This is a genomic window from Streptomyces sp. NPDC096152 (genome assembly GCF_044763235.1).
In the GTDB taxonomy this organism is placed as follows: domain Bacteria; phylum Actinomycetota; class Actinomycetes; order Streptomycetales; family Streptomycetaceae; genus Streptomyces.
Genome location: NZ_JBIWFW010000003.1, coordinates 838,968 through 894,572 on the forward strand (window position 1 = coordinate 838,968; position 55,605 = coordinate 894,572).

A 55,605-nucleotide genomic window follows, 5' to 3' on the forward strand; every position below is an offset into this window, starting at 1 on the left:
CAGCACCTGCGTGGAGATCGGGACGGGCTTCTCGTACGTCCGCTTGCGGCCCTCGAAGCGGGACTCGGCGTTGCCGTGCGACATGGCCTGGTTCTGCAGCGGGCACTCGCCGCCCTTGTCGCAGACCGGGCAGTCCAGCGGATGGTTGATGAGGAGCAGCTCCATCACACCGTGCTGCGCCTTCTCGGCGGCCGGCGAGGTGAGCTGAGTCTTCACCACCATCCCGTCCGTACACGTGATCGTGCAGGACGCCATGGGCTTGCGCTGGCCCTCGACCTCGACGATGCACTGGCGGCAGGCGCCGGCCGGGTCGAGGAGGGGATGGTCGCAGAAGCGGGGGATCTCGATACCGAGCTGCTCGGCGGCGCGGATGACCAGGGTGCCCTTGGGCACGCTGATCTCGATACCGTCGATCGTCAGCGTGACGAGGTCCTCCGGCGGGACCGCCGCCTCTCCCCCTCCCGTTGAGCGCCGGCCCGCGGCGGAGCCGCTGTCAGCCTGCTGTACGGTCATGCGTTCACCTCCGGGCGGTCGGCCCAGGCCGTCGACTTTGCCGGGTCGAAGGGGCAGCCCCGGCCCGTGATGTGCTGCTCGTACTCCTCGCGGAAGTACTTGAGCGAGGAGAAGATCGGCGAGGCGGCGCCGTCGCCGAGGGCGCAGAAGGCCTTGCCGTTGATGTTGTCCGCGATGTCGGCGAGCTTGTCGAGGTCGGACATGGCGCCCTTGCCCGCCTCGATGTCGCGCAGCAACTGGACGAGCCAGTACGTGCCTTCGCGGCAGGGTGTGCACTTGCCGCAGGACTCGTGGGCGTAGAACTCGGTCCAGCGGGTCACGGCGCGCACGACGCAGGTGGTCTCGTCGAAGCACTGCAGGGCCTTGGTGCCGAGCATGGAACCCGCGGCGCCCACTCCTTCGTAGTCGAGGGGGACGTCGAGGTGCTCGTCGGTGAACATCGGCGTCGAGGAGCCGCCCGGCGTCCAGAACTTCAGGCGGTGCCCGGGGCGCATGCCCCCGCTCATGTCGAGCAGCTGGCGCAGCGTGATGCCGAGCGGGGCCTCGTACTGGCCGGGGCTGACGACGTGGCCGCTGAGCGAGTAGAGCGTGAAGCCCGGGGACTTCTCGCTGCCCATCGACCTGAACCAGTCCTTGCCGTTTTTCAGGATCGCGGGAACTGACGCGATCGACTCGACGTTATTCACCACAGTCGGGCAGGCATAGAGGCCCGCGACGGCAGGGAAGGGGGGACGAAGCCGCGGTTGACCACGGCGGCCTTCGAGCGAGTCCAGCAGCGCGGTCTCCTCACCGCAGATGTACGCGCCCGCGCCCGCGTGCACGGTGAGTTCGAGGTCGAGTCCGCTGCCCAGGATGTTCTCGCCGAGGTAGCCCGCCGCGTGGGCCTCGCGCACGGCCGCGTGCAACCGCCGCAGTACGGGGACGACTTCACCCCGCAGATAGATGAAGGCATGCGACGACCTGATGGCGTAACACGCGATGACGATGCCCTCGATGAGGCTGTGCGGGTTCGCGAAGAGGAGCGGGATGTCCTTGCAGGTCCCGGGCTCCGACTCGTCGGCGTTGACAACTAGATAGTGCGGTTTTCCATCACCCTGCGGAATGAACTGCCACTTCATTCCGGTCGGGAAGCCGGCCCCGCCGCGTCCACGCAGACCGGATTCCTTGACGTACGCGATGACGTCGTCCGGTGACATGGCGAGTGCCTTGCGGAGTCCCTCGTACCCCTCGTGCCTTCGGTACACGTCCAGCGACCAGGACCTGTCCTCGTCCCAGAAGGCCGACAGCACGGGTGCGAGCAGCTTCTCGGGGCTGGACTCCCCCCCGCCCTCAAACTTGCTCGGGCGGGAGCTGCCCCCACCTTCGGTGGCCACGGTCATCACTCCCCCTCCTCTGCGGTAGGCCCTGCGGGGTGGGACGGGTCGGAGGCCGAGGTGTCCTGCGGCGCGTCGTGGGAGCTGAGGTGCTCCTTCGGCGACGGCTCGTGCACGGCCCGGTCCTGGGGCTCGTCGTGCGGTCCGCCGTCGCGCGGGTGGACCACGCGCGCGGGTGCGGTCTCTCCCTTGGCCAGGCGGAGGCCCACCAGCGAGGCGGGTCCGGCGCTGCCGCCGGCCTCGGTCGCCCCCTCCCGCTCGTCGGGGAAGCCCGCCAGGATCCGGGCGGTCTCCTTGAAGGTGCACAGGGGCGCCCCGCGCGTCGGCGTCACCGGCCGTCCCGCGCGGAGGTCGTCGACGAGACGCCGGGCGGTCGCCGGGGTCTGGTTGTCGAAGAACTCCCAGTTGACCATCACGACCGGCGCGAAGTCGCAGGCCGCGTTGCACTCGATGTGCTCCAGGGTGACCTTGCCGTCCTCGGTCGTCCCGCCGTTGCCGACCTCGAGGTGCTCCTGGAGCGACTCGAAGATCGCGTCACCGCCCATCACCGCGCAGAGGGTGTTGGTGCAGACGCCCACCTGGTAGTCGCCGCTCGGCCCGCGCCGGTACATGGTGTAGAAGGTCGCGACCGCGGTGACCTCGGCCGTGGTCAGGCCCAGCACGTCCGCGCAGAACTGCATCCCGGTGCGCGTGACGTGCCCCTCCTCCGACTGCACCAGGTGCAGCAGCGGAAGGAGCGCGGACCGGGAGTCCGGGTAGCGGGCGATGATCTCGCGCGCGTCGGCCTCGAGCCGTGCTCGAACGTCGTCCGGGTAGCCGGGCGCGGGCAGTTCGGGCATGCCCAGGCTGACGCCCCGCTCGGAAGAAGAGGTGGTCACCGGTCGACGCCTCCCATCACGGGGTCGATGGACGCCACGGCGACGATGACGTCGGCGACCTGGCCGCCTTCGCACATCGCGGCCATGGCCTGCAGGTTGGTGAAGGACGGGTCGCGGAAGTGGACCCGGTAGGGGCGGGTGCCGCCGTCGGACACGACGTGCACACCGAGCTCGCCCTTGGGCGACTCGACCGCCGCGTACGCCTGTCCCGCCGGTACGCGGAATCCCTCGGTGACCAGCTTGAAGTGGTGGATCAGGGCCTCCATGGAGGTGCCCATGATCTTCTTGATGTGGTCGAGGGAGTTGCCCAGTCCGTCCGGTCCCAGCGCGAGCTGGGCCGGCCAGGCGATCTTCTTGTCGGCGACCATGACCGGGCCGGGCTGGAGCCGGTCCAGGCACTGTTCGACGATTCCGAGCGACTGGCGCATCTCCTCCAGGCGGACGAGGAAGCGGCCGTAGGCGTCGCAGGTGTCGGCGGTCGGGATCTCGAAGTCGTACGTCTCGTAGTCGCAGTACGGCTGGGCCTTGCGCAGGTCGTGCGGCAGGCCGGTGGAGCGCAGGATCGGGCCGGTGGCGCCGAGGGCCATGCAGCCGGCCAGGTCGAGGTAGCCGATGTCCTGCATACGGGCCTTGAAGATGGTGTTCCCGGTGGCGAGCTTGTCGTACTCCGGAAGGTTCTTCTTCATCTTCTTCACGAACTCGCGGATCTGGTCCACCGCGCCGGGCGGCAGGTCCTGGGCGAGTCCGCCGGGGCGGATGTACGCGTGGTTCATCCGCAGGCCCGTGATGAGCTCGTAGATGTCGAGAATCATTTCACGATCACGGAAGCCGTAGATCATGATCGTGGTGGCGCCGAGCTCCATGCCGCCGGTGGCGATGCACACCAGGTGGGAGGACAGCCGGTTCAGCTCCATCAGGAGCACCCGGATGATCTTGGCCCGCTCGGTGATCTGGTCCTCGATGCCGAGGAGCTTCTCGACGCCGAGGCAGTAGGCGGTCTCGTTGAAGAAGGACGTCAGGTAGTCCATGCGCGTGACGAAGGTGGTGCCCTGCGTCCACGTGCGGTACTCGAGGTTCTTCTCGATGCCGGTGTGCAGGTAGCCGATGCCGCAGCGGGCCTCGGTGACCGTCTCGCCCTCGATCTCGAGGATCAGGCGCAGCACCCCGTGGGTGGACGGGTGCTGGGGACCCATGTTGACGACGATGCGCTCGTCGTCGGCGCGGGCCGCGGACTGGACGACCTCGTCCCAGTCGCCACCGGTGACCGTGTACACGGTGCCTTCGGTGGTCTCACGTGCCGATGCTGACTGCGTGCTCACGAGTAGGACCTCCGCTGGTCCGGAGCCGGGATCTGGGCGCCCTTGTACTCGACGGGGATGCCGCCGAGCGGGTAGTCCTTGCGCTGCGGATGGCCCTGCCAGTCGTCCGGCATCATGATCCGGGTCAGGGCCGGGTGACCGTCGAAGACGATCCCGAAGAAGTCGTAGGTCTCGCGCTCGTGCCAGTCGTTCGTCGGATAGACCGGGACCAGCGACGGGATGCGCGGGTCGCCGCCGGGGGCGCTGACCTCCAGGCGGATCAGCCGGTTGTGGGTGATCGAGCGCAGGTGGTAGACGGCGTGCAGCTCGCGGCCCTTGTCGTGCGGGTAATGGACCCCGCTGACGCCGGTGCACAGCTCGAAGCGCAGGGCCGGGTCGTCGCGCAGCGTGCGGGCCACGCGGACCAGGTGCTCGCGCTCGATGTGGAAGGTGAGCTCGTCCCGGTCGACGACCGTCTTCTCGATCGCGTTGCCGGGCAGGAGTCCCTGCTCCTCCAGCGCGCCCTCGAGTTCGTCGGCGACCTCGTCGAACCAGCCGCCGTAGGGCCGGGTCGCCGGCCCCGGCAGCCGGACCGAGCGGACGAGGCCGCCGTAGCCGGAGGTGTCGCCGCCGTTGTTGGCGCCGAACATGCCGCGCTGGACGCGGATCTCCTCGCCGCCCTGGCCACGCTGGCCGGGGAGGTTGTCGGCGGCCAGGTCCTTCTCGGGGTTGACCCCGTTCGACCCGTTCACGCCGTTGCCGTGTGCGTCGCTCACCTCAGCAGCCCCTTCATCTCGATCGTGGGCAGGGCCTTGAGCGCCGCCTCCTCCGCCTCGCGGGCGGCCTCCTCGGCGTTCACGCCGAGCTTGGAGGTCTGGATCTTCTGGTGGAGCTTGAGGATCGCGTCCATCAGCATCTCCGGCCGGGGCGGACAGCCCGGCAGATAGATGTCGACGGGCACGATGTGGTCGACGCCCTGCACGATCGCGTAGTTGTTGAACATGCCGCCCGAGGAGGCGCAGACACCCATGGAGATGACCCACTTGGGGTTGGGCATCTGGTCGTAGACCTGCCGCAGCACCGGCGCCATCTTCTGGCTGACCCGGCCGGCCACGATCATCAGGTCCGCCTGGCGGGGCGAACCGCGGAAGACCTCCATGCCGAAGCGCGCCAGGTCGTAGCGGCCGGCGCCGGTGGTCATCATCTCGATCGCGCAGCAGGCGAGGCCGAAGGTGGCCGGGAAGACCGACGCCTTGCGCACCCAGCCCGCGGCCTGCTCGACGGTGGTCAGCAGGAAGCCGCTCGGCAGCTTTTCTTCGAGTCCCATGTCTTTAAAGGCCCCTCAGTCCCATTCCAGGCCGCCGCGCCGCCATACGTACGCGTACGCGACGAAGACGGTGAGCACGAAGAGCAGCATCTCCACGAGCCCGAAAACACCCAGGGCGTCGAAGGTGACGGCCCACGGGTAGAGGAAGACGATCTCGATGTCGAAGACGATGAAGAGCATCGCCGTCAGGTAGTACTTGATGGGGAAGCGCCCGCCGCCGGCCGGCGTGGGGGTCGGCTCGATACCGCACTCGTAGGCCTCGAGCTTGGCCCGGTTGTACCGCTTCGGACCGATCAGCGTGGCCATGACCACGGAGAAGATCGCAAAGCCTGCCCCGAGGGCTCCCAGTACGAGGATGGGCGCATACGCGTTCACCGCTCCTCGCTCCTCTCAGTCGGCACTGACTGCTGGCGGTTGCGCTGGACTCACACCGGCCTCACCCGTCCCCCGAACCCCGCCCGTCCCGGCAAAGATCGGGAACATGTGAAGCAGGTCACAAGCCCAACTGCCTCGCATCCTATGCCCGGCGGTCTGTGATCTGCGACACGGGGTATTACACAAGCTTTGTGATCTCCACCACCTGACGAACGATCATGAAGTCGGATGAGCGGTGATCTTCACACGCGAAGCTCATCTGTGATCACCAGCAGTGACATTTCTGTTCGTTTCCGCTGGTGAGAGGGGTCCCGCACTATCAGATGCCCGGCGTCCGGCGCAAAGTGGCGCGGGGCGTCAAGCCCTTGGTATGAGGCCGCCTTTCACACATCAGGGGGACAAGCGACCCGTGATGTGGACACGTTCGTGCCTTCACGAACAAGCGCCCGCCTCGGGGCGGCGCCGAGACGGCGGCGACATGACGGCGAAGACATGACGGCGACGCGGCCCCGACCCGGCGTCGGCACGTGGCGTGCCAACCCATCGCCCCCGATCACGCCGCGACGACCGGGGCACGCACGTGCCGCGTTCGCGCCGCTACGGCGAGTCAACCCCCTGCGGTGGTGCCGCACCCAGCGGCAGCGGCTCGGCATGTAGAGCCACACAAGACGAATCGGCGCCAGACGCCATGAAAGCGGACGGAATGTCATGCCATTCCGGTGCGGCGTGGACCACCGGGCCGTCGAAGGTCGTTCCGGGGCGGCCCGACGGCTGGATGAAGCCCCTCGCGGGACGCCCCCGCCGCGGTGACCGTTCCGTGACCTCGGCCACACTCATGAGAGGAGCATGAGAACCGGGCTTGGCCAACGGTCCCAACCAATGGTAGGCGCGGGGCAATTCGGGCGTAAAAGCGAAACACCATGATCAAAGCCATGATCGCTCGCGTCCGTATTGTCCGTTACGGCGTCAATAAGGACGTAGGCGGAGGGGATTTGGGCGGCCCGTTGAGTAAATGTGGCGCACCACACGTTTCTTGAAGATATGAAGGAGCCCCTGGTACCGGTTATTCCCATGTCCCACACCGCTCACATACGCAGCCACCGGAAGCCCCGCCGTAGCGCGTCGAAAATCGCGATGCGGGCGGGAGTTGCCGGCGGTGTCCTCGGCACGCTGGCAGTGGCCGGCGCGTCGGCCTCGTCGGCGAACGCCGCCGAGCCCGTGACGCAGACCGTCGAACTGCCCACCCTCACCGCCGACCTGGCCGCCCAGGTCGCCCAGTCCGCGGACGCCACCCAGCAGGCCGCCGCGAACTACCAGCTGCGGGCCGAGCGTGACGCGGCCGCCGCGAAGGCCGCAAAGCAGGCCAAGGCGGACCTCGCCGAGGCGAAGCAGGTGGCGGAGGCCAAGAAGAAGGCGGCCGAGGCGGCCGCCCGCAAGGCCGCCGCCGAGCGCGCGACGCGCAGCGCCCCGCGGACGACGCTCGCCGCCTCGGCGAGCACCTCCAGCTCCTCCACGGCGACCGGTTCGGCCGCCGCGGTCATCGCCTTCGCCAAGGCGCAGCTCGGCGACGCCTACGTCATGGGCGCCACCGGCCCCAACTCCTGGGACTGCTCCAGCCTGATGCAGGCCGCCTTCAAGCAGGCCGGCATCAGCCTGCCGCGTGTCTCGCAGGACCAGTCCACCGCGGGTACCCAGGTCTCCCTGTCCAACCTGCAGCCGGGCGACATCCTCTACTGGGGCAGCTCCGGCAGCGCCTACCACGTGGCGCTGTACGTCGGCGACGGCATGTTCGTCGGCGCGCAGAACCCGTCCTCCGGCGTCGTCGAGAAGCCGCTGTCGTACGACCCGCCGACCGGCGCGGTCCGGGTGCTCTGAGAGCAGCCGCACAGCCGTAGGAAGTGAAGGGCCGCAGCCGCTCGAGGGCTGCGGCCCTTCCGGCATGAGCCGCGGCCGGGCGCGGGGCCCCGCGGCGACGCGGGCGCGCACAGCGGAGAGGCACGACGAAGGGGCGCACGCTCGTCGGCGTGCGCCCCTTCCGGGCCGCGGGAGGGTCCGGGAGTGTTCCCGGAGGTTCCCGCCCCGGACCATCCTCCAGACGTCGCTCAGGCCCTCTCCGAGGCCCCCGCTGGGGCCTTCCCCGGGGCCGTCGCTCAGGCCGTCGCTCAGGCCGTCGCTCAGGCCTTCGGTGCCACCTTGCTCAGTCCGTTGATGATGCGGTCCATGGCGTCGCCGCCCGTCGGGTCGGTGAGGTTGGCGAGCAGCTTGAGGGTGAACTTCATCAGCACCGGGTGGGTCAGGCCGCGCTGGGTGGCGATCTGCATGACCTTCGCGTTGCCGATGAGCTTCACGAACGCCCGGCCCAGCGTGTAGTAGCCGCCGTAGGTGTCCTTCAGGACGCGCGGGTAGCGCTGGAGGGCGAGTTCGCGCTGGGCCGGGGTGGCCCGGAAGTGCGCCTGGACGATGACGTCGGCGGCGAGCTGCCCGGACTCCATGGCGTAGGCGATGCCTTCGCCGTTGAAGGGGTTCACCAGGCCGCCGGCGTCGCCGACGAGCAGCAGGCCCTTGGTGTAGTGCGGCTGGCGGTTGAAGGCCATGGGGAGCGCGGCGCCGCGGATCGGGCCGGTCATGTTCTCCGGGGTGTAGCCCCAGTCCTCCGGCATCGACGCGCACCAGGCCTTCAGGACCTCGCGCCAGTCCAGCTCCTTGAAGGAGTCGGAGGTGTTGAGGACGCCCAGGCCGACGTTCGAGGTGCCGTCGCCCATGCCGAAGATCCAGCCGTAGCCGGGCAGCAGGCGGTCCTGGGGACCGCGGCGGTCCCACAGTTCCAGCCAGGACTCCAGGTAGTCGTCGTCGTGCCGCGGCGAGGTGAAGTACGTACGGACCGCGACGCCCATGGGGCGGTCCTCGCGGCGGTGCAGGCCCATCGCCAGGGACAGGCGGGTGGAGTTGCCGTCGGCGGCGACGACGAGCGGGGCGTGGAAGGTGGCCTCGCGCTTCTCCTCGCCCAGCTTGGCGGTGACACCGGTGATGCGGCCGGTGCGGTCGTCGACGATCGGGCCCGAGACGTTGCAGCGCTCGTACAGGCGCGCGCCCGCCTTCTGGGCCTGACGGGCGAGCTGCTCGTCGAAGTCGTCGCGCTTGCGGACGAGTCCGTAGTCCGGGAAGGAGGCGAGATCCGGCCAGTCCAGCTGGAGGCGGCTGCCGCCGCCGATGATGCGCAGACCCTTGTTGCGCAGCCAGCCGGCCTCCTCGGAGATGTCGATGCCCATGGCCACGAGCTGCTTGACGGCGCGCGGGGTGAGTCCGTCGCCGCAGACCTTCTCCCGGGGGAACTCGGTCTTCTCCAGCAGGAGTACGTCGAGTCCGGACCGGGCCAGGTGGTACGCGGTGGTGGAGCCGGCTGGCCCCGCGCCCACGACGATCACATCGGCGGTGTTGTCGGAGAGGGGCTCGGTCACGGCGGGATCTCCCCAAGGTTCGAAATCTGCGTGCCGACCGGCACTGGACATGGGCAGTCTATGCAGGACAATTGATCACCCGGCTGAAGGGCTGCCCCCGTGAACCGACCTCTCCCCGTCGTACGGCTCCGCGTCCCCACCGACGAGGACGCCGTCGCCTGGCACCGGATCTTCGACGACCCGGACGTCATGGAGTTCCACGGCGGCAAGTCCGCGGCACTGTCGGTCTACGAGGAACTCACCGCACGGCAGCGGCGGCACGACGCCGAGCGCGGCTTCTGCCTGTGGACCATGCTCGACGAGTCGGGCCAGGTGATCGGATTCACGGGAGCCCAGCCGTGGCCGCACGAGTGGGGGCCGAAGGGCGAGATAGAGATCGGCTGGCGGCTGGGACGGGAGCACTGGGGCAAGGGGTACGTCACGACGGCCGCGCACATGACGCTGGAGCGGCTGAGAACGGCGGGCGTGCCGGACGTGGTCGCGATGGTCGACGCCCGCAACGCACGTTCGATCGCGGTGACGCAGCGGCTGGGCATGAGCCTCGGCGAGACGTTCCTGACGCCCGTGTCGCGGCGGAAGGGGCACTGTTACCGCCTCGACCTGTGACGGAGTGACTCTCCGTAGTCGATTGTCACGGAAAGGTACCGAGCGCTTCCGGCCGGTGCACTGCGGGAGTTACCCTTCCAGTACCGCTGGGGGTGACGTCTGTGTACATAACGCCCAATACACCCGAAGTGCGCGTACCGCGCCTGGTCGGACTCATGGCCGTGGACGCGCGCGAGACGGCCCACGCGCGGGGCGTCCTGCTCACCGCGCCGGACCGGCCCGACTTCCACCGCACCGTGGTCGACTACGTCGTACGGCAGTACCCGCAGCCGGGCGTCGAGGTGCCGCGCGGTGCGGTGGTGACCGTCTGGTTCGACCTCGCCGAGGGCGAGGGCGGCGGGGGCGCGGGCGTGCGCGAGCCGCGCGTACCGCGTCCGCCGAGCGGAGGGATCCGGCGCGAGGCCGGGGAACCCGACGATCCGTTCGCGGTCGTCGGGCTCTGACACGCCCTGATCGGCGGTCGGTTCACACCCCGTCGGGGTCGGTTCCGGCGCCCGAGGGCCGTGGGACCCGGGCTCGTGAGCCGCGTGAGCCCCGTGGGACTGGAAGAGCTCAGCTCTCCTTGAAGCCCCGGTGCAGGGCCACGATGCCGCCGCTGAGGTTGCGCCAGGCGACCTTCGACCAGCCCGCCGCGCGCAGCCGTTCGGCGAGCGCCGGCTGGTTCGGCCAGGCGCGGATGGACTCGGCGAGGTAGACGTACGCGTCGGGGTTCGACGACACCGCACGCGCCACCGGGGGCAGGGCGCGCATCAGGTACTCGGTGTAGACGGTGCGGAACGGCGCCCAGGTCGGGTGCGAGAACTCGCAGATCACCACGCGGCCGCCCGGCTTGGTCACCCGGTACATCTCCCGCAGGGCCGTGTCCGTCTCCTGCACGTTGCGCAGCCCGAAGGAGATGGTGACGGCGTCGAAGGTGTCGTCCTTGAACGGCAGCCTCGTCGCGTCGCCCGCCGTGAACGGGAGCCAGGCGTTGCGCCGCTTGCCGACCTGGAGCATCCCGAGGGAGAAGTCGCAGGGGACGACGTAGGCGCCGGCGCGGGTGAAGGGCAGCGAGGAGGTGGCCGTGCCTGCGGCGAGGTCGAGGATCTTCTGCGCCGGGCGGGCGTCGACCGCTGTGGCGACCTCCTTGCGCCAGCGCCGGTCCTGTCCCAGGGACAGCACGTCGTTGGTCAGGTCGTACCGTTCCGCCACGTCGTCGAACATCGAGGCGACTTCGTGCGGCTGCTTCTCCAGGGATGCGCGGGTCACGGGCCCATTGTGGCAGCAGCCCCCACGGCGCCGAGGGCCGGGCACACCGGGCACCCTCCCACCGGGAGCAGGCCGCCCTCCCGCCCGGGGCGGACCGCCCTCCAGCCGGGGGGCCCTCGACCGGCCTCCGGCGGTATGGCCGGGGCACCCCCCACCGGCCTCCCGGCGGTACGGACGAACACGGTCCCTCGGCCAACCCTCCGGAAAGCCGCTCCCGCCGCCGGCCGCCTGTGAGAGATTCCCAGTCCGGAATCCCGCTCCGTCTCACTCCCGGGACGGACCTCACGAGGGGCTGGTGCACGTGCGATGAGGAGTCTCCTGAAGCCGGCGGCCGGGTTCACCTGCCTGTGCGCCCTGGCCGTCACGGGGTGCTCCTCGGGTTCCGGCGCTACGGCCGACGCGGCGCCGGCGGCCTCCGCGGCACCCCGGCAGGGCAGCGCCTCACCGTCCCCGGCGGCGGCGTCGACCTCCCATACGTCCTACGCCCCCTACGTCAGCGCCACCACGGCGTCCGGCAACGACTCCGCGGGCTCCCCGACGACGTACAACCTCGCCTTCGTCGTCTCCGACGGCGGCGCCTGCGCACCGAAGTGGGACGGCGCCCACGCGCTCGGCGACACCGCGGTGAAGTCCCGGATCGCGCGCCTGAAGGAGTCGGGCGCCACGGTGCGCGTCTCCTTCGGCGGGGCCTCCGGGAAGGAGTTGGCGGCCGCCTGCGGCAGCGTGTCCGAACTGGCCGCGGCGTACGGCGAGGCGCTGGACGCGGCCGGCTCGTCCCAGGCCGACTTCGACATCGAGGGCGACGAACTCACCGACTCCGCCTCCGTCGCCCTGCGCTCGCGGGCGATCGCCCGGCTCCAGCGGGAGCGTCCCGGCCTCAGGGTCTCCTTCACACTCCCCGTGATGCCGTCCGGTCTGGACGCCGACGGCCTGGCCCTGCTGGAGTCCGCGAACACCTACGACGTCCAGGTCTCCACCGTCGACATCATGACGATGAACTACGGCGAGTCGTACGACGGTGACATGGGCGACTACGCCGTCACCGCGGCGAAGGCCGCCCACACCCAGCTGAAGAAGGTCTTCGGCCTGTCCGACGCGGACGCCTGGAGGGGCATGGCCCTCACCTCGATGATCGGCGTCAACGACGTCGCGGGCGAGACCTTCACGCTCTCCGACGCCGCCCAGGTGCGTTCCTTCGCGCGGGAGAAGGAGGTCGCCTGGGTCTCGATGTGGTCGGCCTTCCGGGACCGGCAGTGCGAGAAGGGGAACGGGTCGCGGGACGACGCGGCGACCGACTGCAGCGGGGTGAGGCAGGCTCCGGGGGCGTTCGCGGAGGCGTTCGCCGGGTGAGTCCCCCGGGCTCAGCGGCGCCGGTACACCAGGCGCCCGGCCACGACGGTCGCCACGCACGTACCGGCTCCGCGTGCGGCCAGTTCCGCCTCGTCCCGCACGTCGAACACCGCGAACCGGGCGGCGGATCCAGGCGCGCGCTCGGGCTGGAACTCCACCGGGAGCCCGGAGGCGTACGGGTCGAGGGACGGGGTCCCGGCGGGGCGCCCGAGGCGGCCCACGACCCCCAGTCCGGTGCGCCGCACGGCGTCCCGCACCGCACGGTTGGCCAGGGGCGCGCACGCCGCCGCCACCGTGCCGTGCGCCAGCATCCGCTGCACCCCGCGCCGGGCGCTCGCGCCCCAGCGCGCGTCGTCCAGGGCGAGCGCGGCCGGCGCGTCCCCGGTCAGCGGCTCGGTGCCCAGTTCGTCGGCCTCGCGCGGATCCGGGTGGTAGGCCTCCTCCAGCAGCTCCGTGCCGTGGGGGTTCAGGAGGCCGGGCGTGAGGATGCCGGGCCACCGGCGCACTCGCGCGTGCGCGTGGGTGACGGCGAGTTCCTCCAGGGAGGCCGCGGCGACGATCCACTCGCCCTCGACCGCGAGCGCACGGCCCCTGGAGTCCGCGTGAATCGTCAGCACGGCGCGCCTAGTTGGACGTGAGCAGCTTCAGCTCGGGATGTGCCGTCCCGCCCGCGATCGCCGTGGAGGAGATGTGGGACATCACGCGGTCGTCGACCGGGTCGTTCGCCGGGTCGTCGTGGACGACGAGGTGCTCGTACGTCGTCGAGCGCTGCGCCGGGACGCGGCCCGCCCTGCGGATCAGCTCGATGATCTCCAGGCGGTTGGAGCGGTGCTTGGCGCCGGCGGAGGAGACGACGTTCTCCTCCAGCATGATCGAGCCGAGGTCGTCGGCGCCGTAGTGCAGGGTCAGCTGGCCGACGTCCTTGCCGGTGGTGAGCCAGGAGCCCTGGATGTGCCGCACGTTGTCGAGGAACAGGCGGGCGATCGCGATCATCCGCAGGTACTCGAAGAGGGTCGCCTGGGTGCGGCCCTTCAGGTGGTTGTTCTCGGGCTGGTAGGTGTACGGGATGAAGGCGCGGAAGCCGCCCGTGCGGTCCTGCACGTCCCGGATCATCCGCAGGTGCTCGATGCGCTCGGCGTTGGTCTCGCCGGTGCCCATCAGCATGGTGGAGGTGGACTCCACGCCCAGCCTGTGCGCCGCCTCCATGATCTCCAGCCAGCGCTCGCCGGACTCCTTCAGCGGGGCGATGGCCTTGCGCGGCCGCTCCGGCAGCAGCTCGGCGCCGGCGCCGGCGAAGGAGTCGAGACCCGCCTCGTGGATCCGGGTGATCGCCTCCTCGACACTCACGCCGGAGATGCGCGCCATGTGCTCGACCTCGGACGCGCCCAGCGAGTGGATCACCAGCTGCGGGAAGGCCTCCTTGATGGCGCGGAAGTGCCGCTCGTAGTACTCCACGCCGTAGTCGGGGTGGTGGCCGCCCTGGAACATGATCTGGGTGCCGCCGAGCTCCACGGTCTCCGCGCAGCGGCGCAGGATGTCGTCGAGGTCGCGCGTCCAGCCCTTCTCGGTGTCCTTGGGGGCCGCGTAGAAGGCGCAGAACCTGCACGCCGTGACGCACACGTTCGTGTAGTTGATGTTGCGCTCGATGATGTACGTCGCGATGTGCTCGGTGCCCGCGTACAGACGGCGGCGCACGGCGTCGGCAGCGGCGCCGAGCGCGTGCAGCGGAGCGTGGCGGTAGAGGTCGAGCGCCTCCTCTGGAGTGATCCGTCCGCCCGCGGCGGCACGGTCGAGGACGGCTGTGACATCAACAGACGTGAGGTCGGCCTTCTCGGTCACCGGAGCGTCCCTTTCGTAAGGGGTCGGACGGACCGAACCAGCCTACGACAGCCGTTTCCCGCCCCGGGCCCCAGGCTGCTCCCGCGCCACCGACCGGGCTGGGCCCGCACCGATGACCGGGCCGCGCAGGCACCACCGACCAGGCTGCGCAGGCGCTGCCGGGAAGGCCGGGAGTGCGCGGTGCGTCTGCCGCGTACGGGCTGCCTGTCAGACCCTGCCCCGGCTACCGGCCAGGCCCCGCACCGGCTACCGGTCAATCCGCCTACGGGCTACCGGTCAGGCCGCGTACGCGCCGATCAGCAGCCCGACGAACGCGCCCGCGATCAGGAACGGCCCGAACGCGATGGCCGACTTGCGCCCCGCCCGACGGGTGACGACGAGCGCACCGCCGTACAGCGCCCCGAGCAGGAACCCGGCGAAGGTGCCCAGCATCACCGTGGGCCAGCCGTACCAGCCGAGCACGGCGCCCGCGCCGAGCGCCAGCTTCACGTCGCCGAACCCCATGCCCGACGGGTTGACGAGGAACAGCACGAAGTAGCCGCCGCCGAGCGCGAGGGTGCCGTACAGGGCGGTCGGCCAGTGCCCCGCGTGCTCGGGCACCAGGGCGACGAGGCCCAGCAGCGCGAGTGCGGCGCCCGCGAGCGGCAGCGTCAGCACGTCGGGCAGCCGCCGCACCCGGAGATCGACGAGCGCGAGCAGCACCCCGACGGGCGCGAGCAGCAGCCATACTGCGATCTCGGGCCGGGCGCCGGTGGCGGCGGCGAGCACGGCACACACGACCGCGGTGACGACGGCCGTCGGGAACGTGCGGGGTGCTCGGGGGCCGGGGGCGGGACGCACGTCCGGGATCGGGCCCGGAACCGTGGCCGTGTCCCTGTCCCTGGCCCTGTCCCTAGCCATGTCCCTGGCCATGTCCGCGTCCCTGGCCGGGGTCGGAGCCGGGTCCGGAGCCTGGGTCAGGTCCGCCTGTACGGCTCTGTCGGCGTCCTCGGGGGTGGCCGGACCAGTGGTGGGCTCGGCCCTCTCCACGTCCCCGCGCCCGGGCGCATCGGCGTCGCGCGGCGCGGGCGCATCGATGTCACCGGGCTCGGGCGCATCGGCGTCATGACGCTCGGGCGCGTCGGGGTCACGGTGCTCGGGCGCATCGGCGTCGCGGCGCACGGACGGTTCCACGTCCGCGCGTATCGCCGTACCGGCGTCCCGGGAGCCGGAGGCAGCGGTGTCCGCCGCCCCCGCCGTACCCGCAGGCCGCTCCACGGGCCCGGAGTCGGGGTCGGTGGCGCAGCCGGCGCATCGGGCCGGGCCCAGCCAGCCGCGGAGCGGGTGCCCGGCGGGGCAGTGCGCGCGCCAGGGCTCCCCCGCCGGCACGGAGAAGCGGTACGCGGCCCGGGGCAGCAGCGCGCCCGCCGCCGCACCCCACAGCGCGGCGGCGCCGGCCAGCGGCAGCAGGTCGTTCATCCCACTGCGGCGGCGTCGTCGCGCCAGGTCGGCAGGAGTTCGTCCAGCAGCGCCTCGGTGCGTGGTGGCAGGCCGCGGGCGCCGCTGCGGCCGGCGAGGTCGGCGGCGACGGCCCGGAGGCGGTCGGTGTCGCCGGTGGCGTGGGTGGCGCGCAGCAGCTCGTGCCACAGGCGCTCGTCGGCGGGGGCGGTGCGCAGCGCGGCGTTCAGCGCCTCGATGGCCTTCTCCGCGCGCTCCTTCTCCAGGTGGAAGTCGGACAGGGCGAGCCCGATGTCCGCGACGAGCAGCGGGAGTTGGGCGTCGACGATCTCGTGGGTGAGCCAGCGGTAGCGGCCCTCGGGCCGGTCGGCGAGCAGTGGACCGCGGACCAGTACCAGCGCGTCGGTCAGGAGCCGCCCGCGGACGACCCGGCTGTCGACGCCCTTGCCCTGCGTGGCCTCGTGGTACAGCGACCGCAGCACGTCCAGGTCGGAGACGATGGACTTGTCGAGCGTGAGCCGCCCGGCGCCGTCGGTCCGCAGCCGGGGACCGCCGTCGGGGTCGTTGCCGAGCCAGGCGCGCAGCCGCTCCAGGAGCGCCTCCCGTACGTCGTCGGTGACGCCGCGCGGCCACAGCGCCGAGGACAGCACCCGCGGGTGCACACCCTCCCGGTGCAGGAGCAGCAGGGCCAGCGCCTCGTGCAGCAGCGCGCTGCGCTCACCGTCCGGGCTGTCGAGGCCGATGATCTCGTACGGGCCCACCAGCCGCGCGTACACCGCGGGCCGCCCCTGCTCGCTGATGTCGACGAGGAACGGCGGGGTGGTCGTCGGCCCGTCGGGGCCGCTCTCCGGGTCGGCCTCGACGAACAGTTCGACGACCGCCTGCTGCTGGGCCAACGGCAGGCGCTGGGCGTCGAGTTCGAGACCCAGGAGTGGGGCGAGCAGCCTGCCCTCGCTGGTGATCTCCATCTCCCAGGCAGCGCCGGGAAGTTCACCGGATTCGGCGCCGACGAGATACCCGATGCCCAACCGGCTCGCGTCGGCGGCGAGTTCGGCGAGCCTGCGGGCGTCCTCGGCGGAGGGCTGGGCGGCGAGCAGCACCAAATGTGGGGCCCAACGGGTGTGCTGGGCCGGGCCGGTGCGCCCGGTGAGCACCGAGTCGTGCCCGGCGGTGCCGAGCGCCCCGCGCCGCTGTCGCGTCTCGGCCTCCATGGTCTCCAGGAGCGCCTCGATGCCGTCGAGGTGGCGGAGCCGGTTGGGGGCGAGCGGGGTGAGGTCCTGACCGAACCCGACGAGCGTGATGGTCATGCGGTCGGACCAGCCGTTGGTGGCGAGTTCGGCGGCGACGGAGGCGAAGACGGCGGCGCGGTCGGCCTCGCGGCCGCTCAGCGAGACGATGCCGGGCACCGCCTCCAGGTTGAGCAGCAGCCGCGAGTCGTCCATGGTGCCGAGGCTGACGAGGCCGGGGTACGGGGCGGCGGTGTCGACGTCCTCGTACCGCTCGGCGTCGGTGCGCGCCAGCATCCAGAACGTCTCGTCCTGCCCGGTCTGCCACGGCGCGGGCGGCTTCCCGGACGGCTGGGCCAGTTGCAGGTGCAGGTCGCCGCCGGTGAGCCAGGCGGCGTAGACGACGGGGAGCGGCCGGGACTCGGCGGCGAGGGCCGCGGCGAGGGCGCGCAGCGAGCGGTCGAGGAGGCGTACGCCCTCGGGGTCGGCGCCCACCAGCAGGGCGTCCTGCACGTCCAGCGCGTCCCCGGTCGGCATCGGCGGTTCCATGCCGCGCCGCCCGCCGACGGCGCCGAACGCCGACTGCCACAGTGCCTGCCGGCGCCGGCGGCCGAGGGCGCCGAGGAGGCCGGCGGCGAGGAGCGGGGCGCCGAGGAGGGATTCGGGCAGGCCGAAGGAGTGGCCGCCGGACTCCGAGCCGGTGGCGTGCTGGGCGTGCACGGCGTCGGAGGCGGGGCGCTGGGCGGGCACGGAGGCCCGGTCGGCACCGCCGCCCTGCGCGTGGGCGCCTTCCTGCGCGTGGCCGCCGCCCTGGGCCTGCGCACCGCCGCCCCGGGCGTGGTCGCCGGTCCTGGCGTAGTCGTGGATCTGCCGCTGCTCCTGCTCGGAGACCTGGCCCGACGGGGCGGGCAGCTCGACGAGTTCGCCGCCGTGCGCGTCCGCGGGCATCTCCATGATCCAGCCGGGCCGGATGAGGCTGGCCTCGGAGAGCCGGGAACCGTCCGGCTGGACACGGTCCTTGTTGAGCTCGTAGATCTCCTTGTACCGGCGTCCGTCGCCGAGGTGGCGCTGGGCGATCTCCCAGAGGGAGTCGTGGTGCCGGCCCTCGGGAGGCTGGATCCGGTAGTACTTGGTGTCCCCCTGCTTGGCGGCGCCGGTGTCCGCGTGGGCGGCGGCATGGGAGGCCTGCTCGGCCACGGCGGCGGCCGTGCTCGCGGCCTGCTCCTGCTGCTGCGCGAACAGCCCGCCCGGCAGTTGCTGGGCCGCGGCGACCGTGCCCTTCTGGTTCCCCTCCATGCTGTGCCCCAGCTGCGACAGGCCCGGGGTGAGGCTCGCGGCCGTGGCGCCGACGAGCAGCAGCGCGGCGACCAGCTGCCGCGCGAGCAGCTGACTCGGCCCGGCGCCCGGCACCCGACCCGGCACGCCGACGCCGGACAGTGCGGCCTTCACCTCGACCAGCACGCACGCCGTGAACTGCGCCCAGGCGAGCCAGACCACGACGGTGAGGATGTGCAGGAAGGTCGTGACGGTGATCTCCTGCTGCAGCCAGTCCAGGCTGGGCGCCCCGTGCGGCAGCGGCCACCCGACGAGTACGGCGAGCGCACCCGGCACTCCGACGACCAGCACGAGCAGGGCCACGAAGGCGAGGAAAGCCTTCACGACATCCCCGAACGTGCGCCGCCGCACCCGCACCGGCTGCGGCGTCCGGTTCCTCGGGCCCGTCGGGCTTCCGGTCGGACTTGAAGTACTGCGTCGCGCCATGGCGGGAGTCCTGGGTCGTGTGGAGAGGGCGTGGGACACGGGGGTGTGCTGAGCCTACAGAGATCTTATGAGCGGCGACGGGGGCCTGAAGGGGACGGCAACCGCCCCGGCCTCCCCTTCCTCACCGTCCGCCCCCTACGCGCGAGTTGTCCTCACCGAGCCACACCACCCGGCGACCGTGCCCGAAGCGCGCCGTTCGCGACCGCCACGTCACACTCCTCACATTCCCCACACAATCTGTGGTGACCGCTCAAGTACCGCCCACAGAGCCCTGATAGCTTCGTTCTCTCCTGCAACACCTGCCGAACAGCCGAACCCGGGGGAGACCAACCGTGGCCCGCCGCGCCCTGCCCACCACCGCCGCCGTCGCACTCACCGCGACAGCCACCCTCCTGCTCACCGCCTGCGGCGGAAGCGGCAACGCAAAGCCGGACGACATCAAGGGGGCGGACACGGGGGCGGGGAGCCCGTCGGCTTCCGGCTCTCCCTCGCAGACGTCGGGGGTCAAGCGACCTGAGATCAAGCTGCCGAGCGAGTTCCAACTGACTTTCGAGGACTGGACGAGCGGTGACGCCGTCGAGCAAGCCGTCCTCAACGACGCCAAGGAACAACTGCGGGCCGGATACGCAGCAATAATCGGCAACGAGGCAGACGGTGGAGGCGCGCTCGCCTTCTACGACACCCCGTCCGGCCTCTCGCAGGACCGCCAATGGATCAGGACCTACACGAGCAAGAACCTCACCGTCTTCGGCAAACTGCCGGCCTACGACCCCAAGCCCACCCTCCTCGGTGACAAGAAGTCGCGGGCCGTGGTGACGTACTGCACCGACGAGAGCAAGGCGTACACCCGGAACCGCGCGACGAAGGAGGTCCAGGGGAATCCGGCAGGGACGGATCCGAAGGTGTTCTACACCGTCACCCTGGCCAAAAACTCCGACGGCGTCTGGCAGAACGTGTCCACCCGCGGCAAGAGGGGCGGCTGTTGACCATGAGGTCACGGCACGCGCTACCAGTAACGATCACGTCTCTGGCCCTCGCTCTCCTCCTCGCTGCCCCGGCCGGAGCGGTCGGCGGAGGAGGGACCAACACCGGGACACAAAGCGGCAGCCACGGCAAGGACATCTACGCCTCCGCCACCTACTCCCGTATCAAGGTCCGCCAGGTCAGCGGCCCCACCGGGGGCAAGCGCGGCAACCTCTCCTCCGTGGACGTCAACTGGAAACCCCCGGCCTGCTGGTACGAGCCCGTCTTCACCGGTGAAGAGCTGAAGGGCTTCGTCGACCGCACGGACGGCAACGGCGACGTGGGCATCCACGAGTCCTGGTTCGGCAAGGGGCTGTGGACGGACCACTACCGGGACGGCAAGCCGGAGAACAACTTCGACGACGCGTCCAGCACCGCCGTGGGCTACAAGCACTACAACATCGGCAAGGACGGCTACTTCTGGCGCAGCGTCGCGCCGGACGCCGGTGACCCACAGTCCTGGGACTGCGGCAGGATCATGTTCTGGCAGGACGCCGGCGAGGTACCCAGGATCCCTCACGCCCCCACACCCAGGATGCTCGCCGAGTACGCGTACAACCAGGTGAAGGTCCCCGACACCGAGATCGAACTGAAGCCGGAGACCAGGTCCACGGTGAATCTCCCGACCTGGGTCTGGCTGGACAAGGGCACCTTCCGCGACATCAAGGTCCGCGCCGAACTGCCGCACACGAACCTCTGGGCCGAGACGACGGCCAAGCCCGTCGCCCTCCACCTCGAACCGGGCACGGACGACGCCACCACCTACCCCGCCTCGGGCGACTGCACGATCAACAAGGACGGCTCGATCGGCACGCCGTACAAGCAGGGCGACGCGGAGAAGACACCGCCGTGCGGCGTCACGTACCTCCGCGCGACGGACGGCCGGCCGTACCAACTGAAGGCGTCCATCACCTGGCAGATCACCTGGCAGGGCAGCGACGGCAGTGACGGCGACCTCCCCGACGGCACGTTCGAGACGACCCAGGACATGAACGTCCAGGAAATCCAGTCGATCAACCGCTGAGGCGGCCGACGGCGGCGAACACCCGTGGGCGCCCGATCGCGGCGGTGAAGACCGCACGGCGGCGCGGACGGCCGTGAAGGAAGGGCGCGCCCCCTGATGATGCACGAGATCGCGGACATCGAGCAGGAGTTGCTCCGCCTGTCCCACCGCCCTCCGTCCGAGGGGGCACCGCCTGTTCTGTCCGCCTTCGACGTACGGACCACCCGTCCCGTCGCGGAGTTCGACGCGCGGTTGCGCTCGGTCCTGGCGCCTGCGCTGCGGCTGGCGCTCTCGCAGTCGTACGAGGGAGGAGACCTTCCCGTCGACGGACTCCCGGCGTGGTTCGTCGCGTCCCGCCGGGGCGACTCGACGACGGCGCCCGAACCCCTGGGAGAAGGCGCGGATCGCGGTGCCGTAGCGTCCGGACGTGCGTCGTGGGACCTGCAGGAGTGGCTCTACCAGTTCGATCCGGAGTCGGAGTTCCGTGGTTGGGCCTGGTGGGACCTGACGCGCTCGGGCGAGCGTGAAGCGCGTATCTGGGTGGACTCCTGGGGTGAGTCCTTCTTCGCCTGCGACGAACTGCGCTGGCTCTCCTACGTCGCCGGTGGCCCCGACATCGACGGACCTTCCCTCGTCAACGCGGCCGACTGGACCGCCGCGGTCAGCAAAGTCGACGGGACGTGACTGCGGCCCAGGCCCCGCCCGCGTCAGCCGACCTCGTTCTTGGCCACCGCCTGGCCGTGGACGACGACGTCGCCGCCGTAGAACATGCCGGTGAAGACCGGGGAGTACGTCAGCTGGATCTCGACCTGGACCTGCTGTGCGTCGGCCGCCACGCAGTGGCTCGCGGCGATGTCGACGGCCGTCATTCCCATCTCGCGGGCGAAGGCCTTCACGCGGGTGTCGCAGTCCTGGTAGTTGATCGGCGCGGGGCCGCCCTCGTTGTCGTAGAGGGCCTCGCGGTCGATGTCCTGGGCGGCGTAGCGGGCGGCCTGTTCGGCGATGTCGGCGGCGCGTTCGCGTTTGGAGATGGACAGGCCGCCGTCGATGACGAAGGCCGACAGGGACAGGAAGACCAGAGCGAAGAGGATCACCGCGCCGGCGCCCGAGCCCCGGTCGTCCAGCGCCGTGCGGCGGGTGTTGCACCAGGTGCGCACGGCGTTCCCCGTTCGTCCGGCGCCCCTCAACCCTCCGACGCCCCTCATCCGTCCGGCGTCCCACGTACGTCCGGCGTCCCTCATCCGTCCGGCGTCCCTCATGCGTCCGAAGCCGTTCATACGTCCGAGGCCGCTCATGCCGTCCTCCGGAACGGGTCCAGCGGGGAGCTGAAGCTGGCCGACAGCGTCGTCGGGACGTCCAGGCCGAGCATGGCCAGGCCGCGCACCTGGCAGCTCACCTCGACCGTGAAGATGGTGTCGGGCTCGAAGCCCTGGCTCGTCTGGACGACGGAGACCGGGCCGGAGCAGACGTCCGACAGGTCCGCCTCGGCCGCCCTCCTCGCCTCGGCCATCGCCGTCACGTGGTCCTTCTGGATCGAGCCCGCGCGGGCCGCGTCCCGGGCCGCGCCGTCGAGCGCGCCACGGCCGTCGACCAGTTGACCGAAGGCCACCAGGACGAGGATGAAGAGGATCATCACCGGGGCGAGGATCACCACCTCGACGGTGGACAGGCCCCGGTCGTCGTGGCGCGCGAGGCGAAGAGCACTCCGGCGTGGGCAGTTCATCTAGTTCTGCCCCTCCTTCACGAACCTCTCCACCGGCCCCGCCGACTGCGCGTGCACCGTCAGGTCGAGGCCGGGGAACACCGTCGGCACCCGGGCCGAGATCTCCACGCCCACCGTGCCCTGGTCGGGCTGGACCGTCCGGACATCGGGTGACAGGACCAACTGCGGGCCCAGTTGCCGGATGTAGGCGTCCACGACGTCCCGGGCCTCGCCGCGCCAGCCGCCGGGCTGTTCGTCGGCCGTGGCGCGGGCCTTGCGGGCGCCCGCCTGGGCCGCCGCCTGGGCGACGTGGTCGGCGAAGAAGTACAGCGCGAACTGCACGGTGGCGAAGATCATGAAGAAGAGTACGGGGGTGAGAAGCACGAACTCGATCGCGGTCATGCCCGCGTCGCCACCGGTGTCAGCCGCCTCACGCGCGACCCGCACCCTGCGGCGCAACCTTCTTCTCACGTCCGCCAGCATCCCCGTGTACCCGTGTCCCCGTAACCCCGTTGTCCTGTCGCCCCGTTGACCGACAGCGCCGTCGCCCGGCGGCCTCGTACGGCGGTCAGCAGGTCTTGCCCGCGTCCGCGCCCTTGATGCAGTCGCCGACCTTGTTGGCGCCCTCGCTCAGCGCGGAGTTGATGATCGCGGCCACCACGCCGACGATCGCCACGACGACGGCGGAGATGATGACCCACTCCACCGCGGAGGCACCGCGGTCCAGTTCGCCCGAGCGGGCCCGCTCCACACGGCCCCGCAGGAAGGTGACCAGGAAGTCCACGGCCGGGATCCCGGTGTGGAAGTCTCGTCCGTTCATGACAGTTTCCTCTCGACTCAGCTGAAGATCAGGAGATCAGGGGTAGTTGGCGTCCGACGGCCGTCGGCTCACATTGCGTACGACTCACACCTGGAACACCCGCATCGCCGCCGGGAAGATCAGGAAGACCAGGAAGCCGGCGCACAGCAGCAACTGGGCCACGAGCATCGACTGCGACTTCTCACCCGCACTGCCCTCGATCTCGGCCAGTTCGCGGTGGCGCATGGTCTCCGCGCGGGAGGCGAGCGACTCACGCACCTTCGCGCCGTCGTCGGCGACCAGGGCCAGGGAGGCCGACAGGTCCTTCAGCTCCTCCACGCCCAGCTCCTCGCCGAGCTGGCCCAGCGCCTGCCACTGGCTGATGCCGGTGATACGGGCGTCGGCGAGTGCGTTGCGGATGCGCTGGTTCGCCCAGCCGTCGGACACCTCGGCCGCCGCCATCAACGCCTCCGGCAGACCGCGGCCGCCGGCCAGGCTCATCGACACCAGGTCCAGGTAGGCGCCGATGACGCGCCGGAGGTCCCGCCGCTTCTCGGCCGCGTCCCGCCGTACCTCCAGGTCCGGCAGGAAGAAGAAGAGTCCCGCGCACACCAGCGCCAGCCAGACCGGGATGACCGGGCTGCTGCCGAAGCCGAGCGTCCAGACGACGGCGAACAGGAACGGCCCGAAGAACAGCCCCGCGACCGCCAGCAGCGCCTTCGTCGCCAGGAACTTCTCCCAGCTGCGCTCCAGTACGGCCAGGTCCGCGCGCAGCGAGCGCTGCTCCCAGCCCTGCTGGAGATAGAACTCGGCCACACGCGAGCCCATTTCGGACCGCAGCGAGCCGAAGCGCCCGGTCTCCCGGGCCCGGCGCGACGTCTCGTACGCGGATCCCCGCGCCCGCATCGCGTCGATCCGCGCGACCTGGGCGACCGCGCTGCGCTTGGACGGCACGAGGGCGCGTACGAGGGCGTAGACGCCGAGGCCGAGGATCGCGCCGACCACGATCGGCATCGTCAGGTTCACCGTCGTAGCCCCTCTCCCTGCTGGAACGACTGAGGCGGCTGCGACGACTGAGATGCCTGGGACGACTGGGACGGCAGCGACTGCCCAGGCTGACCGGAGTGGCCCGGCTGACCGGCCTGACCTGCCTGGCCGGACTGAGCCGGCGTCCGCGGGCGGACGAACTGCACCGCCGTCTCGTCGCGCACCAGGAAGCGCTCGGGCGTCTCGATGGTGGACAGCTTGCGCAGCCACCAGAAGCCGAGCGCGAACAGTCCGCACACGACCGCGAGGACGAGCTGGCCGACCGCGCTCCCGTACGGCGCCACGAACTCGCGGTTGAAGATGGACAGGCCGAGCACGAAGGCGATCGACACCGCCACCACGATCTGCACCGAGCGGCGGGTGGAGGCCCGTTGGGCCATCACGCGCTGGCGCATGTCGACCTCCTCGCGCGCCGACTTGGCCAGCGCGCCCAGTACTTGGCGCAGACCCGGGCCGCGCAGGCGGGCGTTGAGGATGAGCGCGGCGACGATGATGTCGGCGGACGCGTCGTCGATCTCGTCCGCGAGCATCTGCAGCGCGTCGGGCAGCGGCGTACGGGCGCGCAGCCGGTCGACGAGCGAGTCGAGGTGGGGCCGCAGCACGGGGGCGGCGGCCCGCGCGGACGCCGGGATGGCCTGCTCCAGGCCGACCGCGCCCGCGATCGTGTCGCGCAGCGACTCCGTCCAGGAGGCCAGCGCCTCCACCCGGCGCATGGCGGCCCGTTCCTCGGCCGCGCCGCCGAAGAGCCGGTCCCAGAAGAACACCAGGACACCGGCGGCGATTCCGGCGACCGCCCAGCGGGTGAGCAGCAGGACGACGAGTCCGACGATGGCGGCCAGGGAGCCGCGCTGACCGGCGAACCGGATCAGCTCGTTCGCGCGCCGGCTCGCCTTCCGCTTCTCGTGCTCGGGCTTCGCGGGCAGCCCGCGTACGGCGATCATCAGCAGCGCGAGTCCGCCGCCCACGGCGACGCCGCAGCCGATGGAGTACAGGACGGTGGTGGAGAACAGACCGCCCATGGAGCCGAGCGATCCGCCCGAGCCGAGGGCGAGGGGGCCGGAACCCGATGCCGTGCCCGTCACACCCGTGCGCCCCGGTACCCCCGTCATGCCTGTCATACCCGCCATGGTTGTCATGGCTGCCATGCCGGTCACCCCCAGGATCCGTGGGGCTGGTAGCCGTACGCCATCAGGTCCTCCAGGCAGGCTATGGGTGCGTGCGGCACGACACGGCCGTCGGACGCCTCGGCGAACACCTCGCTGGACAGCACGCGTCCGTCGACGCCGTTGACCTCGCGGACGGAGGTGACCATGCGCTGGAGGCGGCCGCCGGTCTGGTAGTTGTTGCGCCGCTGGATGAAGGCGACGAAGTTCACCGCTCCCGCGATCAGCATCTGGCTGGCCTCGATGGGAAGCCGCTCGGACGCCTGCAGCGCGTAGGTGGAGATGCGGTTGAAGACCTCGCTGGAGCTGTTGGCGTGGATCGTGGACAGCGAGCCGTCGTTGCCCTGCGACATCGCGTTGAGCATGGTCACGATCTCGTCGCCGAGCACCTCACCGACGATGACCCGGGAGGGGTTCATACGCAGCGAGCGGCGGACCAGCTCGGCCATGGAAATGGTGCCCTGGCCCTCGGAGTTGGGCAGACGCTCCTCGAACGCGACCACGTTGGGGTGCAGTTCGGGGAAGGTGTCGAGGCCGAGTTCCAGCGCCCGTTCCACGGTGATGAGGCGCTCGTGCGGCGGGATCTCGTTGGCCAGGGCGCGCAGCAGGGTCGTCTTACCGGCGTTCGTGGCGCCCGCGATCATGATGTTCTTGCGGGCGCGGACCGCGCAGGCGAGGAAGTGGGCGACCTCGGGGGTCACGGTGCCGTTGCCGACGAGGTCGGAGATGAAGACCTTGCCCATGCGGGCGCGGCGGATGGAGAGGGCGGGGCGCCGGGTCACGTCCATGACGGCCGACAGACGCGAACCGTCCGGCAGCCGCAGATCGAGCTGCGGGTTGGCCGAGTCGAAGGGCCGGGAGGAGAGCCCCGAGTACGCGCCGAGCACCTGGATCAGCTCGATGAGCTCCTCGTCGGTCTCCGCGACCGGATCGCCCTTGACCTCGCGCCCGTCGGCGTAGCCGACGAACACCTGGTCGCAGCCGTTGATGTCGATGTTCTCGACCTCGGGGTTGTCGAGCAGCGGCTGCAGCCGGCCCACGCCGAAGAGCGCCGCGTGCACGGCGGCCGCGTACTGCTCCTCGGTCTCGGCGTCGAGAGGGGTGCGACCGGCGTTGATCTCGGTACGGGCGTACTCCTCCAGGATCTGGGCTATGACCGCGCGCGCGTACTGCCGTTCGTCCTCGCCGGACATCGGCGTGACGCCGTTGACCTGGTCGAGGCGGCGCTGCTCGGCGATACGGTCGCCGGCGTCCTGCCGGAACCGCTTGACCAGTTGGTGGTCGACAGCGGTCATCGGCCGGCCTCCGCGTGACCGGTCGGCTGTCCCTGGGTGGGGTGCGTCTGCTGCGGGTACTGGGGCTGGTGGGCCTGCTGGACCTGGGACTGAGCCTGGGCCTGGGCCTGGGGCTGAGTCTGGGCCTGGCGGCTCTGCTGGGACGTCTGAGCCTGCTGAGCCTGGTGCTGCGCCTGATGCACCTGCTGAGCCTGCGTCGCGGCGGCCCACGCGGCGCCGTACTGCTGGTAGACGTCCGCGGTGACCTTGCGGGCCGAGCGGATCAGCAGCGACTTGTCGAGCCGCCCGCGCCTGCGGCCGGCCAACTGGTCGGCGCCGGCCGGGTCGTCGGCGATGGTGCCGACCACGCGGGCGCCCGTCTGGGCGTGCACCAGCATGTCGTTGACCTGGCCGGAGACCTTGCCGGCGCTGTTCGGGTCGGCGACGAGGACGACGCCGACGGCCGGCGTGGCGAGGCTCGCGGCACCGCGCGGGCCGCCGTGCAGCTTGGCGGAGAGCGCGGCGGCGCGGTCCCGGACGCGGGCGAGCGACTCCGGCTCGGTGCGCGCGATCAGCAGGACGAGGGCGGCGTGCGGGAACAGTTCGACGGCGGGCGTGTCCCCGCTGATGCGGCCGCAGTCGGCGATGACGTCGGCGGGCGCGTTCGGGGAGTCGGCGAGGGAGGCGAAGGCGTGGCCGAGGGTGGGCCACAGCCCGGCCAGTCCGGCGGCCTGCTCGGCGACACCGAGCCCGACCAGGACCTCCAGGCCGCCGCTCAACGGCTGTACATGGTCCCAGAGTTGGTCGGGCACGAGGCCGCGGCGCGCGGTCGCGGCGATGGACAGCATGCCGACGTTGGGGTTGAGCGGCCCACCGTGCGCCGCGGCGCTGCGGTAGACGAGGTCGCCGCCGGCCGGGTCGGTCTCGGCGAGCAGGACGCGCCGCGGCCAGACCGCGGCCAGGGCGACAGCGGCGGTGGTGACGCCGGGGGAACCCTTGTCGGCGGCGAGGGCGATGAGGGCCATGGGTGCGCTGCCGCCCTCAGTTGCCGGGAATGGTGACGACGGCGACCTCGCCCGCGGACGCGGCCTGGGTGAGGGCGGCGGCCTCGGAGGCGTCGACGGTGAGGACCACCGGCAGGCTGGTGCTGCTGATGACGTCGCCGCCGGCCCGCTTCACGTCGCTGACCACGGCACGCTCCACCAGCAGGGAGTTGCCGGCGGCGGACGACGAGGAGGACGAGGAGGAGCCCGACGAGCCGCGACTGCTGCCGGCGCTGTCGTTGCCCACGCGGTAGACGGCCACGTTGTCACCGGGCTTGAGGTTGATGGGGTACTGGCCCTCCTTGAGCGAGACCCCGACGGTCGCCTTGCCGGCGCCCATGGAGGTCTTCGCCGCGAACATCTGGCCGACGACCACGGTGCCCGCGTAGAGGGTGGACTTGGCCTGCAGCTTCTCCAGGCTCTGCCGCTGCGACCAGGGCACGAAGTCGGCGCCCGAGTCCTCGGACACCATCACCGAGGTGATCTTGCCTTCGCTGATGGACTCGCCCGCCTGGATGTCGCCCGTCAGCCTGATGACCTCGACCCGGTCCCCGGCGCGCAGGACGAGCATCGTCGCGCCGAGCGCGCCCACCAGGATCAGCAGCACCGCGAGAGCGGCCAGGGCCGGTTTGCGCTCGCGAGGCGGTGCGGGAAGCCGGTCACCGACCGACGGCTGAGCCGGAGCCGCGGAACGTCCCGCGCCCGCCCCCGTACGCTCTTGGATCTTCACGCAACCGCTCCCCGTACACCCAAGAAGATGTGTCAGACTCTCAGCATTCAGGACACTTCGCCCCGTCCCGCACATGCGGGATGCACTGGGCGTACCGCCCGACCTGGGCGATTAGCCACTGCTCGGGTGAGTGTCAAGCGATCGCACCGTATCAGCAGCGCATATCCCCCTCAAGGCGCGCCCGACCTCAGGGGCCTCCTGATGCACGGTGTTGCATGTTTGCAACTGGGCTTTTTTGCAGTGCAGTTGGACGCTACCCCAGCCTGCCCTGAACACTGTGCGGAAGCGAATCCACCACCGAACCGGCAGCGAACGCCCTCCCACTCGGAACAGCACCGACTGAGGCGTTCGTCACGAGGTGACCATCAGGCCCGCACGATTCACTCACGCGAGCGTGCGTCTCCGCCGCCGACGCGGGTCACCCTGGCCAAGTACACCCCTGCCAGGCGGAACTGGACGTGGCTCCCTGCCCAGTCCGGGCCAGCTGTCCACGACTGCCCTCGCACCTTTGACGACGCGCCGCATCACACCAAGGCCGCGTGACCTTGGCCACCCTGACACAAGAGTCGCCTGACGATCCCGCCAACGCCCCGATACCGTTGCGGCCCTTGACTGAAGTCTTGTCTCACGGGGAGTCAACTGTGAAGCGCCGCTCTTTGCCCTTTGCTGTCGCGCTTGCCGCGGCCACGACCTTGCTGCTGAGCGGATGCGGCAATGGCGACACCGACTCGAAGGGCGATGAGAAGGTCGCGGGCGCCGACACAGGGGACCCGCAGCCGTCCTCGTCCGCAAGTTCCGCCAGCCCGGGGAACGTCGACCGCCCGGACATCACTCTGCCCAGTGACGTCAAGGACGACTTCGAGAGCTGGAAGACAGGGGACGCGACCAAGAACGCCATCCTCGCCGACGCCGGTCGAGCGCAGACCGCCACGAACTACGCCATCGTCAAGGGGAATCCGGACGAGCCGGCCCTCGCCTTCTACCGGCAGGGAGACGCCCTCGTCAGTGGCGCCAGGTGGGTCAAGTCGTTCGTGGACGCGGGGATCACCTACACGGGCACCGTGCGGTACTTCAACCCCAGCGTGGTGGTCTACGGAAAGACGTCGGCGGGCGTCACGTTCTGCACCGACGAGACCAAGGCCTTCAACAAGAACAGGAAGACGAAGAAGGTCGACAGGACGCCCGCGGACGACGATTCCTACGTCTACTACAACACGCACTTGAAGAAGAACAAGGACGGCGTCTGGCAGACCACGGAGCTGGCGTCCGAGAGGGGGAGCAAGAAGTGCACCCCGTGAAGCCACGTCGAGGCGGGCCGGTCATCGGCGTCCTCACCATCGCGTGCGTGCTGGTCGCCAGTCCTGCGTTCGCAGCACGTGGTCCGGGTGGCTCCGACGGCGGCGTGAAGACGTCCGGGAAGAAGTCCGGTAACGCCATCGAGTCGCGCATCACCTATTCCGGGACCGGCGGCGGCACCGGCGCGGCCGCCGGGAACGTGACTCCGGTTGGCGACTGGACTCCGCCGGCCTGCTGGTACGAGCCCGTATCGGCGAAGGAGTTCCAGAAGCAGGTCGAAGGCCAGTACAACGAAGTCGTCAATGACCCCCAGCAGCCGAACTACGCCAAGTCGGCGACCGGCCAATTCCGGGACATCTACAAGGACGGCAAATACAAGAACTACAACCTCGACAAGGCGGGCGAAGGCAACTGGTGGGTGGCGGTCCAGGATCCAGCCCGGATGGACGACCCGGACGCCTTCACCTGCAGTGAACTGCCCTTCTGGGTCAAGAACGGCGACACCCCGACCGTGAAGAGCGCCGTCACGCCGCAGATCCTGGCGGAGCTCGCCTACAACAGGATCATCCTCCCGAACACGAAGATCACCCTGGCGCCGAAGGACACCACCAAGGTCAATCTGCCCACCTGGGCCTGGCTGGACAAAGCGACGTTCCAGGAGGTCTCCGTCACAGCGGCCCTCAACGCCGCCGGCCTCGACATCCAGGCGACGACCACGGCGAAACCGGTCGCTCTGAAACTGGAACCCGGCACCGACGACGCGCAGACATACCCCGCCTCCGGCGAGTGCACGATCAATGCCGACGGCTCGATCGGCGAGCCCTACGCCAAGGGCAAGGCCGACCGGACCCCACCGTGCGGCATCAAGTACCTCCGTTCCTCCGCCGACGGAGCCTTCAAGCTCAGGGCAACCGTCACATGGCAGATCAACTGGACCGGCACCGGGGGCACGGGTGGTGATCTCCCCGACGGCACCTTCGGGACCGCCCAGGACGTCACGGTTCAGGAGATCCAGTCCGTGAACCGCTGAGTGATGTGTTGGTCGAGGACATGAGCAGGAGGAACCCCACGAAACGCAGAGGCGAGCAGCTTGGGGTGGCGGCCGAGTGCGCCTCCTGGTGCCGAATCGAAAGGATTCCCACGCCGCCCAAGGAAATACGCCACATCATCGGCAACGCGCCCCTGCGGCCTGCCCGCATGACCCCGCTGGGACCCTCGGTACTCTGGTGGCCGCGCTCTTCGCGCCCCTGGTGATGCTCCTGGCACTCCTCTCAGTGGTGGAGGAAGCAGCACAGCGGCTGCTGAATTCGCATCAGGTTCGCCGACGGGTCCTGGCTGACGGTCGTCACCGACGAGCCGCGCAGCGACATCCATATGCACCTAATGAGGAAGTTGGACCTCGGGTAACGCGCAAAGACTGGCCCTTCACGTCTGACGGCTTCACACCGATCGCAAGGAAGGGGCCCACATAGGCTGGTTTCCTCTGCGGCCGATGAACTCCCGTTTGCGCAGCTCAACCGTGTCGCTCATGTGCGTCAGCCTGCGATCCCGATCCGGCAGCACCAATGGGTGGCTCCCGGTCGGCGGGGCGGTCGAGCTTGAAACGGCTGGTGAACTGGTGACCGAGGGCCGGCCCGAGCTCGGCGATCACGGTCAGGGCGGCGAGAGCCCCTACCACTTGAGCCGTAAGCTGATGCGAGAAGAGGCCCAGCAGGAAAAGCAAGCTGAGCACGGGCACGACAATCGCTTCTCCTTCTCCGATGACCGAGGAGTACCGGCTCGTTGCCCGCCGAGCCTCATTCCCTTCGATCGGCGAGAACTTCACGGCGTCGGCAGCCAGAGTGTGGCCATCCCACCAGGCAGCCTCCGCTCGCACACGCCGCGCGGCCAGGTCCGAGACGGGTACATCGAGAGCGGCGACCAGACGGCTCCGGCTCTCCTGGCCGCATGTACCTGAGAACTAGCACAGCCAGGGAAGCAGCACTCGCGGATGATCCGCGCCGTCACGGAACTCCACACCGAGCACGTCGCCCGTGCACGGGTCCAGCAGCCGCACGAGGCGAGTCACGCCCGTGAGCCCGGCCTCCGGCAGCCACTCGGCCAGGGGAACCTGAAGAATCGACTGGCCGTCGGCCTTCTGGAAGTCGACCACACCCCACCGGTCGGATGAATCCCTCTTCGCACCACCGCCCTCGTGGACGGCCGGCGGAACAAAACTGGCTCGCGCGATGCCGTTCTCCCCGAGGGGATAGGACCGCTCGCGCGCGTGCCCGTCCCTGACGACGATCTCGCCGTCAGCCGTGTAGATCCGTGCACGACGCGCCACGTCCACGGCATGAGCAGAGGCGAGGCGGGGTCGCAGAGCTGGCTCCGGGAGCCTGGTCTCGGAAACCGATCGCCCAGTCAATGCTTGCTGTCCAGGCATCCTGTGCCGGTCTTCGGTTCTGGTCGGCGAGCGCCCTTCACGGAAGCGAGCGGCAAGCGCCGCGGCACGGCTGGGGAGCGACGCCGTCATCCCCAGTGCAGCGTTCCCGCGACGGTGTCGAACAGTTCCACCATGCGGTCCGCCAGCGGATCGACGGGGGTGGAGAAGTTCAGCAGCAGCCAACGGGTGGTCGCGGGGATCGGGACGTAGTACGTGAGGTTGGTGGTCGGCAGGGTGTTGCCCATCTGCGTGTCGGGGTCGGCGGCCTCGCGGCAGCGGTGCCGTACCGCCTTGCCCGCCGCCTCCAGTGCCACGACACCGAGTTCCCCGTTCTCGCCGAGATCCTGCCCGGCCAGGTGCTCGGCCAGCTCGTCCGCATCCGAGGTCTGCGGCCATTCGTCGGGGGCCGGAACACTGATGAGCAGTGAGGACGCCAGCGGCACCGGGCCGACCGTCATCGTGGAGAGGTACAGCTCGGTGCCACCCACTCGATAGGCGTCTTTCGCCCTGCGCTGGAGGTCACGCATGAACTGCTGCTTGAGATGGGGAGCGTTGTCCACACCGCGGAACGTCACGTCGGCGAGGGCGACAATGCCCCGGTCGCGGTCGTCCGGGTCCAGCGAGAGCTGGAACCAGCCGTCCGGAACCACGACTTTGTAGTCCCGGGGCGGCGAGGTGAAGTGATCCGCCGTCTTCATTCCGATCCTCCGGTCGGGAGTCGGTTGATCTGCAAAGTTCGCACGGCTTCGTCGGCCAGCTCCGTGATCTGCTCCGTCAGGGCGATCTTCTCCCATGTCACGGTGACCACGACGAGGCTCTGCAAGCCGGATGGAAAGACGGCCCACTTGACGAACTCGGTGAGCTTGCGGCCGAAGCCGAACAGCCGCTTCACCTGAAGCATGGCCTGGACACGCACCGCCGGGCCGGCCGCCAGGTCGTGCCGGGTGATCTGTGGATCGCCCGTGATCTCGGCATTCGCCCACTGCAGCAGCAAGGGAGTGACCTCGTCGGGGCCGGGCCTCGGCACGCCCTCGTCACCGTACGAATCGACCACCAGGTTGGCGAGGGCCTCGCCCGCCTCCGAGTAGTAGACGGCTGCGAGGACGGGCACGTCCTCGTTCAGGTCGACCGCCCGTTCCACCATGTCGTCGAATACGGCGCTTTTCTCGATCTCCAGCGCCATGGGGTTGAGATCGTTGACGACCGCTGTGGCCAGCGCTTTGGCCTCGGCCTTCGTGCCTTCCTGCAGCGTCAGGTCGACCCAACCGGGCTGGAAGTCAAAAGTGCACTCGAAGGCCTCGGTCAGAGGGACGGCGTCGTCCGATGGGGTCATGCTGTTTCCTTTCGCGCGGGACGTGGCCGTCGGCTCAGCCGAGGAGCGGGTTGAGGTTTCCGTCCAGGCCCAGGCCGCCCAGCGTAATCCCGGCCCCCACGACGGACATCCGGCTGGCGGTGCTGGAGATCTTGTTCAGGGCGTTCACATCGAACTGTCCGCCCAGAGCCGCCGTCCCCAATTTGACGGATTTCAGGTCGGATGCGACTCCGGGGTCGGCCATGGAGAACGACTTGGGGAGACCCTTGAGCAGACTCCCGCCACCGCGCCCGCGCAGCTCGCTCCAGGCCTGGTTGTAGTTGCCGCTCCCCGGCTTGAGAGTCTTGAGGTTGTCGCTCCACGAGCTCTTCGAGAAGGGCTCGGTGAACGGCTCCTTCATCGACTTCCAGACGTCTCCCTTGCCGAGCTTGAACTGCTTTCCGGAAAGGCTGCGCAGATTCTTGTTCGCCCGGCTCACCTGCCGAGCCGTTCGGGCGACTCCGGCCCTGCCCAGGCGACCGAGGGCCCCCTTGGCGAACTTGCCCGCGATCTTCGAGAACCCCTTGCCGACACCCATCATGACAAATCCGAGGGCGGCCAGACCCAGGTCCAGCCACTCCGCGTTCCCCTGGAGGACTTGAACGAAGGTCGCAATAAAGTTGATCAACGTGGCGATCATGGCGATAGCGCCCAAAACACCGGCCAGGGCCTGCCCGATGACCGGAATCCATCCGACGACGAGCGAGAGGATCCCACACCATGTCGCGATGAACGAAGTGATGTCTGCGATCTCTTTGACCAGTGTGTCCCAGAAGCCGTCCTTCAGGGAGTCGTGATTGATGACGGCTTCGATGGAGTCCCGAGCCCGCTTGGCAGCTACGTCGCGGATCTTCTTCGCTTCGTTGATCTTCTCGCGGGCCGCGCTGACGTCGTCCCCGGCCGCGTCGCGTTCCGCCTCGAAGTCCTTGCGGTCCTTGCCGGAGTGGTCCTTCTTGTCCCGGCTCGACAGGCCGTCCAGGCTCTTCTGTGCGGCCCCCTTGCGCTCCTCGGCGTCCTTCGCGTCCTTCAGTGCGGCGTCGGCGATCTCCTGCGCGCGGTTCAGGTCCGAGGCATAGTTCCGCGGGCGGGCATGCAGTTTGTCCTGGTAGCCGCCCCCCTCCTCGACGACCTCGGATCCGATTGCTGTGGCAGCCGTGTCGTATCGCTTGAAAGCCGCCTCGAGCTTCTTGACGTTTCCCTTGGCCTTCTCGCGGAACTCCTTGCCGGCCTTGCTGTCCCAGGCGTCCACCTCGGCAACCGCTTTGAGGTTGCGGATCTGCCGTTCGAGTTCGTCCGCCGTCTTCCGCAGCTGCTTGCCCAGGGCCGCCATGCGATCCGGGTCGCCGGGTACGGGGTCGCTGTCCGCTATCGGATGCCAGTCACGCGGCCGTCCCGTCATGGGCTACTTCCTCCCCTTTTTCGGGTCCTGGGCACCACGAATCGCCTCGGCCAGCTGGTGGTCGATGTCCTCGTACGCCTTCGCGGCCGCTTTCGCGATCTGAGCAAGCGCGTCGATCTCGCCGGTCAGCTTCTCGCGGCTGATTTCCCAGTTGCTCGCGAAGTCCCCGAACTTCTCGGCGAGATCGCCGTCACCGAAGTCGTCCTCGTACTTGTCGCCGAGTTTCTCCAGACCGTCGAAGGCCTTTTTGATAGTGCTGAGCCCCGTCCCCATGCCCCTGATCACGTCAAGGTCGAGCCGGGTGTGATCGGCTTCGCCGCCCACGACACCCCCGTGTGCGCTGTTGCAGTTCTGCTGGATGGCCGACTCTTCGTCGGCGACACAGCGGTGCAACGGAGCAATGCGTGCTCCGTTGCACCGGAATGAGGTCCTACCGACCGACCTCAGCTGCCCTTGACGCCCCGCGCCAGCTGGTCGTCCAGGTCCTCGTAGGCCTGCTTGGCCTTCTTCAGGAACTCGGAGAGGCCGTGGAGGCCGTGGATGGTCTTGACGGCGCCCTTGGCGAACTCGCGCATGGAGTCCTCGTAGGCACCGGACGCCTTCTGCGTGGTGAAGCCGTCCTCGACCAGCTTCTTGACCCGCTTCTCGACCGAGTGGATCTGGGTCTCCAGGTCGTGCATGTCCTTGAGAAGATCGCTGGCGGTCTTCTCCATCTCGGCATAAGTAAGGTCCGTGTCTTTGCCCTTGCCGGCCATGACGGCTCCCTCCCGTTTTCGTACGCCGCAGGGCCTGCCCCCGTGGCTTGCGTCGCGCGGCCGACCCGGTCGTCCGGTCGTCCGGTCGCCCACAGGCCGTCCGCATGAGCAAAGATCTTACGGGTGGGGCTGTTGGGATGACAGGGACGTCAGGCAACAGGACCGTGAAGGCCCGCACAGCCCCGCACAACCCGTTGCCCGGCCCAAGGGCGCGGCGGTTAAGGTCACTTCCACTGTGTTCAGCGTTCCGGGGACGGCCTCAGCCCCACGAGGAGGACGAACGTGCGCCTGAGTCTGACCGTCGTCGACCCGCTCGGCGGGGGCGGCGCCGACGTGGTGCTCGACGCCGATCCGGAGTCGACGGTCGGTGACATCACCCGGGAGCTGGCGCGGCAGGTCGGCGCGGGCGAGGGTGCGCGGATCATCCCCATCGGCGGCCAGCGGAGCCCCGTTGGCACGCCCCAGGCCTACGTCGACGGCTATCCCCTCGACCCCGCGGCGACCGTGGTCGGTTCGCCGCTGCGGGAGGGTGCCGTCGTCAGCCTGCACGACCCGGCGGGCTGCGTCCTCGGCGAGCCGACCGGTGTGGTGGAGTTCCGCGTGGCCGGCGGTCCCGGGGCCGGGTCGGTGCACCGGCTCGGCGTGGGCCGGTACGACATCGGCAGCGGCCCGACCGCGCACCTGCGCATCGACGACCCCGAACTCGCCGAACGCGCCGCCACCTTGTCGATATCCATCGACGGCACCTGCGAGGTGACCCTGCACGGGGGCACGTCCAGCCGTGTACAGAACGGCGGATCCGGTGGGAAGGACGAGAAGGGCAAGGACAACAAGGCCAAGGACGGCAAGGCCAAGGACGGCAGGAGCAAGGACGGCAGGAGCAAGGACGGCAGGAGTAAAGGTGCAAAGGGCGGTGACGGTGACCACCGGCTCCCCCGGCTGGACGGCGAGGAGTTCGACGGGGGCGCCTGGCCGCTCGGCGCGCAGCTCGCCCTGGGCAACAGCCTGCTGGAGATCACCGGTTACACCGCGCCGAACGCGGCCCTGAAGTGGTCGGAGGACGGTGCCGGACTCGACTACAACCGGCCGCCGCGGCTGCGGCCGGCCGAGCGCCGGACCGAGTTCGCGCTGCCCTCCCCGCCCGGTGAGTACGAGGCACGGCCGCTGCCGTGGCTGATGGCGCTGTTCCCGCTGGTCGGCGCGGTGGTCTCGGTGGTGATCTTCGGCCGCTGGTACTACCTGATCATGGCCGTGATGAGCCCGATCATGCTGTTCGGCAACTACTTCATGGACAAGAAGCACGGCCGGAAGTCTCACGCCAAGCAGCTCAAGGAGTACAAGGAGCACAAGGCGCGGATCGAGCAGGACGCCGAGGACGCCCTCGGCGCCGAACGCGCCGACCGGCGGCAGGCGATGCCCGACCCGGCCGCCGTACTGGCCTTCGGCACCGGTCCGCGCACCCGGCTGTGGGAGCGCAGGCGCACCGACGCCGACCACCTCCTGCTCCGCGTCGGCACCGGCCGTGTCCCGTCCGAGGTCGTCCTGAGCGACCCGGAGCAGGACGACCACAAGCGGCAGGTCACCTGGTCCCTGGAGGACTCCCCCGTCGCGCTGCCGCTGAAGGACCTCGGGGTCGTCGGCATCGCGGGGCCGGGCGACTCCGCGCAGGCCCTGGGGCGGTGGGCGGTCGCCCAGACGGCGGTGCTGCACAGCCCCATGGACGTGCAGTTCTACGTCCTCACCGAGAACGACGCCCACCAGCGGTGGGACTGGGTGCGCTGGCTGCCGCACGCGCGGCCGTCCGGCGGCCAGGACGTCAACGTCCTCATCGGGACGGACTCCGAGACGGTCGGCGCCCGGGTCGGTGAGCTGACCCAGTTGCTGACGGCACGTCAGAAGGCGCTGCGGGAGAGCGGACGCAACGGAGACGGCCCCGCGTTCTCCGACCCGGACATCGTCGTCGTCTGGGACGGCTCCCGCAGGCTGCGCTCGATGCCGGGTGTCGTGAAGCTGCTGCGCGAGGGCCCCGCGGTCGCCATCCACGCGATCTGCCTGGACGAGGAGGAACGGTTCCTGCCCGGCGAGTGCCAGGCCGTCGTCGTGGCCGAGCCGCGGCGCACGGACAACGGCGCGGCGCCCGCGCCGGCCGCCGCGCAGCCGGCCGCCGCCGGCGGGTTCCCGTCCTTCCAGGCCTGGCACCACACCGCCGAGCAGACCGGGTACGAGAGCCGGGCGCGCGCGCTCGAACTGCGGCTGCGGGTGGAGCAGAGCGGCGCCCGGCGCAGGACCGACGTACGGCCCGACTTCGTCTCGCCCGCGTGGTGCGCCAGGCTGGCCCGGGCGCTGTCCCCGCTGCGCGACATCAGCGGCGAGACCGAGGACTCCGCGCTGCCCGCCGCCAGCCGGCTGCTGGACGTGCTCCAGCTGGAGCCGCCGACGCGGGACGCGATCGCCGCGCGCTGGCGCATGGGCGGGCAGTCCACCATGGCCGTCATCGGCGAGTCCTACGACGGTCCCTTCGGCATCGACATCCGCAGGGACGGCCCGCACGGCCTGATCGCCGGTACGACCGGTTCCGGAAAGTCGGAGCTGCTGCAGACCGTCGTGGCGGCCCTCGCGGTGGCCAACACGCCCGAGAACATGACCTTCGTGCTCGTCGACTACAAGGGCGGGTCCGCGTTCAAGGACTGTGTGAAGCTGCCCCACACCGTCGGCATGGTCACCGACCTCGACGCGCATCTCGTCGAGCGCGCCCTGGAGTCGCTCGGCGCCGAGCTGAAGCGGCGCGAGCACATCCTCGCGGCCGCCGACGCCAAGGACATCGAGGACTACCAGGACCTGGTGCGCCGGGATCCGTCCCACGCCCCGGTGCCCCGACTGCTCATCGTCATCGACGAGTTCGCGTCCATGGTCCGCGACCTGCCGGACTTCGTCACCGGCCTGGTCAACATCGCGCAGCGCGGCCGTTCCCTCGGCATCCACCTGCTGCTGGCCACCCAGCGCCCGAGCGGTGTCGTCTCGCCCGAGATCCGCGCCAACACCAACCTGCGCATCGCGCTGCGCGTGACCGACGCCGGCGAGTCGACCGACGTCATCGACGCCCCCGAGGCCGGGCACATCTCCAAGAGCACCCCGGGCCGGGCGTACGTCCGTCTGGGGCACGCCTCCCTGATCCCGTTCCAGTCCGGCCGGGTCGGCGGGCGGCGGCCGGGCGCGGCCGACCCGCGGACGCTGGCGCCCTGGGCCGGACAGCTCGCCTGGCAGGACCTGGGACGCGGGGCGCTGCACAAGCCCAAGTCGGAGGCGCGCGAGGACGACGAGATCACCGACCTGAAGGTGCTGGTGGACGCCGTCCGCGAGGCCGACCGGGCGCTCGGCATCCCCGCCCAGCACTCCCCCTGGCTGCCCGCGCTGGAGGAGACCCTGCTGCTGGACGAGATCCCGGCCGTGCGGGCCCAGGGCGCGCTGCCCGCCGCTCCGTACGGCATCGAGGACCTGCCCGCCGAGCAGGCCCGCCGGCCGGTCGCCGTCGACTTCGCGACCTTCGGGCACCTGCTCGTCGCCGGCGCCCCGCGCACCGGCCGCTCGCAGCTGCTGCGCACCGTCGCCGGCTCGCTGGCGCGCACCCACTCGTGCGCCGACGTGCACCTGTACGGCATCGACTGCGGCAACGGCGCCCTGAACGCGCTGACCCGGCTGCCGCACTGCGGCGCGGTCGTCGGACGCAACCAGGTGGAGCGGGTCGTCCGGCTGTTCACCCGGCTCTCGGGCGAACTCGGCCGCCGCCAGGATCTGTTGGCCGAGAAGGGCTTCGCGGACATCGGCGAGCAGCGGGCCGCGGTCGCCGAGGACGAGCGGCTGCCGCACATCGTGCTGCTGCTCGACCGCTGGGAGGGCTGGCTGCCCACGCTGGGCGAGTACGAGCACGGCGACCTGACCGACCAGCTCTTCGCGATGATGCGCGAGGGCGCGAGCGTGGGCCTGCACGTCGTGATCACCGGTGACCGGCAGGTCCTCGCGGGCCGGATCTCCTCCCTGACCGAGGACAAGTACGGCCTGCGCCTCGCGGACCGCAGCGACTTCTCGATGCTGGACATCAACGCCCGCAAGGTGCCCGAGGAGATCCCGCCGGGCCGGGCGTTCCGCAACGAGACCGCCGCGGAGACGCAGTTCGCGCTGCTCTGCGAGGACACCACCGGTCAGGGCCAGGCCGCCGCGCTGATGGCGATCGGCGACGCGGCGGCGGCCCGGGACACGGACGTGCCGCGCGCACGGCGGCCGTTCCGGGTGGACGTCCTGCCGAGCCGGATCTCCTTCGCCGACGCCTGGGCGATGCGCGACACCGCCGCGGCCGCGTCCCCGCTGTGGGCCCTGGTGGGTGTCGGCGGGGACGAACTGACCGCGTTCGGACCGGACCTGGCCGAGGGGGTGCCCGCGTTCGTGATCGGCGGCCCCGCGAAGTCCGGCCGCAGCACGGTGCTGTTGAACTTCGCCCGCTCCTACCTCGCCCAGGGTGTCCGCCTGGTCGTGGCCGCGCCGCGCCAGTCGCCGCTGCGCGAACTGGAGGGCCGGGAGGGTGTGTTGAAGGTCTTCACGGGCCGGGACGTCGACGAGGACGAACTGGAGGAGGCCGTCGGGTCCGCCTCACCCGAGCAGCCGGTGGCCGTCCTGGTCGACGACGCCGAGGTGCTGGACGACTGCGACGCCGAGGACGTGTTCAAGCGGATCATCCAGCGCGGGGCCGAGGAGGGCCTGGCGCTCGTCATCGCCGGTGACGAGGAGGAGATCTGCGACGGCTTCTCCGGCTGGCAGGTCGACGCGAAGAAGGCCCGCCGGGGCATCCTGCTGTCGCCGCAGGACTCCTCCGCGGGCGAGCTGATCGGCATCCGTACGACGCGGAGCATGGTCGGCGGCGCGGTCGCACCGGGCAGGGGGATGCTGCACCTGGGCACCGGGGAGCACATGACGGTCACGACACCGGCGTAGAGCGGGCGGCAGGGCGACGACCGGCGTGGACCGGACGGCAGGGCGACGACCGGCGTGGACCGGACGGCAGGAACGACGACCGGCGTGGACCGGACGGCAGGAACGACGACCGGCGTGGACCGGACGGGCGGAGGCAGGCGGGCATGGGCGGGGGATCGGCGAAGCCGAAGCGGAGGAAGGCGGCCGCGGCGGCGCTGCGCTACGAGCACCGGAAGGGCCGGTCCGCCGCGCCGCGCAAGAATGAGCGGGGCGCCTCGTGCCTCTTCGCGTTCCTGGTGGTTCTGGGCCTCACCGTGTTCCTTCTGCCGACGATCATGATGATGAGGGCCTACGGCAGGGACATCTGGGGCGGTCTCGCTCCCGCCTGGCCCGGTGGCGGCTACGCGTTCGCCGCGACCGTCGGAGCCCTGGTGCCGGTCGCCCTGGGTTCGGTGATCGCCGCGTTGACCCGCATGAACCGGCGTGAGAGCAAGACGCGTTCGCTGGGCCGGGTCGCCGCCGCACTGCCGGGACTGGCCGCGTGCTGGGTGTTCGGGATCGTGATCGGCAGCACGACGCGCCCGAAGCACCGGCGCGACTGGGACGCCGACTGCTACGCGCGGGGCGGTGGATGCTGGGTCCACGCGCACTACCCGTTCGTCTGGGCCGTCGGGCTGGTCACGACGCTGGCCGTGGGCGCGCTCCTCATCTCCCTGCTCGTCAAACTCTCCACGGCGAAGGCCGATTCCGATTCCGGCGAGACGTCCGCCGAATCCTCCTCCCCCGCGGCTGCCTGACCGTCGACAGCCGCGCCCGCGGAATGCCCTCCGGTGAGCTGTCCGCCGTGTACTGGAGGTCGTCCCCGGCCGGGGTGAGACGCACGGTGTGGGGGCCGGGGCGCAGCCCGCGTGATCGGCGGGGCGCCCACGGACGCCGCGACGAACCCGTCGAGGGTGAGCAGCACGTCGGACGGCTTCACGTCCCGGTGCACCAGGCCCGGCTCGTGCACCGCCCCCAGCGACTCGGCGAGGCCCGCGCCCAGGACCCGTACGGAGTGCGCGGGCAGCGGACCGGCGTCCGCGACCGCCGGTAGGCCTACTCCAGCGGGGTGGTGCCGGGGCCGGCGTCCGAGGCGGCGGAAGGTTCGTACGCCAGTACGCCCGCAGTCCCCCGTCAGCCGGTCGGCCGCGTCCTTATGGCTGAAGTGGCCGGAGCAGGTCCACCTTCACGTCCGCCGGGAACCCGGTGGTCGCCCCGACACGCCGGGCGAACTCCTGGACGGCCGCGAGCTGCGGGCCGCCGAAGCTGAAGTCGAGGGTGGTGAAGTACCGCTCCAGGACCTGCTCGTCGAAGGCCTCCCAGCGGGCCGCCTGTTCGGCGACCTTGCCGACCTCCTCCAGGGAGAGGTTGCGGGAGGCGAGGAAGGCCTCGTGGACCTTGCGGGTGATGACCGGCTCGCGGTCGAGGTAGTCCCGGCGCGCCGCCCACACCGCGAAGACGAACGGCAGCCCGGTCCACTCCTTCCACAGGGCGCCCAGGTCGTGCACCTGGAGGCCGTAGCGGGGCCCGTCGAGCAGGTTGGCGCGCAGGGCGGCGTCGCCGATGAGCACCGCGGCCTCCGCCTCCTGCATCATCAGGCTCAGGTCGGGCGGGCAGGTGTAGTAGTCGGGGGTCACGCCGTACCGCTCGGCCAGCAGCAGTTGGGCGAGGCGCACGGAGGTGCGGGAGGTCGAGCCGAGGGCGACCCGGGCGCCGTCCAGCCGGTCCAGCGGGACCTGGGAGACGATCACGCAGGACATCACCGGGCCGTCGCAGCCGACGGCGATGTCCGGGAAGGCGACCAGGTCGTCGGCGTTCTTGAGGAACTCCACCAGGGTGACGGGGCCGATGTCGAGGTCTCCTCGCACCAGCTGCTCGCTGAGCTTCTCCGGGGTGTCCTTGGTGAGCTCGAAGTCGAGGAGGGTGCCGGTTCTCGCGAGCCCCCAGTACAGGGGCAGGCAGTTCAGGAACTGGATGTGCCCGACGCGCGGCCGGGTGCGAGAATTGTCCACATCGCGAGGCTAGACCCTGCCCGGGCGGGCTCGGACGCGGCCCCCAGCAACCCTTGGCGTCAACCTCTCACCAGAGCCTTCAAACGTCCGGGTGACGTGATCTTGACCTCTATTGCTTTCGGCTGCCCTCATGCTAGGCTCACCAGCAAGTTGCAGTTTGGTTTCCCTTGCAGTACAGAGCCTGCGGAGCATGTAACCGCGGGCTCTGATCGTTTTCAGACGCATGCAGTTGTGCGGCCGTGCCGTTATTACTTGCAGGTTCTGGAGCAGGGCGACCCTTTGAGCCCAAGGAGGGCTTATGGCTACCGGAACCGTGAAGTGGTTCAACGCCGAAAAGGGCTTTGGTTTCATCGCCCAGGAAGGCGGCGGCCCCGACGTCTTCGTCCACTACTCCGCGATCAACGCGACCGGCTTCCGTTCCCTCGAAGAGAACCAGCAGGTGAGCTTCGACGTGACCCAGGGCCCGAAGGGCCCGCAGGCGGAGAACGTCACCCCGGTCTGAGCGATCGACGCGCAGTAAAATTCTGATTGCAGTACCCAAGGAGCTCCGCGCCTTTCGGCGACGGGGCTCCTGCCTTTTCCCGCCCGCTTCCCTCCGCCCGGCCCGTGGGCAGGTGAATTCTCGGCGAACTCCTCACCCCGGCCGGACACCGCTCCCAGCGGCCCACCGGTCTCCTTGCGGCGCGTCCGGCGAGGCCATGTCGTCAGTGGCCGCCGCCAGGGTCCGGCCCCATGACCGACGGGTTCCGGCCCCATGACCGACGGGTGACGGCGTTCCTGCCCGCGCTGGGGCTGCCGGTGTTCGGCGTCGATCTGTCGGCGGGGACGGTGGAGTTCGCCCGCCGCGAGCACCCGGGGCCGCGCTTCGAGCAGGGGTCGATGCTGGCGCCGGGCCTGCCCGGCGGCGCGTGAGCGACGGCCCTCCCGAGGCGGCCACGGTCAGACCGGGACCGGCCGCCCCGCGTCACCTGGCGTACAGACGCTCCACCTCGCGTGCGAAGTCCCGCATGATCGCCTCGCGGCGGAGCTTCATGGACGGGGTCAGGTGGCCCGCCTCCTCGGTGAACTCCACGGGGAGGACGGCGAAGCGGCGGATCGACTCCGGGCGGGAGACCAGTTTGTTCGCCTCGTCCACCGCCCGCTGGAGCACCGCGGCCAGATCGGCGTCGTCGACGAGGAACTCGGCGGGCACCGGGTGCTTGCCGTGCATCTGGCGCCAGTGCGTGATGCCGTCGGGGTCCAGGGTGATCAGGGCGGAGACGTAGGGGCGGCCGTCGCCGAGGACCATGCACTGCGAGACCAGGGGGTGGGAGCGGAGCCAGTTCTCGAGCGGGGCCGGCGCCACGTTCTTGCCGCCTGCCGTGATCAGGATCTCCTTCTTGCGGCCCGTGATCGTCAGGTAGCCCTCGTCGTCGAGGCGGCCGATGTCGCCGGTCGGGAACCAGCCGTCCTGGGTGGCCGGCACCACCCCGCCCGCGTTCGGGTCCCAGTAGCCGCGCAGGACCTGACCCCCGGAGAGGAGCACCTCGCCGTCCGCCGCGATGCGCACCCTCGTGCCCGGCAACGGCCAGCCCACCGTGCCCAGGCGCGGCCTCTGCGGAGGCGTCACCGTGGCCGCGCCGGTGGTCTCGGTCAGGCCGTAGCCCTCGTAGATCTCGATGCCCGCCCCGGCGAAGAACGCGCCGAGGCGGCGGCCGAGCGGGGAGCCGCCGCAGATGACGTGGCGCAGGCGGCCGCCCAGGGCGTTGCGGATACGGCGGTACACCAGCGGGTCGTAGAAGGCTCTCCCGGTCTTCAGGGCGCGGGTGGGGCCCGGTCCCTGGCCGTGCTGGCGGGCCTCCGTCGCCTCACCGAAGCGGCGGGCCACCTCCGCCGCGCGGTCGAAGGAGGAGGCCCGGCCGGCGCGCTCGGCAGTGGCCCGCGCGTTGTTGTAGATCTTCTCCAGCATGTACGGGATGGCGAGCAGGAACGACGGCCTGAAGCTCGCCAGGTCGGCCAGCAGGTCCTCCGCCTGCAGGCTCGGCGCGTGGCCGAGGCGGACCCGGGCGCGCACGCAGGCGACCGCCACCATGCGGCCGAAGACGTGGGAGAGCGGCAGGAAGAGCAGCGTCGAGGGCTCTTCCTTCGTCTTCGCGCGGAAGACCGGGTGGAGCAGCTCGACCGCGTTGTCGACCTCGGCGAGGAAGTTGCCGTGGGTCAGCGCGCAGCCCTTCGGGCGGCCGGTGGTACCGGAGGTGTAGATCAGGGTGGCCAGGGTGTCGGGGCCGAGGACGCCCCGGCGTACGTCGATCTCCTGGTCGTGGACGGCCGCGCCCACCTCCGCCAGCTGGTCCACGTGGCCGGCTTCGATGACCCAGAGGTGCCGCAGGCCGAACAGGTGCTGCCGTTCGGGACCGAGCGCGGCCGCCTGGGCCGTCGTCTCGGTGATCAGGGCGACGGCGCCGGAGTCCTGGAGGATCCAGCGGGTCTGGAAGAGCGAGGAGGTGGGGTAGACGGGGACGGTGACCAGACCGGCGGCCCAGGCGGCGAAGTCGAGGAGCGTCCACTCGTACCGCGTGCGGGCCATGACCGCGATCCGGTCGCCCGGCATCAGGCCTCCCGCGATCAGCCCCTTCGCCACCGCCTGTACCTGGTGGGCGAACTGAGCTGCCGTCACGTCCGTCCAGCCGCCGTCCGCGCCGCGCCGGCTGAGCACCGGCTTGCCGGGTTCGGCGACCGCGTTCTCGAAGGGCAGGTCGGCCAGCGAACCGTGGGTCACCGCCCGCACCAGCGGGGGCACATGGGCCTCCCGCACCTCGCCGTCCAGCCGGCGCGTGAACGGCGCGGTCAGCACCGGCCCACCGTCGGGGTCGTAGTCGAACTCCGGCGCGGCCGGCGGCACGGAGGACGGGGACGAGTACGAGATGGGCATGGCAGCTCCTGGGGACTGCAGCGACAGCGGCTGCGTGCTGCTGTGCTGCATGAGGTACGTGCTGGACGTACGGAGTCGTTCACCGTGGCGCGCGACGCCGTTCACGGTGGCGTGCGACGCGGGGGTTACCGCCGGTCAGAAGCGCGATCGTACGGCTCGCCTGTGGGGAGGTCGTGCGGGTTCGGAGAGGGACCCGAGATGGTCCGGCGCCGGGGCTGTGCAACCTTCAATCTCCAGCGGAGCCCGGCCGCGGGACCTGCGGACCCCGCTCCTCGGTGGTCCCTCAGGCCCGCTCCGGGACCGCCGTCACGCCCTGTCCGCCCGCCGCGCGGACCGAGATCAGCCCGCGCCCCGGGCCGCCGCGCTCGGCGAGCAGCCGGGCCAGGGTCGCCACGATCCGGGCGCCGGTGGCGGCGAAGGGGTGGCCGGTGGCCGGCGAGGACCCGGCCACGGTCAGCCGGGCGCGGTCCACCGGGGCCAGGCCGCGCTTCTTGCCCGCGGGGGCTCAAGAGGGTTCATCTCGACCTGCTCCTCCCCCGTGACATAGACTTACCGCCGGTAACCTTACTCCAGAGTAAGCAAAAGTGAGCCGATCGGGAGACACCCCATGGCCGACCGCTATCTGAGCTTCGCCGGCACCGCGCCCGGCCGCTTCCTGACCCGCCGGCTGGGCCTGCCCCAGCCGGCCGCCCTGAAGCGCTGGTCGGCACGACAGCCGTCCCTGGACGGCCCCTTGCTCCGGCTCACCGCGGGCACGCCGGCCCTCCCGGACCTCGCTCCCGTCCTGGACCGCACCGGACTCGCCCCGGGAGAAAGGGAACCCGCCGCGGTCGTCCTGGACGCGACCGGGGTCCGGGACGTCGACGCGCTCGGCGAGGTGCACGCCGCCCTCCACCCCGTCGTGCGGTCGGTCGCCGCGAGTGGCCGCGTGGTCGTGCTGGGCGCCCCGCTCGACCCGGCCGACCACCACCAGGCGGCCGTGCAGCAGGCGCTGGAGGGCTTCGTGCGCTCGCTGGGCAAGGAGATCGGCCGGGGCAGGACGGTGAACCTCGTCCGGCTCGCCGACGCGGCCGCCGCCGAGTCCACGCTGCGCTTCCTGCTCTCCCCCAGGTCCGCCTACGTCAGTGGCCAGGTGGTCCACGTCGGCGCCCACGAGGTCACCGCCCCCGGCGACTGGGACACTCCGCTGTCCGGACATACCGCCCTCGTCACCGGCGCCGCCCGCGGCATCGGCGCGGCGGTCGCCGAGACGCTGGCCCGCGACGGCGCCCGGATCGTCGTACTGGACGTGCCGGCGGCCGAGGAGGACGCCCGGAAGGTCGCCGACCGGCTCGGCGGCACCGCGCTCGCCCTCGACATCACGGCCGCGGACGCGGGCGAGCGGATCGCCGCCGCGCTGCCCGGCGGACTGGACGTCCTGATCCACAACGCGGGCATCACCCGGGATCGCCGGCTGGTCAACATGCCCGCCGAGCGCTGGAGTTCGGTGCTGGAGGTCAACCTGGCGAGCGTGCTGCGCACCACCGACGCGCTGCTCGGCGCGGGCACGCTGCGGCCCGGCGGGCGGATCGTCGCCACCGCCTCGATCGCGGGCCTCGCCGGGAACGCGGGCCAGACCAACTACGGCGCGAGCAAGGCGGGCATCGCCGGCCTGGTCCGCTCCCTCGCACCCCGCGCGCTGGCCGAGCACAGGGTGACGGTCAACGCGGTGGCGCCGGGGTTCATCGAGACGAAGATGACCGCCGCGGTCCCCCTGTTCCTCCGCGAGGCGGGCCGCCGTATGAACTCCCTGGCCCAGGGCGGCCTGCCCGTCGACGTCGCCGAGACGACGGCCTGGCTCGCCCACCCGGCCTCCGGCGCGGTCAACGGCCAGGTGGTCCGGGTCTGCGGCCAGAGCCTGCTGGGGGCCTGACCATGCCCCTCTCACGCGCCGGCGACCCGGCCCCGGTCGTCCTCACCCGCTCTCCCGCCCTGGCGCCCCTGCTCGCCCGCGGCGCCCTGCGCTCACCCGGCAAGCGGCCCCGGCCCGACGCGCCAATCCCCCGGGCCCGGCTGGTGCTGCCCGCCGTCCGCGTGGACCTCGCCCGGCTCGCCGCCTACGAGCGGGTGTGCGGCTTCGCCACCGGCGACGACGCGCTCCCGATCACCTATCCGCACGTGCTCGGCTTCCCGCTGGCCATGCGCCTGATGAGCGGCCGGGACTTCCCGCTGCCGCTGCTCGGGCTGGTGCACACCTCCTTCGCCGCCACCCGGCACACCGGCCTGACCGCGACGGGCACCTACGAACTGGCCGTGCACGTGGCCGGGTTGGCCCCGCACCGGCGCGGCACCGAGGCCACCGTCGTGACCGAGGTGCGCTCGGGCGGGGACATGGTCTGGGAGTCGACGAGCACCTATCTGGCGCGCCACCGGACCGGCGGTCCCGCGGCCGAGCCGCCCCGCGAGGAGCGTGCGCCGCTGCCCGCCGTCGCCGAGTGGCGGATCGCGGGGGACGTCGGACGGCGGTACGGCGCCGCGTCCGGGGACCGCAACCCCATCCACCTGTCCCCGCTGACCGCCCGCCTGTTCGGCTTCCCACGGGCCATCGCGCACGGCATGTGGACCGTGGCCCGCTGCGTCGCCGCCCACGGCACACCGCAGGCCGCCCTGGTCCGCGCGGAGTTCAGGGCGCCGGTCCTGCTGCCCGCCACCGTCTCCTACGCGGCGGACCGCGCCGGCCGCTTCGAGCTGCGCGCCGAGAGCGGCGGCCGGGTGCACCTCACGGGCGAGGTGCGTCCCCTGTCCGGGTGACCTCCCCTTCCGCGCTCCCGGCCGCGCGGGCGGCCGGCGGGGCCCAGGGGCGGCCCCGCATGAGGCTGCCCAGGCCGGCCCAGGCGAAGTTCATCAGGGTGGCCGCCGCCTGGCGGGCGGTGACGCCCGGGGTGGCGTTGGCCCAGTCGGCGAGGGACTCGGCGGCGCCGACGAGGGCCTCGGCGAGACCGGCGACCTCCCGCTCGGGCAGGTCCGGATCGCGGTGCGCCTCACGGGCGGCGACGACGATCAGCTGCGTGACGAACGCGACCATCCCCGCGCGCATCGCGGCGACCTCGGCCGCGAACGGCTCGCCGTGCGTACGGGCCTGCAGATGCAGCACCGCCCAGCCGTCCGGATGGCGCGCGGTGTGCGTGAAGAACGCGCACAGTCCTTCCCAGAGTTGGCGGTCGGCGGGCAGCTCGGGACGCGCTCCGGCGCGCACCGCCTCGGTCAGCGCGGCGGCCTCGCGGCGGATGCACGCGGTGAAGAGGTCTTCCTTGGAGTTGAGGTACAGATACACCAACGGCTTGGAGACACCGGCGAGTTCGGCGATCTCGTCCATCGACGCGGCCATGTAGCCGCGCTGGCCGAAAGTCCGGACGGCGGCGTCCAGCATCTGCTGTTCCCGCACGGCCCGCGGCATCCGCTTGGTCTTCACGGCACCCATGGGGGCAAGCCTACGGTTCGGGAACCGGCGTCCGCCCGGCCGTGCGGGACCCGCGCGGTTACAGCGGCCGAATCACGACGTCCGGCTCTGGGCGCGGGCCGCGTCGTCGGCCCCGTCCTCCACGGCGCGGTTGGCGTCGATGTTCGCCTTCATACGGTCCACCCGGCCGACGACCTGGACCGACGCCCGGTCCCGCTCCTTGCGCAGGACGACGAAGCTGATCGGGGCCGAGATGACCATGGCGAGCAGGATCATCCACAGGCCGTTGGAGGCGCCGAGGCCGCGCGGGGCGACGCCGGAGTAGACGAGGCCCCAGACGACCACGAGGCAGCCCACGAAGATCCCGAGGCGCATCAGCGTGTAGCGGAGCATCTCAATCCACTCTTTCGTTTCCGAACGATCCCAATCCGAACAATCCCAAAGGGCACCGTCCAGTGAAGCACGTCCGGAGCCCGATCTTGCAAGGGGGGCCGCGGCGGCTCAGGCCAGCGGCAGGAGCATGATCACGTCGTCGCGGTCGTCGCCCGGTCCGACCCGGATGGCGCCGGGCACCCGCCCGACCTCCTTGTAGCCGCAGGAGCCGTAGAACCGCTCCAGGCCGGTCCCGCCGCGGCAGGTGAGCCGTATCGACTCGATGCCGCCGATGCCGCGGGCCGCGTCCGCGGCGGCGTCCAGCAGGTCCCGCCCGTAGCCCCTGCCCTGGTGCCGCGGGTGCACCATCACGGTGTAGAGCCACAGCCAGTGGGTCATCAGGCGGTGGGTGTTGAGGGTGAGGAAGGCGGTGGCGGCGACCCGGCCCTCCTCGTCGTGACCCACCAGCAGCCGGGCACGGCCCTCCGCCATCGCCGCGAGGTGCTTGACGAGCTCGGGGCGTATCGCCTCCCGCGACGCCGGCCGTACGAAGCCGACCGCCCCGCCCGCGTCCGTCACGTCGGTCCACAGATCGAGGATGCCGTCGCGCAGGGCGCGGTCCACGGAGGGGTCGAGGGTGAAGGTGAGGGGCATGGAGGCATCGTCTCTCTCACGACCGCACGGCCGTGCTCGCGCCGGCCGCTGTGTCGGGTGGCCGGACGGGCCCCGTCCGGCCACCCGCCGCGCGGAGCGCCCGCCGGAGCGCCCGCCGCGCGGGCGGGCCGGCGGGTCAGACGCGCATCGGCTGCGGCGACTCCCGGCGCGCCGGGTCCGGGCCGTCGTACTCGCGGATGATCTCGTAGCGGGTGTTGCGCTCCACCGGGCGGAAGCCCGCGTCCCGGATGAGTTCCAGCAGGTCCTCGCGGGTCAGCTTGTTCGGCGTTCCGAAGTTGTCCGCGTCGTGCGTGATCTTGTACTCGACGACCGAGCCGTCCATGTCGTCGGCGCCGTGCTGGAGCGCGAGCTGCGCGGTCTGCACGCCGTGCATCACCCAGAAGACCTTGACGTGCGGGACGTTGTCGAAGAGCAGGCGGGAGACCGCGAAGGTCTTCAGCGCCTCGGCACCGCTCGCCATGGTCGTGCGGGCCTGGAGGCGGTTGCGGACCTTGCCGTCCTTCATGTCGACGAAGTCGTGCTGGTAGCGCAGCGGGATGAAGACCTGGAAGCCGTTCGTCTCGTCCTGGAGCTCACGCAGCCGCAGCACGTGGTCGACCCGGTGGCGGGGCTCCTCGATGTGGCCGTAGAGCATGGTGCTCGGGGTCTTCAGGCCCTTCTCGTGCGCCAGCCGGTGGATGCGCGACCAGTCCTCCCAGTGGGTGCGGTGGTCGACGATGTGCTGCCGCACCTCCCAGTCGAAGATCTCCGCGCCGCCGCCGGTCAGCGACTCCAGACCGGCGTCGATCAGCTCGTCGAGGATCTCCGAGGCCGACAGGCCGGAGATCGTCTCGAAGTGGTGGATCTCCGTCGCCGTGAACGCCTTCAGCGAGACGTTCGGCAGGGCCGCCTTCAGCTCGCGCAGCGAACGGGGGTAGTAGCGCCACGGCAGGTTCGGGTGCAGGCCGTTGACGATGTGCAGCTCGGTGAGGTTCTCCGACTCCATCGTCCTGGCCAGCTTGACGGCCTCCTCGATGCGCATCGTGTACGCGTCCTTCTCCCCCGGCTTGCGCTGGAAGGAGCAGTAGGCGCAGGACGCGGTGCACACGTTCGTCATGTTGAGGTGACGGTTGACGTTGAAGTGGACGACGTCGCCGTTCTTGCGCGTGCGCACCTCGTGCGCGAGGCCGCCGAGCCACGCCAGGTCGTCCGACTCGTACAGCGCGATGCCGTCCTCGCGGGTCAGCCGCTCGCCGGAGCGGACCTTCTCCTCCAGCTCGCGCTTGAGCCCGACGTCCATGCCCTTACCTCTTTCCTGGAAGACTCCGACCACCGTACGCCTGGCCTACTGGACCTCTTCGGGCAGCTCGCCCACCCGGTTCTCCCACTTCGTGGAGAGCACGATCGTGGTCCGGGTGCGGGAGACGCCCTTGGTGCCGCTGAGCCGCCGGATGATCTTCTCCAGGCCGTCCACGTCCGTGGCGCGGACCTTGAGCATGAAGGAGTCGTCACCGGCGATGAACCAGCAGTCCTCGATCTCCTGCAGGTCCTTCAGCCGCTGCGCCACGTCCTCGTGGTCGGCGGCGTCGGAGAGCGAGATGCCGATCAGGGCGATGACGCCGAGGCCGAGGGAGGCGGCGTCCACCGTGGCGCGGTAGCCGGTGATGACCCCCGCCGCCTCCAGCCGGTTGATGCGGTCGGTGACGCTCGGTCCCGACAGGCCGACGAGGCGCCCCAGCTCCGCGTAGGAGGCCCGGCCGTTCTCCCTCAGGGCCTGGATGAGCTGCCTGTCCACCGCGTCCATGCGATCGAAGCCTTCCGCTGAAGAGATCCGATGAGGATCTGCAGAGTTCCTGAAACTGGTGTTCCTGAAAGTGGTGTTCCCGGGAGTGCCGAGCGCCGCGGGTGCCGGCTGATGCTCAGGCGGGCCGCGCGCCGCCCAGTTCGCCCTCCCAGCGGCGGTAGAGCCGGTGGGGCACGCCCACCGCGTCGAGGACCCGGCCGGCGACGAAGTCCACCAGGTGCTGGATGTGCGTCGCCCCGGCGTAGAAGGCCGGCGAGGCCGGCACGACGGCCGCTCCCGCGTCGTCCAGCGTCACCAGGTGCCGCAGCGTCTGCCCGTTCAGCGGGGTCTCCCGCACGGCCACGGCCAGCGGGCGGCGCTCCTTGAGGGTCACGCTCGCGGTCCGCTGCAGCAGGTCCTTCGACAGCCCGAGCGCCACCCCCGCCACACAGGCCGTGGAGGCGGGCACGATCACCATGCCCTTCGCCGGGTACGACCCCGAGGACGGCCCGGCCGCCAGGTCCCCGGCGCTCCAGTACCGCACGTCCGCGAGGTCCACCTCGAAGGTGCCGGGCTTGCCGTCGGCGCCCATCGACAGCCATTCCCGCAGGTCGGGCCGCCAGTGGGCGTCCCGGAAGGCGATGCCGGTCTCGTCGAGCAGGGTGAGCCGCGAGGCCCGGCTGACCACCAGGTCGACGCTCTCTCCCGCATCGAGGAGCGCGCGCAGCACCGCGGCCGCATACGGCGTACCGGAGGCTCCGGACACCCCCACGATCCAAGGCGTGCGCTGCGTTTCTCCTGCGTTCACATCTTGAGCCTACCGGCGCACCGCCCCACGCTCAGGACCGGCCGGTCCCTCGGGGGCCACCGGGGCACTGAAGGGCGCCGGAGGGGACCGGGGGGCGCCGGAGGGCCCTCACACGCTCAGGCCCCGGACCAGCAGATCCAGCAGGGCGCACGCGAACAGGGCGATGCCGATGAAGCCGTTGACGCTGAAGAAGGCGCGGTTGAGGCGGGACAGGTCGTGGGGGCGCACGATGGTGTGCTCGTAGACGAAGGCGGCGGCGACGATCAGCAGGCCGAACCAGAAGAAGGCGCCCGCGCCGGTGGCGAGCGCGTACCAGACGAACAGGGCCGTGGTCACGGCGTGGCAGCCGCGGGCGCCCCAGATCGCCGCCGGGATGCCGAAGCGGGCCGGGACCGACATCACGCCGATCTCGCGGTCGGTCTCGACGTCCTGGCAGGCGTAGATCAGGTCGAAGCCGCCGATCCAGATGCCGACGGCCAGACCGAGGATCGCCGCGTCCCAGGACCAGGAGCCGGTGACCGCCAGCCAGCCGCCGACCGGGCCCATCGCCTGGGCCAGACCGAGGATGGCCTGCGGGAAGTTCGTGAACCGCTTGCCGTAGGGGTAGACCACCATCGGGATCACCGCGATGGGCGCCAGCGCCAGGCACAGCGGGTTGAGCAGGGCGGCCGCGCCCAGGAAGACGGCCAGGGCGATCAGCGCACCCGTCCAGGCGTGCCGGACCGACATCGCGCCGGTCACCAGCTCGCGGTGGGCGGTGCGCGGATTGCGGGCGTCGATCTCCCGGTCGATGATCCGGTTGACCGCCATCGCGAACGTGCGCAGGCCGACCATGCAGACGGTGACCAGCAGCAGCCGCCCCCAGTGGATGTTCCGGTCCCACTGGTACATGGCGGTCAGCGAGGCGATGTACGCGAAGGGCAGCGCGAACACCGAGTGCTCGATCATGACCAGGCGCAGGAAGGCCTTGGTGCGCCCCGGTTGCGGGATCGCGGCGGAAGCCGAAGTCACAGCCCGTACTCCTTCCAGCGGCGGTCGACCTTCGCCGCCGTCTCGGGGTCGGACAGCACCATCTCCGGCCAGCCCCCGTCCCTCGTGTACCCCTCCTCGGGCAGCTTCCGCGTCGCGTCGATGCCCGCCTTGCCGCCCCAGAACTGCTGGTAGGAGGCATGGTCGAGATGGTCGACGGGGCCTTCGACGACGGTGAGGTCGCGGGAGTAGTCCGTGTTGCCGAGCGCCCGCCAGGCGACCTCGTGCAGGTCGTGCACGTCGCAGTCGGCGTCGACGACCACGATCAGCTTGGTGAGCGACATCATGTGCGCCCCCCAGACGGCGTGCATCACCTTCTGGGCGTGCTTGGGGTACTTCTTGTCGATCGAGACGATCGCGCAGTTGTGGAAGCCGCCCGCCTCGGGGAGGTGGTAGTCCACGATGTCGGGGACGATGATCTTCAGCAGGGGGAGGAAGAAGCGCTCGGTCGCCCGGCCGAGCGGCCCGTCCTCGGTCGGCGGGCGGCCCACGACGATCGACTGGAGCAGGGGCCGCCGGCGCATCGTCACGCAGTCGATGGTCAGGGCCGGGAAGGGCTCCTGCGGGGTGTAGAAGCCCGTGTGGTCGCCGAAGGGCCCCTCGGGGAGCATCTTCCCGGGCTCCAGCCAGCCCTCCAGGACGACCTCGGCGTTGGCCGGCACCTGGAGCGGCACGGTCTTGCAGTCGACCATCTCGATCCGCCGGCCCGCGACGAACCCGGCGAACAGGTACTCGTCGATGTCGCCGGGCAGCGGCGCCGTGGACGCGTAGGTCACGGCCGGCGGGCAGCCGAAGGCGATGGCGACGGGCAGCCTCTCCCCGCGCCGGGCCGCCACCTGGTAGTGGTTGCGGCTGTCCTTGTGGATCTGCCAGTGCATGCCGATGGTGCGCTGGTCGTGACGCTGGAGGCGGTACAGCCCGAGGTTGCGGACCCCGGACTCGGGGTCCTTGGTGTGCGTCAGCCCCAGGTTGAAGAAGGACCCGCCGTCCTGGGGCCAGGTGAACAGCGCCGGCAGCCGGTCGAGGTCCACGTCGTCGCCGTGCAGGACGACCTCGTGCACCGGCGCGTTGTCGGACTTGACCTTCTTCGGCGGCACGTGCGTCATCGCGCCGAGCTTGCCGAACGCCTCGCGCACTCCGACGAACCCGTGCGGCAGTTCGGGCTTCAGCAGGCCGCCGATCCGGTCGGAGATCTCCGCGTACGACTTCAGGCCGAGCGCCTTCAGCAGCCGCCGGTCCGTCCCGAAGACGTTCATGGCGAGCGGCATGCTCGACCCGCGCACGTTCTCGAAGAGCAGCGCGGGACCGCCCGACTTCTGCACCCGGTCGACGATCTCACCGACCTCCAGATACGGGTCGACCTCGGCCTTGATGCGCTTGAGGTCGCCCTCGCGCTCCAGCGCCCTGAGCAGGGAGCGAAGATCGTCGTAAGCCATGCGTCCCAGTATCTGCCACCCGCTACCCTGACCCCGTCACCGGGGCCGCATCACGCCCGTCGCCGTCTGTGGGGGGATCGCACGACCATGTTCAGGTATCTGCCGTTCCTGCTGGTCCTGGCACTGTGGATCTACGCGTTCATCGACTGCCTGAACACCCCCGAGGAGGAGATACGGGGGCTGCCGAAGGTCGGCTGGGTGCTCGTCATCCTGCTCTTCGGCGAGGTGCTGGTCGGCCCGATCGCCTGGCTGGCCGCCGGCAAGGTGCGCCACGCCCCCGCGGGCGGCTCCACCCCCTCCGAGTGGCACCGCAACCACCGCAGCACGTGGGTCGCCCCCGACGACGACCCGGAGTTCCTCAAGTCGCTGAAGGCGGAGAACAGGAAGGACGAGGCCCTCCTCAAGGACTGGGAGGCCGACCTGCGCCGCCGCGAGGAGGAACTGCGCCGCCGCGAGAG

Annotated in this window: 55 protein-coding genes and 1 pseudogene (2 of these 56 running past the window's edge); 16 read left to right on the forward strand and 40 right to left on the reverse strand. The window is 70.8% G+C overall.

Annotated elements, in window-relative coordinates:
• The 7 genes in view from ACIQ9G_RS14050 to ACIQ9G_RS14080 are tightly spaced (at most 15 nt apart) and all read right to left on the reverse strand, a layout consistent with a single transcriptional unit that may run on beyond the window.
• On the reverse strand, window positions 1-513 hold the beginning of the coding sequence (locus ACIQ9G_RS14050) for an NADH-quinone oxidoreductase subunit G (RefSeq protein ID WP_403608682.1). Its footprint begins 2,016 nt before the window's first position; 513 of the gene's 2,529 nt are visible here — the first part of the coding sequence; it begins with the start codon at window positions 511-513; the stop codon falls past the left edge of the window.
• The gene (gene nuoF, locus ACIQ9G_RS14055) at window positions 510-1,895 is read right to left on the reverse strand and encodes an NADH-quinone oxidoreductase subunit NuoF (protein WP_403608683.1); all 1,386 of its coding nucleotides are present in this window, start codon (window positions 1,893-1,895) and stop codon (window positions 510-512) included. Before nuoF ends, ACIQ9G_RS14050 begins: the two co-directional genes overlap by 4 nt.
• Complete coding sequence (nuoE, locus tag ACIQ9G_RS14060) at window positions 1,892-2,764, reverse strand: NADH-quinone oxidoreductase subunit NuoE (protein ID WP_403608684.1); 873 nt, start codon at window positions 2,762-2,764, stop codon at window positions 1,892-1,894. The genes nuoF and nuoE overlap by 4 nt, the downstream gene beginning before the upstream one ends.
• Window positions 2,761-4,083, reverse strand: a complete 1,323-nt coding sequence (locus tag ACIQ9G_RS14065; protein ID WP_403608685.1) for an NADH-quinone oxidoreductase subunit D — start codon at window positions 4,081-4,083, stop codon at window positions 2,761-2,763. Before ACIQ9G_RS14065 ends, nuoE begins: the two co-directional genes overlap by 4 nt.
• Window positions 4,080-4,838, reverse strand: a complete 759-nt coding sequence (locus ACIQ9G_RS14070; RefSeq protein WP_403608686.1) for an NADH-quinone oxidoreductase subunit C — start codon at window positions 4,836-4,838, stop codon at window positions 4,080-4,082. The genes ACIQ9G_RS14065 and ACIQ9G_RS14070 overlap by 4 nt, the downstream gene beginning before the upstream one ends.
• Window positions 4,835-5,389 (reverse strand): NADH-quinone oxidoreductase subunit B family protein, encoded by a 555-nt coding sequence (locus tag ACIQ9G_RS14075; RefSeq protein WP_003998928.1) that lies wholly within the window; start codon window positions 5,387-5,389, stop codon window positions 4,835-4,837. Before ACIQ9G_RS14075 ends, ACIQ9G_RS14070 begins: the two co-directional genes overlap by 4 nt.
• A gap of 15 nt (window positions 5,390-5,404) precedes the next feature.
• Window positions 5,405-5,764, reverse strand: coding sequence for an NADH-quinone oxidoreductase subunit A (locus ACIQ9G_RS14080; RefSeq protein WP_007383963.1), 360 nt, complete (start codon window positions 5,762-5,764; stop codon window positions 5,405-5,407).
• A 1,071-nt stretch (window positions 5,765-6,835) separates the two neighbouring features.
• Between ACIQ9G_RS14080 and ACIQ9G_RS14085 the strand changes: the two genes are divergently transcribed.
• The gene (locus tag ACIQ9G_RS14085) at window positions 6,836-7,639 is read left to right on the forward strand and encodes a C40 family peptidase (protein ID WP_403608687.1); all 804 of its coding nucleotides are present in this window, start codon (window positions 6,836-6,838) and stop codon (window positions 7,637-7,639) included.
• 299 nt (window positions 7,640-7,938) lie between these two features.
• Here ACIQ9G_RS14085 and ACIQ9G_RS14090 read toward each other — a convergent pair whose 3' ends face one another.
• Window positions 7,939-9,273 carry a geranylgeranyl reductase family protein gene (locus ACIQ9G_RS14090; RefSeq protein ID WP_403608688.1) on the reverse strand — a complete coding sequence of 445 codons (1,335 nt, stop codon included), beginning with the start codon at window positions 9,271-9,273 and terminating at the stop codon, window positions 7,939-7,941.
• Between the two features lie 48 nt (window positions 9,274-9,321).
• Between ACIQ9G_RS14090 and ACIQ9G_RS14095 the strand changes: the two genes are divergently transcribed.
• Together ACIQ9G_RS14095 and ACIQ9G_RS14100 are read left to right on the forward strand one after the other, a co-directional pair.
• A complete protein-coding gene (locus tag ACIQ9G_RS14095) occupies window positions 9,322-9,828 on the forward strand; it encodes a GNAT family N-acetyltransferase (protein ID WP_403608689.1) in 507 nt (168 codons plus the stop codon).
• A 128-nt stretch (window positions 9,829-9,956) separates the two neighbouring features.
• Window positions 9,957-10,271, forward strand: coding sequence for a PASTA domain-containing protein (locus ACIQ9G_RS14100; protein ID WP_392190631.1), 315 nt, complete (start codon window positions 9,957-9,959; stop codon window positions 10,269-10,271).
• A gap of 109 nt (window positions 10,272-10,380) precedes the next feature.
• Here ACIQ9G_RS14100 and ACIQ9G_RS14105 read toward each other — a convergent pair whose 3' ends face one another.
• The gene (locus tag ACIQ9G_RS14105) at window positions 10,381-11,076 is read right to left on the reverse strand and encodes a demethylmenaquinone methyltransferase (RefSeq protein WP_403608690.1); all 696 of its coding nucleotides are present in this window, start codon (window positions 11,074-11,076) and stop codon (window positions 10,381-10,383) included.
• A 306-nt stretch (window positions 11,077-11,382) separates the two neighbouring features.
• Here ACIQ9G_RS14105 and ACIQ9G_RS14110 point away from each other — a divergent pair, with 306 nt between their 5' ends.
• Window positions 11,383-12,426, forward strand: coding sequence for a chitinase (locus tag ACIQ9G_RS14110; protein ID WP_403608691.1), 1,044 nt, complete (start codon window positions 11,383-11,385; stop codon window positions 12,424-12,426).
• A gap of 11 nt (window positions 12,427-12,437) precedes the next feature.
• Here the strand turns inward: ACIQ9G_RS14110 and ACIQ9G_RS14115 are convergent, their stop codons facing one another.
• The 4 genes from ACIQ9G_RS14115 to ACIQ9G_RS14130 all read right to left on the reverse strand — a co-directional run bounded on the left by ACIQ9G_RS14115 (window position 12,438) and on the right by ACIQ9G_RS14130 (window position 18,689).
• Window positions 12,438-13,043 (reverse strand): hypothetical protein, encoded by a 606-nt coding sequence (locus ACIQ9G_RS14115; protein WP_403608692.1) that lies wholly within the window; start codon window positions 13,041-13,043, stop codon window positions 12,438-12,440.
• A 7-nt stretch (window positions 13,044-13,050) separates the two neighbouring features.
• Window positions 13,051-14,265, reverse strand: coding sequence for a cyclic dehypoxanthinyl futalosine synthase (mqnC, locus tag ACIQ9G_RS14120; protein WP_403608693.1), 1,215 nt, complete (start codon window positions 14,263-14,265; stop codon window positions 13,051-13,053).
• A gap of 276 nt (window positions 14,266-14,541) precedes the next feature.
• Window positions 14,542-15,225 carry a prepilin peptidase gene (locus ACIQ9G_RS14125; RefSeq protein ID WP_403608838.1) on the reverse strand — a complete coding sequence of 228 codons (684 nt, stop codon included), beginning with the start codon at window positions 15,223-15,225 and terminating at the stop codon, window positions 14,542-14,544.
• A 494-nt stretch (window positions 15,226-15,719) separates the two neighbouring features.
• Window positions 15,720-18,689, reverse strand: a complete 2,970-nt coding sequence (locus ACIQ9G_RS14130; RefSeq protein WP_403608694.1) for a BTAD domain-containing putative transcriptional regulator — start codon at window positions 18,687-18,689, stop codon at window positions 15,720-15,722.
• A 332-nt stretch (window positions 18,690-19,021) separates the two neighbouring features.
• On the opposite strand from ACIQ9G_RS14130, the gene ACIQ9G_RS14135 reads away from it, so the two are divergent.
• The 3 genes from ACIQ9G_RS14135 (at window position 19,022) to ACIQ9G_RS14145 (ending at window position 21,399) form a co-directional block, all read left to right on the forward strand.
• A complete protein-coding gene (locus ACIQ9G_RS14135) occupies window positions 19,022-19,675 on the forward strand; it encodes a hypothetical protein (protein ID WP_403608695.1) in 654 nt (217 codons plus the stop codon).
• 2 nt (window positions 19,676-19,677) lie between these two features.
• Entirely contained in the window at window positions 19,678-20,736 is a 1,059-nt protein-coding gene (locus ACIQ9G_RS14140; RefSeq protein ID WP_403608839.1) for a hypothetical protein, read from the forward strand.
• A gap of 96 nt (window positions 20,737-20,832) precedes the next feature.
• Window positions 20,833-21,399 carry a hypothetical protein gene (locus tag ACIQ9G_RS14145; RefSeq protein ID WP_403608696.1) on the forward strand — a complete coding sequence of 189 codons (567 nt, stop codon included), beginning with the start codon at window positions 20,833-20,835 and terminating at the stop codon, window positions 21,397-21,399.
• Between the two features lie 23 nt (window positions 21,400-21,422).
• On the opposite strand, the gene ACIQ9G_RS14150 is transcribed toward ACIQ9G_RS14145, so the two are convergent.
• The 9 genes from ACIQ9G_RS14150 to ACIQ9G_RS14190 all read right to left on the reverse strand — a co-directional run bounded on the left by ACIQ9G_RS14150 (window position 21,423) and on the right by ACIQ9G_RS14190 (window position 28,473).
• A complete protein-coding gene (locus tag ACIQ9G_RS14150) occupies window positions 21,423-21,920 on the reverse strand; it encodes a pilus assembly protein TadG-related protein (protein ID WP_403608697.1) in 498 nt (165 codons plus the stop codon).
• An 86-nt stretch (window positions 21,921-22,006) separates the two neighbouring features.
• A complete protein-coding gene (locus tag ACIQ9G_RS14155) occupies window positions 22,007-22,438 on the reverse strand; it encodes a TadE/TadG family type IV pilus assembly protein (protein ID WP_403608698.1) in 432 nt (143 codons plus the stop codon).
• Window positions 22,439-22,900 carry a TadE family protein gene (locus tag ACIQ9G_RS14160; protein WP_403608699.1) on the reverse strand — a complete coding sequence of 154 codons (462 nt, stop codon included), beginning with the start codon at window positions 22,898-22,900 and terminating at the stop codon, window positions 22,439-22,441.
• Between the two features lie 85 nt (window positions 22,901-22,985).
• The gene (locus ACIQ9G_RS14165) at window positions 22,986-23,237 is read right to left on the reverse strand and encodes a hypothetical protein (RefSeq protein ID WP_356187490.1); all 252 of its coding nucleotides are present in this window, start codon (window positions 23,235-23,237) and stop codon (window positions 22,986-22,988) included.
• 84 nt (window positions 23,238-23,321) lie between these two features.
• The gene (locus tag ACIQ9G_RS14170; RefSeq protein WP_403608700.1) at window positions 23,322-24,242 is read right to left on the reverse strand and encodes a type II secretion system F family protein; all 921 of its coding nucleotides are present in this window, start codon (window positions 24,240-24,242) and stop codon (window positions 23,322-23,324) included.
• Complete coding sequence (locus tag ACIQ9G_RS14175) at window positions 24,239-25,282, reverse strand: type II secretion system F family protein (protein WP_403608840.1); 1,044 nt, start codon at window positions 25,280-25,282, stop codon at window positions 24,239-24,241. The genes ACIQ9G_RS14170 and ACIQ9G_RS14175 overlap by 4 nt, the downstream gene beginning before the upstream one ends.
• Before the next feature lie 131 nt (window positions 25,283-25,413).
• On the reverse strand, window positions 25,414-26,721 hold the full coding sequence (locus ACIQ9G_RS14180; protein ID WP_403608701.1) for a CpaF family protein: 1,308 nt from the start codon (window positions 26,719-26,721) through the stop codon (window positions 25,414-25,416).
• Window positions 26,718-27,725 (reverse strand): hypothetical protein, encoded by a 1,008-nt coding sequence (locus tag ACIQ9G_RS14185; RefSeq protein ID WP_403608702.1) that lies wholly within the window; start codon window positions 27,723-27,725, stop codon window positions 26,718-26,720. Before ACIQ9G_RS14185 ends, ACIQ9G_RS14180 begins: the two co-directional genes overlap by 4 nt.
• A 16-nt stretch (window positions 27,726-27,741) precedes the next feature.
• Window positions 27,742-28,473 (reverse strand): hypothetical protein, encoded by a 732-nt coding sequence (locus ACIQ9G_RS14190; RefSeq protein WP_403608703.1) that lies wholly within the window; start codon window positions 28,471-28,473, stop codon window positions 27,742-27,744.
• 641 nt (window positions 28,474-29,114) lie between these two features.
• On the opposite strand from ACIQ9G_RS14190, the gene ACIQ9G_RS14195 reads away from it, so the two are divergent.
• Entirely contained in the window at window positions 29,115-29,771 is a 657-nt protein-coding gene (locus ACIQ9G_RS14195) for a hypothetical protein (protein WP_403608704.1), read from the forward strand.
• A 47-nt stretch (window positions 29,772-29,818) separates the two neighbouring features.
• On the forward strand, window positions 29,819-30,799 hold the full coding sequence (locus ACIQ9G_RS14200; protein WP_403608705.1) for a hypothetical protein: 981 nt from the start codon (window positions 29,819-29,821) through the stop codon (window positions 30,797-30,799).
• A 483-nt stretch (window positions 30,800-31,282) separates the two neighbouring features.
• Here the strand turns inward: ACIQ9G_RS14200 and ACIQ9G_RS14205 are convergent, their stop codons facing one another.
• The 7 genes from ACIQ9G_RS14205 to ACIQ9G_RS14235 form a co-directional block, all read right to left on the reverse strand.
• Window positions 31,283-31,594, reverse strand: a complete 312-nt coding sequence (locus ACIQ9G_RS14205) for a hypothetical protein (protein ID WP_403608706.1) — start codon at window positions 31,592-31,594, stop codon at window positions 31,283-31,285.
• A 135-nt stretch (window positions 31,595-31,729) separates the two neighbouring features.
• The gene (locus ACIQ9G_RS14210) at window positions 31,730-32,095 is read right to left on the reverse strand and encodes a hypothetical protein (protein WP_403608707.1); all 366 of its coding nucleotides are present in this window, start codon (window positions 32,093-32,095) and stop codon (window positions 31,730-31,732) included.
• A 185-nt stretch (window positions 32,096-32,280) separates the two neighbouring features.
• A complete protein-coding gene (locus tag ACIQ9G_RS14215; RefSeq protein ID WP_403608708.1) occupies window positions 32,281-32,892 on the reverse strand; it encodes a hypothetical protein in 612 nt (203 codons plus the stop codon).
• Window positions 32,889-33,527: a hypothetical protein gene (locus ACIQ9G_RS14220; RefSeq protein ID WP_403608709.1), complete on the reverse strand. Its 639-nt coding sequence runs from the start codon at window positions 33,525-33,527 to the stop codon at window positions 32,889-32,891. Before ACIQ9G_RS14220 ends, ACIQ9G_RS14215 begins: the two co-directional genes overlap by 4 nt.
• Window positions 33,528-33,561: 34 nt before the next feature.
• The gene (locus tag ACIQ9G_RS14225; protein ID WP_403608710.1) at window positions 33,562-34,944 is read right to left on the reverse strand and encodes a hypothetical protein; all 1,383 of its coding nucleotides are present in this window, start codon (window positions 34,942-34,944) and stop codon (window positions 33,562-33,564) included.
• 3 nt (window positions 34,945-34,947) lie between these two features.
• On the reverse strand, window positions 34,948-35,268 hold the full coding sequence (locus ACIQ9G_RS14230; RefSeq protein WP_403608711.1) for a hypothetical protein: 321 nt from the start codon (window positions 35,266-35,268) through the stop codon (window positions 34,948-34,950).
• 119 nt (window positions 35,269-35,387) lie between these two features.
• On the reverse strand, window positions 35,388-35,699 hold the full coding sequence (locus ACIQ9G_RS14235) for a WXG100 family type VII secretion target (protein ID WP_392190609.1): 312 nt from the start codon (window positions 35,697-35,699) through the stop codon (window positions 35,388-35,390).
• A 282-nt stretch (window positions 35,700-35,981) separates the two neighbouring features.
• Between ACIQ9G_RS14235 and ACIQ9G_RS14240 the strand changes: the two genes are divergently transcribed.
• Window positions 35,982-40,685 (forward strand): FtsK/SpoIIIE domain-containing protein, encoded by a 4,704-nt coding sequence (locus tag ACIQ9G_RS14240; protein ID WP_403608712.1) that lies wholly within the window; start codon window positions 35,982-35,984, stop codon window positions 40,683-40,685.
• Between the two features lie 143 nt (window positions 40,686-40,828).
• Window positions 40,829-41,461, forward strand: a complete 633-nt coding sequence (locus tag ACIQ9G_RS14245) for a hypothetical protein (protein ID WP_403608713.1) — start codon at window positions 40,829-40,831, stop codon at window positions 41,459-41,461.
• Window positions 41,462-41,857: 396 nt separating this feature from the next.
• On the opposite strand, the gene ACIQ9G_RS14250 is transcribed toward ACIQ9G_RS14245, so the two are convergent.
• Entirely contained in the window at window positions 41,858-42,715 is an 858-nt protein-coding gene (locus ACIQ9G_RS14250; RefSeq protein WP_403608714.1) for a menaquinone biosynthetic enzyme MqnA/MqnD family protein, read from the reverse strand.
• 298 nt (window positions 42,716-43,013) lie between these two features.
• On the opposite strand from ACIQ9G_RS14250, the gene ACIQ9G_RS14255 reads away from it, so the two are divergent.
• Window positions 43,014-43,217, forward strand: coding sequence for a cold-shock protein (locus ACIQ9G_RS14255; RefSeq protein ID WP_004984723.1), 204 nt, complete (start codon window positions 43,014-43,016; stop codon window positions 43,215-43,217).
• 230 nt (window positions 43,218-43,447) lie between these two features.
• Window positions 43,448-43,627: a hypothetical protein gene (locus ACIQ9G_RS14260; protein WP_403608715.1), complete on the forward strand. Its 180-nt coding sequence runs from the start codon at window positions 43,448-43,450 to the stop codon at window positions 43,625-43,627.
• 52 nt (window positions 43,628-43,679) lie between these two features.
• Here ACIQ9G_RS14260 and ACIQ9G_RS14265 read toward each other — a convergent pair whose 3' ends face one another.
• Both ACIQ9G_RS14265 and ACIQ9G_RS14270 read right to left on the reverse strand, forming a co-directional pair.
• Window positions 43,680-45,626: an AMP-dependent synthetase/ligase gene (locus tag ACIQ9G_RS14265; protein ID WP_403608716.1), complete on the reverse strand. Its 1,947-nt coding sequence runs from the start codon at window positions 45,624-45,626 to the stop codon at window positions 43,680-43,682.
• Window positions 45,627-45,909: 283 nt separating this feature from the next.
• A pseudogene (locus ACIQ9G_RS14270) lies at window positions 45,910-46,125 on the reverse strand (acetyl-CoA C-acyltransferase); the annotation flags it as partial.
• Window positions 46,126-46,233: 108 nt separating this feature from the next.
• Between ACIQ9G_RS14270 and ACIQ9G_RS14275 the strand changes: the two are divergent.
• Window positions 46,234-47,538 (forward strand): 3-oxoacyl-ACP reductase, encoded by a 1,305-nt coding sequence (locus tag ACIQ9G_RS14275; RefSeq protein ID WP_403608717.1) that lies wholly within the window; start codon window positions 46,234-46,236, stop codon window positions 47,536-47,538.
• Between the two features lie 2 nt (window positions 47,539-47,540).
• Window positions 47,541-48,416: a MaoC family dehydratase gene (locus tag ACIQ9G_RS14280; RefSeq protein ID WP_403608718.1), complete on the forward strand. Its 876-nt coding sequence runs from the start codon at window positions 47,541-47,543 to the stop codon at window positions 48,414-48,416.
• Here the strand turns inward: ACIQ9G_RS14280 and ACIQ9G_RS14285 are convergent.
• From ACIQ9G_RS14285 to ACIQ9G_RS14320, 8 genes are all read right to left on the reverse strand, one after another.
• Window positions 48,385-49,086 carry a TetR/AcrR family transcriptional regulator gene (locus ACIQ9G_RS14285; protein ID WP_403608719.1) on the reverse strand — a complete coding sequence of 234 codons (702 nt, stop codon included), beginning with the start codon at window positions 49,084-49,086 and terminating at the stop codon, window positions 48,385-48,387. The genes ACIQ9G_RS14280 and ACIQ9G_RS14285 overlap by 32 nt on opposite strands.
• A 72-nt stretch (window positions 49,087-49,158) precedes the next feature.
• Window positions 49,159-49,458 carry a DUF4229 domain-containing protein gene (locus tag ACIQ9G_RS14290; RefSeq protein WP_403608720.1) on the reverse strand — a complete coding sequence of 100 codons (300 nt, stop codon included), beginning with the start codon at window positions 49,456-49,458 and terminating at the stop codon, window positions 49,159-49,161.
• Between the two features lie 108 nt (window positions 49,459-49,566).
• Window positions 49,567-50,091 (reverse strand): GNAT family N-acetyltransferase, encoded by a 525-nt coding sequence (locus tag ACIQ9G_RS14295; protein WP_403608721.1) that lies wholly within the window; start codon window positions 50,089-50,091, stop codon window positions 49,567-49,569.
• Between the two features lie 136 nt (window positions 50,092-50,227).
• Window positions 50,228-51,391: an aminofutalosine synthase MqnE gene (mqnE, locus tag ACIQ9G_RS14300; RefSeq protein WP_392190598.1), complete on the reverse strand. Its 1,164-nt coding sequence runs from the start codon at window positions 51,389-51,391 to the stop codon at window positions 50,228-50,230.
• A 45-nt stretch (window positions 51,392-51,436) separates the two neighbouring features.
• Window positions 51,437-51,895, reverse strand: coding sequence for an Lrp/AsnC family transcriptional regulator (locus tag ACIQ9G_RS14305; protein WP_356187536.1), 459 nt, complete (start codon window positions 51,893-51,895; stop codon window positions 51,437-51,439).
• Window positions 51,896-52,010: 115 nt separating this feature from the next.
• Window positions 52,011-52,682, reverse strand: a complete 672-nt coding sequence (locus ACIQ9G_RS14310; RefSeq protein WP_403608722.1) for a UbiX family flavin prenyltransferase — start codon at window positions 52,680-52,682, stop codon at window positions 52,011-52,013.
• Between the two features lie 108 nt (window positions 52,683-52,790).
• Window positions 52,791-53,693 (reverse strand): menaquinone biosynthesis prenyltransferase MqnP, encoded by a 903-nt coding sequence (gene mqnP / locus ACIQ9G_RS14315; RefSeq protein ID WP_403608723.1) that lies wholly within the window; start codon window positions 53,691-53,693, stop codon window positions 52,791-52,793.
• A complete protein-coding gene (locus ACIQ9G_RS14320) occupies window positions 53,690-55,147 on the reverse strand; it encodes a menaquinone biosynthesis decarboxylase (protein WP_403608724.1) in 1,458 nt (485 codons plus the stop codon). The genes mqnP and ACIQ9G_RS14320 overlap by 4 nt, the downstream gene beginning before the upstream one ends.
• Before the next feature lie 87 nt (window positions 55,148-55,234).
• On the opposite strand from ACIQ9G_RS14320, the gene ACIQ9G_RS14325 reads away from it, so the two are divergent.
• A protein-coding gene (locus ACIQ9G_RS14325; protein ID WP_392190594.1) for a PLD nuclease N-terminal domain-containing protein crosses the window boundary here: on the forward strand, window positions 55,235-55,605 show its 5' portion. It continues 22 nt past the right edge of the window; 371 of the gene's 393 nt are visible here — the first part of the coding sequence; its start codon is at window positions 55,235-55,237; the stop codon falls past the right edge of the window.

What these genes read in the sequence shown, in the direction of transcription:
- ACIQ9G_RS14075 (WP_003998928.1), bottom strand. Translation starts at nt 5,389, where the DNA reads ATGGGACTCGAAGAAAAGCTGCCGAGCGGCTTCCTGCTGACCACCGTC.
- ACIQ9G_RS14085 (WP_403608687.1), top strand. Translation starts at nt 6,836, where the DNA reads ATGTCCCACACCGCTCACATACGCAGCCACCGGAAGCCCCGCCGTAGC.
- ACIQ9G_RS14090 (WP_403608688.1), bottom strand. Translation starts at nt 9,273, where the DNA reads ATGTCCAGTGCCGGTCGGCACGCAGATTTCGAACCTTGGGGAGATCCC.
- ACIQ9G_RS14110 (WP_403608691.1), top strand. Translation starts at nt 11,383, where the DNA reads ATGAGGAGTCTCCTGAAGCCGGCGGCCGGGTTCACCTGCCTGTGCGCC.
- ACIQ9G_RS14130 (WP_403608694.1), bottom strand. Translation starts at nt 18,689, where the DNA reads ATGGCGCGACGCAGTACTTCAAGTCCGACCGGAAGCCCGACGGGCCCG.
- ACIQ9G_RS14140 (WP_403608839.1), top strand. Translation starts at nt 19,678, where the DNA reads ATGAGGTCACGGCACGCGCTACCAGTAACGATCACGTCTCTGGCCCTC.
- ACIQ9G_RS14145 (WP_403608696.1), top strand. Translation starts at nt 20,833, where the DNA reads ATGATGCACGAGATCGCGGACATCGAGCAGGAGTTGCTCCGCCTGTCC.
- ACIQ9G_RS14150 (WP_403608697.1), bottom strand. Translation starts at nt 21,920, where the DNA reads ATGAGGGGCGTCGGAGGGTTGAGGGGCGCCGGACGAACGGGGAACGCC.
- ACIQ9G_RS14155 (WP_403608698.1), bottom strand. Translation starts at nt 22,438, where the DNA reads ATGAACTGCCCACGCCGGAGTGCTCTTCGCCTCGCGCGCCACGACGAC.
- ACIQ9G_RS14160 (WP_403608699.1), bottom strand. Translation starts at nt 22,900, where the DNA reads ATGCTGGCGGACGTGAGAAGAAGGTTGCGCCGCAGGGTGCGGGTCGCG.
- ACIQ9G_RS14165 (WP_356187490.1), bottom strand. Translation starts at nt 23,237, where the DNA reads ATGAACGGACGAGACTTCCACACCGGGATCCCGGCCGTGGACTTCCTG.
- ACIQ9G_RS14175 (WP_403608840.1), bottom strand. Translation starts at nt 25,282, where the DNA reads ATGGGCGGTCTGTTCTCCACCACCGTCCTGTACTCCATCGGCTGCGGC.
- ACIQ9G_RS14180 (WP_403608701.1), bottom strand. Translation starts at nt 26,721, where the DNA reads ATGACCGCTGTCGACCACCAACTGGTCAAGCGGTTCCGGCAGGACGCC.
- ACIQ9G_RS14185 (WP_403608702.1), bottom strand. Translation starts at nt 27,725, where the DNA reads ATGGCCCTCATCGCCCTCGCCGCCGACAAGGGTTCCCCCGGCGTCACC.
- ACIQ9G_RS14215 (WP_403608708.1), bottom strand. Translation starts at nt 32,892, where the DNA reads ATGAAGACGGCGGATCACTTCACCTCGCCGCCCCGGGACTACAAAGTC.
- ACIQ9G_RS14220 (WP_403608709.1), bottom strand. Translation starts at nt 33,527, where the DNA reads ATGACCCCATCGGACGACGCCGTCCCTCTGACCGAGGCCTTCGAGTGC.
- ACIQ9G_RS14225 (WP_403608710.1), bottom strand. Translation starts at nt 34,944, where the DNA reads ATGACGGGACGGCCGCGTGACTGGCATCCGATAGCGGACAGCGACCCC.
- ACIQ9G_RS14235 (WP_392190609.1), bottom strand. Translation starts at nt 35,699, where the DNA reads ATGGCCGGCAAGGGCAAAGACACGGACCTTACTTATGCCGAGATGGAG.
- ACIQ9G_RS14245 (WP_403608713.1), top strand. Translation starts at nt 40,829, where the DNA reads ATGGGCGGGGGATCGGCGAAGCCGAAGCGGAGGAAGGCGGCCGCGGCG.
- ACIQ9G_RS14255 (WP_004984723.1), top strand. Translation starts at nt 43,014, where the DNA reads ATGGCTACCGGAACCGTGAAGTGGTTCAACGCCGAAAAGGGCTTTGGT.
- ACIQ9G_RS14260 (WP_403608715.1), top strand. Translation starts at nt 43,448, where the DNA reads ATGACCGACGGGTTCCGGCCCCATGACCGACGGGTGACGGCGTTCCTG.
- ACIQ9G_RS14265 (WP_403608716.1), bottom strand. Translation starts at nt 45,626, where the DNA reads ATGCCCATCTCGTACTCGTCCCCGTCCTCCGTGCCGCCGGCCGCGCCG.
- ACIQ9G_RS14275 (WP_403608717.1), top strand. Translation starts at nt 46,234, where the DNA reads ATGGCCGACCGCTATCTGAGCTTCGCCGGCACCGCGCCCGGCCGCTTC.
- ACIQ9G_RS14280 (WP_403608718.1), top strand. Translation starts at nt 47,541, where the DNA reads ATGCCCCTCTCACGCGCCGGCGACCCGGCCCCGGTCGTCCTCACCCGC.
- ACIQ9G_RS14285 (WP_403608719.1), bottom strand. Translation starts at nt 49,086, where the DNA reads ATGGGTGCCGTGAAGACCAAGCGGATGCCGCGGGCCGTGCGGGAACAG.
- ACIQ9G_RS14290 (WP_403608720.1), bottom strand. Translation starts at nt 49,458, where the DNA reads ATGCTCCGCTACACGCTGATGCGCCTCGGGATCTTCGTGGGCTGCCTC.
- ACIQ9G_RS14295 (WP_403608721.1), bottom strand. Translation starts at nt 50,091, where the DNA reads ATGCCCCTCACCTTCACCCTCGACCCCTCCGTGGACCGCGCCCTGCGC.
- mqnE (WP_392190598.1), bottom strand. Translation starts at nt 51,391, where the DNA reads ATGGACGTCGGGCTCAAGCGCGAGCTGGAGGAGAAGGTCCGCTCCGGC.
- ACIQ9G_RS14305 (WP_356187536.1), bottom strand. Translation starts at nt 51,895, where the DNA reads ATGGACGCGGTGGACAGGCAGCTCATCCAGGCCCTGAGGGAGAACGGC.
- ACIQ9G_RS14320 (WP_403608724.1), bottom strand. Translation starts at nt 55,147, where the DNA reads ATGGCTTACGACGATCTTCGCTCCCTGCTCAGGGCGCTGGAGCGCGAG.